The following is a 57,671-nucleotide window of genomic DNA, read 5'->3' as shown; positions in this document are numbered from 1 at the left end:
CGCTCAGCGGCTTTCAGGGCGCGCGGCGTTGTGGCGAGCCGGGCAGCGAAATGATCAATCCTGGCTCGCAACGCCTGTGCACCGGCGGGTTCAATGGTCTCTTGCACCGCATTACTCGCCAGTTGTGTAAACTGCGCCAGCGCACTTTGCATGCCGCGAAACAGCGTCATATCCACATTCATACAGAGTGCCGCAACATAGTTCCCGTCTTCATCTTTGATACCAATCGAGGTGCTTTTCACCGGGCGACCATCTGCCAGTTGATTGGCATAGTTAGCCACGATAGCCGGAAACTCAGGTGAGGCGATGCGCGCCAGGCCCATCTCTGTGCTGGGTTCACCGACTTCTCGGCCGGAAAGGTTGTTGTGAATAGCCAGAATCGCGTGCTCTGGATTTTGCAGATCGTGAACCACCACTTCACAGAATGGCGCAAAAGTCGCGCTCAGCCCTTCGGCAATAGTATTGAGTTGTTCAAGCAGCAGGGCATTATTTCGGGCGCTCATAAATCAGGTCACAAATTGACTGGAAGAATTGTCTAATTTTATATACTTTGTCATTTCAATGCAAAATTTGCTGGTGCTGCCATGAGCGATCTTATTTTACCGACCTTTGACGATGTCGCGGCTGCGACAACACGGCTTCAACCTTACGTTAATCCCACGCCGGTGTTTACCTCGCGTACCCTGAATGAGCAACTGGGTGCGCAGGTTTTTCTCAAGTGTGAAAACTTTCAGCGCATGGGCGCTTTCAAATTTCGCGGCGGGATGAATGCGCTGCTGCAATTCACGCCACAGCAGAAACAACGAGGCGTCGTCGCCTTCTCCTCCGGTAATCACGCACAAGCCATCGCGCTGGCGGCCAAAATTCTCGGCATCCCCGCGACGATTGTGATGCCGCTGGATGCGCCCGCCGCGAAAGTAAAAGCGACACAGGGTTATGGCGCGCAGGTGGTGACTTACGACCGTTACACGGAAGATCGCGAACAGATTGGTCGCGACCTGGCAGAGCAAAATGGCCTGACCTTGATCCCGCCATACGATCATCCGCATGTTATTGCGGGACAAGGCACCGCAGCTCAAGCCTTTCTGGCGGAAGTGGGCGAACTTGATGCGCTCCTCACGCCGTTGGGAGGCGGTGGACTACTGGCGGGCTGCGCCTTAGCCATGCGCCATCTCTGCCCGCACGCTGAAATTTTTGGTGTGGAACCTGAGGTCGGAAACGACGGGCAACAATCGCTGCGCAGCGGGAAAATCATCCACATCGACACGCCGAAAACCATCGCCGACGGCGCTCAGACCCAGTATCTCGGCCGCTATACTTTCCCTCTTATTCAGCAGCATGTAGACGATATCCTGACCGCCAGAGATACGCAGTTGATCGCGGAAATGCAGTTTCTCGCCGAGCGAATGAAGCTGGTGGTTGAGCCAACGGGCTGCCTGGGGCTGGCGGCGGTGCGCGCGAATCCACAACGTTTTGCGGGCAAGCGCGTGGGCATCATTATCAGTGGCGGCAACGTGGATCTCGGCCGCTATGGTGAATTTCTGACAAGGAGCATGGCGTGACAGGACTTCCTGAGTGGTTACAACAGCTTGAAACCCCGTATTTACTCGTTGACGAGGCCCGTTTTCAGCGCAATGTGGATCGGCTTTATAGCCGGATTGCCAGGCTTGGCAGCGTGGTGCGTCCGCATCTCAAGACGTTACGTTCGGTAGAGGCCGCATCTCGGTTACTGGCGGTTGCAGCGCACCCGGCCACGGTGTCAACGCTGGCCGAAGCCGAAGGTTTTGCCGCGGCGGGTTATCATAATCTGTTGTATGCGGTGGGCATTGCCCCTCACAAGCTGGCTCGTGTTGCCCGCCTGATGCAGCAAGGCGTGGATCTGCATATTTTGCTGGATACGCCGCAACAGGCACAGGCGGTGGTGGATTATGCCGCTGCGCATCATGTCACTTTCTCGGTGTTTATTGAGATCGACTGCGATGGTCACCGGGGCGGTCTTCCACCGGAGAGCGACAAACTGGTGGCATTGGCACAGCAGTTAGAAGGCAAGGGCGCAACGGTAACCGGATTGCTGGCGCATGCCGGGGAATCCTACAGTTGCCGGAACCCGGAACAGATCCGCGCTGCCGCGCAAGCGGAGTGTGACGCCATCCGTCTGGCGGGCAGCAGGGTGCGTGCAGCGGGCATTGCGTGTCCGATCCTCAGTGTCGGGGCAACGCCGACGGCGCATTATGCCGAGGATTTGGCAGGGATCAGCGAGGTGCGAGCTGGTGTGTTTACTGCCTTTGACCTGGTGATGCACAACGTCGGCGTTTGTCAGAAAGACGATATCGCGCTATCCGTGGTCAGTACCGTCATTGGGCATAACGTTGAGAAAAACTGGGTGTTTATCGATGCGGGCTGGATGGCGATGTCCCGCGATCGTGGCACCGCGGCGGGCCCAGTGGATTACGGTTACGGATTGGTGTGTGATATGGTGGGCGCGCCGCTGGATGTTTGTCTCAGTATCACCAATCAGGAGCATGGCATCATTGTCTTACCGGCGGACAGCAACCTGACACCAGACGATTTCCCGATTGGATCGCGCGTACGTATTCTGCCGAATCACGCTTGCGCCACGGCAGCCATGCATCTGCAGTATCAGGTGTTACAGACAAACAGCGCAGAGCCGGCAGTTTGGTCACGTATCACCGGTTGGTGACGTGACATTGTCACTCAGTCTGACGTAAATGCCGGAGATTGAGGTCAGCCAGCGAAGGTGCGCCCAGCATGCCTAAATCGCGGCTGACCTCATTGATAATCAAATCCAGCGCCCACGACACGCCTGCTGATCCACCCACCGCACAGGCATAGTTAAAGGGGCGTCCTACGAAGCAAGATTTTGCCCCCAGCGCCAGCGCTTTGATGACATCGGTGCCACGACGAATCCCGCTATCGAACATCACCGTCATGTTTCCGGCGGCTTCGACAATTTCCGGCAAGACATAAATTGGTGGGATGACGGTGTCCAGTTGGCGGCCACCGTGATTCGACACCACAATGCCGTCTATACCGATAGTTTTGCAGCGCACCGCATCGTTGCGGCTGAGGATGCCTTTAATCACCATCGTGCCGGGCCAGCGTTGACGAATATGTTCAATGTGCTGCCAGGTGAGATGACTGCGGCCACTAAAATCGCGTACGGCATTTTTCGAAAACAGCGGTGCGCCACGTACCGCATTGTTGTTTTCGAAGTAAGGCATGCCGCTGGTCAGTAAGGTTTTTATCAAGGTGCCGGTGAGCCAGCGAGGATGGGTAAAGCCTTGCCAGGCTAATGTCAGACTGGGGCGAAACGGCGTTGCAAACCCAGCGCGCACATTGTTTTCGCGGTTGGCTTTGACAGGGGTATCGACTGTGACCACCAATACAGGGATCGCGGCACGTTGCACGCGATCTATCAAGGCATCAATCTCTGCCAGCGTTTTCGGCAGGTAAGCCTGAAACCACATATTGGGATTCACGGCCGCCACATCTTCCAGGCGGATCAGCGACGATCCGCTCATGATAAAGGGCACGTTTTTCTCTGCTGCTGCACGCGCCAACGCGATATCACCCTGAAACCCGGTAATGGCAGAAATACCCATCGGTGCGATGCCCACTGGTGCAGCGTAGTGATGACCGAACAACTCGACCTCGGTGTTGCGGTGTGAAACATCCACCATATTTTCTGGGATCAGGCTGTAGCGCGCGTAGGATCGCAGCGTATGCTGGAGCGCCTGGTTGTCCTCAACGCCACCCGACACATAGGCATAAAGCGGGTGCGGCAGCCGCTTAACGGCGTATTTTTCGAAGTCATTCAGGGAAAGACAACGCTCAAACTGTTTGCGCATGGGTAACCAATTCGGTGGGGCGAGGTAACATGATGAAAACGCATGCTATTGCACCGGGTGATTTTAGCAAATGCTGAAACTGGCAAAGCTATTCTGAATAATGCATAACAAAGCAGAGCGGCACGGTGCCGCTCCTATTCACAGATTAATGCTGCTGCCAGGGATGATATTCGCCGTTGCGGCGTCCAGGCGCGGTTTCCGGCAGGCGCAGCAGGCCAATGACCGAAATCACGCCCAACACCGCCACATACAGTGCCAGTCCATACCAATGACCGTCTGTCATCTGCAGAATTTTAACCGCCACTAAGCCGAGCACGCCGCTGCCAATCAGGGAACCAATCTGCCAAATCACCGCGATGCCGCTGCAGCGGATGTGAGTGGGGAACAGTTCAGGGAACCACGAGGCTTGTGGGGCGTAGCACATGCTATGACCCAGTGTCAGGGCAACGATCATCGCGATTTGTGTGAGCCAGTAGCTGTTTTGCGACAGGGCATAGAAGAACGGCACAATTGCGATAACAATCAATAACGCACCCATCATATACACCGGTTTACGGCCGATTTTATCTGATAGCGCCCCCATCATCGGGATGGCGAAGACTTCGAGAATCACCGCCACGATCATGCTGTTCATCAGAATGCCGGAATCGAGATTATTTGCTTTGCCCCATGCAAGAATAATGACCGTAAACAGCGCAAACGCACAGGCTTCAATCAACTTAGCCGCCACGCCATTCACCACTAATTTAGGATTGCCGCGTAGCACCTCTTTTAAGGGACGTGACTCCGCTGCTTTGGTTTCACGGATGGCGGCGAACACTGGCGACTCATCAATACGCAGACGGATAAACAGGCCGACAATCACTAACAATGCACTTAACAGGAACGGCACGCGCCAGCCCCAGTCCATCATCTGTTCAGCAGACAGCGTGGCATTAAGAATGGCAAACAGTGCCAACGGCAGTAAGAAGCCCACTGGCGCGCCGATTTGCACCCAGCTGGCGAAGAAACCACGGCGTGATGCTTGCGAATACTCTGCGGTCATCAATACAGCACCTGCCTGTTCACCGCCCACACCGAAGCCTTGCAGCAGACGAATGGCAATCAACAGCACTGGCGCCCAGATGCCGATCTTCTCGTAAGTCGGTAGTAATCCGATGCAGAAGGTGCCCAGTCCCACGATCAGGATGGTGGCCACCAGCGCTTTTTTGCGACCGACTTTATCGCCAATATGACCAAAAACTATCCCGCCAATAGGACGTGCAAGGAAGCCCACGGCGTAAGTGGCAAATGCCGCCAGCGTGCTGATCAGAGGATCGTGGCTGGGAAAAAATAAGTGACCAAAAAACAGTACGGCCGCTGTGCCGTAGGCGAAGAAGTCATAGTACTCCGCCGCAGTGCCAATGGCCGATGCACTGGCCACCCGACGAATCAATGAGGTGTGATTTTTCTCGGTAGCCTGAGTGTGGGTAAGGGTGGAAGATGCCATAACAACAATCCTGCTTAGTTTTATAGTGTTAGACTACCATACAAGAAGGTTTGATCGTTTGTTGCGCGGATGATCACAGTTCCAGGCTGCTGTTTTATGACACGCTAAACCTCACTTCTCATCCTGATTGTGTTTCATAAAAACCCGCTTGATAATGAATAATATAAAGTTCCATTATGGCTGTGCTTATTCTGCTTAATTGTTTAAATAAAATATTACTTGGATCTGTTTTAATTTTGTCTCTTCTCTCTTGATAGATGAATCACCTGAATGTTATCAATTTTTATTTCTTGATTTATATAATAATGAATGGTTCTCATTAACTTCCCAGTGTGTTGATTCATAACGGAAATAATCTGAAAATCCTTGCGTTATTAACTGTTGATAGTAAACGGCTAATTCCTAATTTGGCTTAACCTTCTCCCATCACCTTAACTCCAGCTAGACGTTTTCTTTACGAAATGATGAGATAACCCTACACAGCAGGTTATCTATTCCAGCTTTACCTCATTCTTTTATTCAAACGTCATGCATGGCGCTGCTTTGCCGTGCGCAAAATATTATTTTCTCTCTGGAGGAAAGGATGTTGTTCAAACTGAAACCGCTCGCGTTAAGTCTTCTGGCTGCTCAAGGCATCATCATTCCTGTGGTACAAACCACTGCTGCGGTCATTCAGCCTTTCGACCCGGCTACGAATGACAATAAAGTGGGTGTCTTTTGTGTCTGCAATGGCAGCACGCAATCACTCACGGGCTTACCGCAGTTTGCGCCGGGAAAAAGTGGTGAAGTGCAGGTGACGATTGGTGAAATACAGGATCAGGGCAGGCTGGTCTCGGACAATAACGTGCTTGGCCAACCTCGCCTGAGTCTGGGGGCGCAGGATTACACGATATCAGTTCCCAATGAAGACCATCGCTCTTACAGCGACTTTCAAACTTATAACAGCGCTGCATTGAGCAATCTGGCGCCTGTAGACAGCAGTACGGTGGTAACCGATTTCGAAGAGGTAAAAAATCAGCAGTACATTGATACTCGCGTTGCATCGGTGAGTAACGGCACCATCAATGTGCAATTGGGCACCGAGGGAGCCAGCACCGTCACAAATGGCTGGGAGATGGCAGCGAAACAGAGCCGCTTATTTACCGCCAGCAACAAAGGCAACATGAATTGGGATTCTGATAATCGCATCACGTTTACCGCCACACAGATTCCGGCGGTGTCACGCTGGGGACTCAACGTTGATAATCTTGTGAGCTATAACGGCGCATTTAGCGTGACGACGCTCTACGGCGATACCACCGATTTCAATGTTACTTCTCTAACGGATCTGCAAAGTTACAACGACTGGCTAATTGAGCAACTGCAAAACGGACAGATCAGCAGCGCCGACTACAATACCGAATTTAATAAAGCCGTCACCTTGAGTAGTCGGCTGGTGGTATGGGGCGTGAACACGCCTGATGACGATGAAGCCTTCCTGCCAATTGGCGAACGCATTGTACTCAGCGCCGACGGGGCAAATGCTCATGCCACCATTGAAACCGGCAAAACCCTGGAGGTAGCGAATGCCAACGGCGGAGCAATGCGCGCGGATAACGGAGCGACCGCGACTATCAATGGCAAACTGGCCAGTACCGGTAGTGGATTAACGGATGACGATGCGCTGGTGCTAACCGGTGGCAGCAACGGCATAAACAACGGCGTTATCAATAGCGGGTTCTTTAATAACGCGCAGGGCAGCGGGATCGACAGCAGCACACTGGGTCCCAATGGCCTGGCGGTCAACGCCAGCAACAGTCACTTTATCAACAACGGCATCATTAACAGTGCCGGCTCCGCCGTCAGCCTGGTAAGCAGCAGTGGGGTGAACAACGGCACGATTAACCTGGTCGGAGGCAACGACAGTGGCACGGCCGTGGCACTCAGCGGCGAGACCAGTACCTTCACCAACAATGGCACGATTTATCTCGGGCGCACGCCGCAAAATCAGCCCGGCGATGCCACCACCGACACGCCACTGAGCAGTGCGATCGGCATCCTGCAATATGACAACTCCAGCGTCATTAATAACGGGCACATTGTTGTCGGATCTCAAGTGCAAAGTGGTGCAGCGATCAGCGTGAATGGTGCAGATGATGCGGTGACCCGCAACAATGGTGTGATTGATGTTAATGGTCGCGGCACCGGGCTGGAAGTCATTGATGCAGGCCGAGGCGGGCAAATCGGCAACGCAGGAGTGATTAACCTCAACGGTGATAATGGCACGGGCCTGATGGTCACCGCCAACGACGGCAATCAGGCTTATACCTGGTCAACCGGACCCGTAAATATCTCGGGTAACGCAAATGCCGCAGGAGGCACGCGTAACACCGCGGTGTGGGTTAAAGGAACCGACAGCGGCACGGCTTCGGCCGATATCAGCGGCCCGATCGCCCTAAATGGCGCGGGTGCCATCGGTATTCGTGCAGAAGGCAATGCCAGCGTGAGCGTCGCGCAAAGTGCCATCCCAACCGGCAACAGCAGCTCCGATCAAATCACTTTTCTCACTATCGGTCCTGACGCCCATATCGCGTTGCCTGCTAACGGCAGCTATGGCGTGACGGGTGTGAACTCAACCCTTTTCCGCGTGCAGGATGGGGCAAACTTTGATGGCAGCGGCATGACGCTAAGTTCCAACGGTGACCTCTCAACTGCGGTCATTGGCAGCGGTGACAACACCCAGGTCACCACCGGCAATGCCATCTTCAATCTCGGCGATAACGGCATCGGTTTGCGCATTGAAGGCGCCGCGCAGGGAACGATTGATGCCGCCACTACCTTCAATATGAACGGTGTACACAGTATTGCGGGGCAAGTGCAGGGAAATCGTACCGATCTCACCGGCAATATCACCAACTCCACCTATCTGCCGTATACCAACACGCTATTGACTAACAATGCCAACCTCAACGGCACTCAGGATCAGCAGATTGGTTTTATCGCCAGCAGTCAGGGGCAGTTGATCAACAACGGCGGGATTACCCTGAGTGGCAACAATGCCACCGGCATCATGTCGTTGGGTGCCACGGCCACCAACAACGGTACGGTCTCGGTCAGCAACGGCAGCACCGGGATATACGCGGAAGGGTATAGCTATTCGGTTGCCGCACGTGCCACCAACAATGGCACCATCAACGTCACCGCAGGTAATGCCAGTGCGGCGCAGCCTTCAGTGGGTGGCGTGGCGTTTGGCGATCTTGGTTACTTCTACCAAAACGGCACCATCAATCTGTATGGCGATCATGCCGTGGGCGCGCAGGCGGGCAATGGCGGCACGGTGGTAATTGGCGCGGGTAGCAACATCGTGTTCCATGACGCGAATCAGGTCGGTTACCAGGCGCTTGAAGGCTTGAGCAGCATCAGCAACAGCACCAGTCTAAATACAGATGCTGAAAACATCACGTTGTTAAGCGCGGGGGGCGGCGGCAATGTCAATAATCAGGGCACCGTCACGCTCAACGGCAACAACAGCAGCGCGGTAGGGCTGATAGATGGCGGCCTACTGATTAACAGCGGTTCGATTTCCGCCAACAAAGGCGTAGCGCTGGATGCCTCCTCGGGAAGCTCAATCTATCTACAAAGTAGTGGTCAACTTTACTCCGAGGGCACTGCCGCCATTCGTGTCGGCAGCGGTGGTTCACTCAATATCATCGGAGACGGTCAAGGCGATACTTACAGCAGCTACACCAGTTCGATTGGTGCTGGCGGTAATGCAGACACCGTGCTGATCGATAACGGCGCAGCGGGGTTTAGCGCTGATCACGTAGAGTTATATGGCAGCAGCAACGTGATCAATAACCGTGCTGAATCCAGCAATATCGCGTTGAATTATGCCCGCATTGATGTCAACGACGGTAACGGCATTCGTTCAGCCACCTCTTTTGATCCCGAGGGCCATGCCTACATAAACGTCAGTGGCAACGGTAAGGGTATCGGTTATCTGTTCGCCAATGAGGATGGCTCAGTCAGCCATAACGATCTGACGATTGGGCCAAACTATTACATCTTTGTCTCCGGCAATAACACCGGGGTACGCGCTAACACCACAGGAACGGTCACCAACGAAGGTACCATTGCGGTGTATGACCAATCGGGTGGTTCGGCGATTGTCACCAGTACCGCCAGTGAGGTGATTAACCGGGGTGGCATTATTTCATTGAGCACCGTTTCGCCGATTATTGACCTGCGTGGCGGGCAGACGCGTTTTATTAACCAAGGCAATATCAGTGCTCCTTTCCCGGAAACCATTGTGGTGGCGGGAGGCGCCAGCGACGATCAAATCGCGTTACTGGCGGGGAGTGTGGTCGGTGACGTCAACACGGGCAATGGCAACGATAGTTTGCAGGTTTCGGGTGGCACATTAAATGGCAGCCTGACCATGGGCGACGGCACCAATCAGGCGCTGGTGGCTAACGTTGACCTCGCCAACACGCGTCACATTACCACCAATAACGGCGCAGGTAGCACCTTGAACTTTAGCGATATCAGCGCGCGCGGCGGCTCCTTCAGTGCCGACGATCTCAGCAAAGGTACCAACCTTGGCGGTGGCTGGAGCACCATCAACTTCGACCACACGCAATGGACTTTGACCGATAACCTGAAGCTGGCGCACAGCACTATCAATATCGGCGAGGGATCGACCCTGTTCGCCGGTGATGGTGTGAATCCGCTGTTGAGTGGTGCCACGGATGGATCGCTGGTGGTGAATAATGCCGGGATGCTGGATCTCACCAATGGTAACGGTGCGCCGGGTAATACGTTAACGATCGATGGCGATCTTAATGCTGTCGGTGGTCGCGTGAAACTCAACACGCAATTAGCCAGCGGAGGAGCCAGTGATAACCTGCGCGTTAACGGCAATAGCGGCGGCACGACCTTGCTGGATGTCAAACCGGTGGCGGGCGACGGGGCTGTTATCACGCCGGACCAGGGCATTTCGCTGGTTCAGGTTACCGGGAGCGCCAGCGCCAGCAGCTTCGCGTTGGCGAACGGCTATGTGGCATCGGGCCCTTATCAATATGGGCTCTATAGCAGCACCAACGGTGCTGCATGGGATTATCGGCTGGCGAACAACTTCATCAGCAACGCGGCAGGTAACGCAGTGCGGCCTCAACTCACCCCTCAAATGCCGTCCTATATTTCTGCACCTGTCGGGTTGGCCTACTACAACATGGCGGTGATGGACGATCTGCACAAGCGATTAGGTGAGTTACGACAGGATCAAGATAGCTCTGCTGGTAACGGCGGCGAGATGTTTATTCGCTATCTGGGCTCCAACCTGACCTACAAAACTGATCGCAGCCTGAGCCAATATGGCTACGACTTCGATCTGGATTACAGCGCGGTACAATTGGGCGGAAATCTGATTCACCTACAGGGTGCCAACGACAGCTTACGTGCAGGCGTGGCTTACACCCGTGGTAATGCCCGTATTCGCCCGCAGGCAGCAGATGGCTACAGTTCCACCAGCCTCGACAACGATACGCTGTCGTTATATGCGACCTGGCTGCGTGACAATGGCCTGTATGTAGACGGCACGCTGTCATTTGACTGGCACCGTGGCGATACCGACATTGCGCGGCAGAAAGACGTCGGCAAGTTGAAAGGCAATGGCTGGGGCGCTTCACTGGAAACCGGCTATCCCTGGCAGCTTGGCAACGGTATTCGCCTTGAGCCGCAGGCGCAGTTAATGTATTTGCAGCTCAATATGGATGACCTGGTTGACGAGGATAATACCCGTGTACGTTGGGGAAGCTACGATCAAACCATTGGCCGTGTGGGGGCTAAACTGGATCGCACCTGGCAGGATGCGGCTGGGCAACAATATACGCCTTATTTGCGTACCAACTACACGCGTGGCTGGGGTGGCGCAGCAACGATGCAGGCCAGTGATAACGGTAGTGCGCAGAGTGTCAGCTTTGACAGCGGTGAGTTCGGTCAGATGTGGGATGTGGGTATTGGCGGCACCGCAACCTTAAAAAGCAATGTTTCCCTGTATGCCGAAGCGGATTATCGCCAGGAGATTGACGGTAACGGAACGAAGGGCTGGCGCTACAATGGTGGTGTACGCTGGCAGTTTTAATCTGATTAACCCTTACGCTAATAGGTTTGGCGTAAGGGTTTTCATATTCCCACATTGACTCCCGGCTTAATTTAAATCCTCATCATTCGTCAGCGATATATTCATTTATTACATCTTAAAATAAAATCTGCCAACGCTTGATGTAAATCCATCAAAATAAAATAACCACAATGCTTGATCTCACACTTTGAACGCAACGTTTTAAATAATAATTAACATGAAATAAAAATACCGATAGCGTGAACGTCTGTTTTGTTCTGCTGTATTTCCTAATGCTTTTTACCAGGAGGGTTTATGGAAAAAGAACTTTATATCTCCAGCAACACCACGTCAGGTCCAAATAGTGCCACGCGCACTGAGCCATTTGTGAAGATTATTGCGCTCGTGGCAACCTTAGGCGGTTTATTATTTGGCTACGATACCGGCGTGGTGTCAGGTGCACTGTTATTTATGCGCAATGATTTGCAGCTAACGCCATTCACCACCGGATTAGTGACCAGTTCACTGCTGTTTGGTGCGGCGTTTGGGGCCTTACTGGCGGGACACTTTGCCGATGCGCTGGGCCGCCGCAAAATCATCATCTCGCTGGCGTTTATTTTCGCCGTTGGTGCTGTGGGTTCCGCCTTTGCCCCGGACGTTGTTTCCATGATCGTCTCCAGGTTGTTCCTGGGGATTGCAGTGGGCGGTGCGGCGGCGACGGTGCCGGTGTATATCGCTGAAATCGCGCCCGCGAACAAGCGCGGTCAACTGGTAACACTGCAAGAATTAATGATCGTTTCCGGTCAGCTATTGGCCTATGTCTCTAACGCGACCTTTAATGAAATCTGGGGCGGTGAGCACACGTGGCGCTGGATGCTGGCGATCTCCACGGTTCCCGCGGTGCTGCTGTGGATCGGCATGATATTTATGCCGGAAAGCCCGCGCTGGCATGTGATGCGTGGCAATAGCGCTGAGGCGAGGAAAGTACTTGAGAAGACCCGTGCGGCAGAAGATGTCGAATGGGAGCTGGAAGAGATAGAAGAGACGATCGAAGAGAACCGGCAGAAAGGAAAAGGGCGACTGCGCGATTTACGCACCCCATGGCTGCGCAAGGTGTTCTTGCTGGGTATTGGTATTGCCGCCATTCAGCAGCTTACCGGTGTGAACACCATCATGTACTACGCACCCACCATGCTGACGGCAACAGGCTTGAGCAATGATGCAGCACTGTTTGCCACCATTGCTAATGGGGTGATTTCGGTGCTGATGACGCTGGTCGGTATCTGGATGATTGGCAAAATTGGCCGCCGCCCGTTGGTACTGGTGGGGCAAATGGGTTGTACTGCCTGCCTGTTCTTTATCGCTGCCGTTTGTTTCTTCATGCCGGAATACCATCTGGGCGGTGAGGTCAATCTGCTGCGCGCTTATCTGGTTTTGGCCGGGATGCTGATGTTCCTCTGCTTCCAGCAGGGTGCGCTCTCACCGGTGACCTGGCTACTACTGTCCGAAATATTCCCGGCGCGCATGCGGGGTATCTGTATGGGCGGCGCGGTATTCGCCCTGTGGATGGCCAACTTTGCCATTTCCATGGCATTCCCGATTCTGCTGGCGGCATTTGGTCTGGCTGGCGCGTTCCTGACCTTTGCCATCATCGGGATTGGAGGCTCACTGTTTGTGTTGCGCACTATTCCGGAAACGCGTGGGCGCAGTCTGGAGCAGGTCGAGCATTACTTCTATGAACTGTATGACGGTAAGCCATAAATGTGACGCAGCTCCGGTCTGAGCGACGTTGATGTAAATCACTCAAGGTTCACGCAGTCGGAAACCAAAAGATAACTTACTATCAAAACCAGTTAATGCGTGACAGCAAAACAGAACATTTCACCAAACCTAATGTTTATTATTTCAGGAAAGATCATGACCTATAAAATAAGTCACGAACGCTTTTGCGTGAACCGCAAGATTGCGCCGAATTTAACTGTTGAACAATTTTTCACATTGGTGAATGACCTTGGGATATATAAGGTGGAAATTCGCAATGATATGAAAAGTGGCAGTGTGACGGATGGTTTGGGAGGAGAGGTGGTTCATTCTCTGACTCAACAATATGGCCTTGAAATTGAAACCATCAATGCTGTTTACCCGTTTAATCAATTAAGTGAAGAGGTGCTGGAAAAAACGCGAGGCTTATTAAAAGACGCGCGGGAAATGGGAGCGAAGGCCCTGGTGCTTTGCCCGCTTAATGACGGCACCGTTATTTCTCACCAGCAAACGATAGCAGCATTGCAAACGCTGGCACCGTTATTTGCCGAATATGGCATTGAAGGGCTGGTGGAGCCGCTGGGCTTCCCGCAAAGCTCACTGCGTTCTGCCGCGCTGGCCCAGCAGTTGATCAAACAGGCCGGTGTCCCGTTCAAAATCGTCCTCGATACTTTCCATCATCATTTGTACGAGGGGGCAGAGCAGGACTTCGCCGGTGGTGTTGATGTGAGGAACATCGGTTTGGTGCATCTATCGGGTGTCACGGACGCTCGTCCTGTTCATACCTTGACGGATGAAGAACGCATCATGCTGAGCGCTGATGATCTGTTGAAGTCAAAACAGCAAGTTCAACGTCTTGAAGAGATGGGCTACACCGGCATTTACGCCTTTGAGCCGTTTTCATCGGTGATGGATGGATGGAGCGAAGCGGATATCGCGCGTGAAATCCGCACCAGTATCGAATATCTCAACCACTAATTTCACCTGCACACAAATTAAGGAAAGAAGCATGACACTCAATATTGGTGTAATCGGCACTGGCGCTATCGGACGTGAACACATTCGCCGTTGCAGCCAGGTACTTCAAAACTCACGTGTTGTTGCTCTGAATGACATCAACCGTGGCAACTGTGAGCAGGTGATTAACGATCTGGGTCTGAAGGCTGAGATCTACGACAACGCGCATGACCTGATTAATGCCGCGGATGTGCAGGCCATTCTGGTGACCTCCTGGGGGCCGACCCATGAAGAGTTTGTGTTGGCTGCCATTAAAGCGGGTAAAGCGGTGTTCTGTGAAAAACCGCTGGCCGTCACGGCTCAGGGGTGTAAAAACATCGTGGAAGCAGAGATCGCTGCCGGTAAAAAGTTAGTGCAGGTCGGCTTTATGCGTCCCTATGACAGCGGCTACCGCGCGTTGAAAAATGTTATTGATAGCGGTGAGATTGGCGAACCGCTGATGTTGCACTGTGCACACCGAAACCCGGAAGTGGGCGAGAGTTACACCACCGATATGGCGATTACCGATACGCTGATCCATGAGCTGGATGTGCTGCGCTGGTTGTTAAAGGATGATTACGTCAGTGCCCAGGTGATTTATCCGCGCAAAACCCGTAAAGCGTCATCGCATTTGAAAGATCCTCAGATCGTGCTGCTGGAAACCGCCAAGGGCGTACGCATCGACGTGGAAATTTTCGTCAACTGTGAATACGGTTACGATATTCAGTGCCAGGTGGTGGGAGAAAGTGGAATTGCCAACCTGCCGGAGCCGATGTCTGTACAAACGCGCCGTGCCGCCAAACTTTCAACCGGCATCCTGACTGACTGGAAAAAACGTTTTATTGACGCTTACGATGTTGAATTGCAGGATTTCATCAATAATGTGCTGTCCGGCAACATGACTGGCCCGTCCGCCTGGGATGGCTTTGCCGCTGCCGTCGCCGCGGATGCCTGCGTTGCTGCGCAGAACAACGGTGAAATCGTACCGATTACCATGCCACCGCGTCCGGCGTTTTATAACTGACACGCTCACATGTAACAGGGGCATGCAGATGCATGCCCTTGAATTCAGAACGCCATCGAACGCCAACCGCGCGCTTTGCCATTGCCCGTTCGAACAGCCAGTGAATGCGCTGCACGCTGCGAACGTGCCATCACCTCGGCTTGATTGAGTTGGGTGAACTCACCGTTACGTAACAGATAAGCACCATCAACAAACACGTCGCTGACTTCATGTCCCAGCGCGGAGTAGACCAGTGAAGAGACCGGGTGATGAATAGGCGTCATGGCGGGGTGGGAAGTGTCGACGATCACCACATCAGCACGCTTGCCGACCTCCAGTGATCCGACAAGGTGATCCAGACCGATGGCACGCGCACCGTCGATGGTGGCCATTTCCAGTACTTTTTCCGCCGTCATGATGGTGGGATCGCGATGGAACCCTTTTTGCAGCAGCGCCGCCACTTTCATTGCCTGGAACAAATTATGGTTGTTGCTGCTGGCCGGGCCATCGGAACCGAGGCCCACCGTCAGCCCCGCCGCCAGCATTTCCGGTATCGGCGGTACACCGGAGGCCAGGTAGAGATTGCTACAGGGGTTGTGCGACACGCGCGTATCGTGATGTTTCAGGGCGCGGATATCCCGTGAACTGCACTGCACGCAGTGTACCGCCAGCACGTCCGGGCCGAGGAAACCAATATCACTCAGAAACTCGGTGTCCGTACTTTGGAATCGCAACTTTGCCTGTTCAATTTCGAAGTCGGTTTCTGCGACATGGGTGGTGATCAACACACCGGTTTCATCGGCTAATGCGCGTGTCCCGCGCAAGACTTCTTCATCCAGCGCCCAAATCATGCTGGGGGCTAATCCTACTCTGACGCGACCCTCAACTTTGTGAAAACGGTGAATCACCTGACGCGCATCCGCTAATGCCGCTTCCGGCGTTTCGATCAGGGCTTGCGGGATACCGTGCTCAGCGCCGCTGGTGAGAAATCCCCGGCATACGTGACCACGGATGCCGCTGACCTCGAAAGCTTCAATCACTTTTGCCGTCAGCCCTGGTCGTGGATGGGCATACATGAAATCGACCAGTGAGGTCACACCTGAACGCAACGACTCCATACAGCCGTGCAGAGCAGCGGCGTATACATCTTCTTCGGTGAGTGCCACAGCACTCGGGCCGGTCATACAGGTAAACCACTTCTTCAACACCATATCGTCACCCAGGCCTTTTAACAGCGTCTGGAACAGGTGCGTGTGGGTGTTAACCATGCCGGGCATGATGATACGTTCACGACAATCAATCACTTCTGCTTCGGGAAAGCGCTGGCTCAGGCTCTCGCGGGTGCCAATCGCGCTAATGGTATGGCCCTCAATAACCAGACTCGCTTGTTCGAGGATCTCACGTTGCGGGTTCATGGTAATGATCCAGCCGTCGGCCAATAAGTAACTCATGGCGCGCTCTCCAACTGCTGCTGGAGTTGTGCGGCATTCACCACAAAACCAAAGCACTGCTGCACGTTATACAGCGTGGCGTCGCGGCAATAATCCGGCGAGGTGGTGGCGCTGCAATCTTCCAGCAACAAACAGTCGTAGCCGCGAAAATTTGCGTCCTGCAGTGTACAGAGCACGCACTGGTCAAGGTTCACACCGGCAAACAACAATGTGGTAATGCCCAGATTGCGCAAAATGCTGTCGAGTTCGCTGTCGTGGAATCCGGACATGCGGTATTTGTTGACGCGAATATCTGACGCTGCGGGTGTCAGTTCCTCAACTACATCTGCCGCCCAGCTGCCCGCTTGCAACACGGGCGCGCCAGATACAGGCAAGGGATCGCCAAGGCCGACGCCATTACCGTGCGGGTTATACACATGCAGTAGCGCCGGACTGAGATTCAGTTTATCCGGCCGATTACCCCAGTTCAGCCAGATAACCGGGACTTCGGCGTGGCGCAATGCGGGCAACAGGGCTTGCAGCGGGGCAATGGGCGCACGCGCAGGGGTAACATCCACGCCGATGTGCCCAAGCCAGCCATCGGGATGGCAAAAATCGTTCTGCATATCCACCACGATGATGGCCGTCTGCTGTAAATCAAAAATCACTGAGCGATCGCGCGTGCTGAGTTGCATCGAACGTGCCTGCTGCATCGGTCGGCGGGTATCAACCATCGCGGGTGACACTCGCCACTGGTTAGCACGGCTGCTGCCTAAAACGTTTTCCGCCATATCAGGCTCCCGTGAGTATGCGCAGGTCTTCTTCATCCAGCGTGACAGGGTCACCGCTGCGAATCAGTTCGGAGAAACCTTCATTGGGGGTCATCACGGTCAGGGTATAGAGCTTGCTGCTGCCGGTGTTGCGAATGGCGTGATCGTTGCCAGGATGCAGCAGCAACGAATCGCCTTTCTTAATAGCCAGCTCATCGTCATTGCAGCGGGCGATGCCTTCACCGTGCAGCACATAGAAAAATTCGTGGGCAGTGGCATGTTCATTGGGTGGCGTTGCGCCGCCGACATTAAAAATTTCCACCACGAAGATGTTCTTAATGCCATCCAGCGGTTCATCAAACAAGATGGCAAAATAGTTGCTGCTGTCCGGGCTGATGCGGAATGCCTGAACGTCCTTTAAATTATTGAAGCGAAACGTTTTCATCTGTTATTCCTTGCGATAAGGCTGCGTTAATGCGCCGGGTTGCAACGTTCTTCCCACCACGCCAGACATAGCCAAAATGGTGAGCAGGTAAGGCAGGGCGAGGAGCACCTGCGGCGGTAAGCTGTTTTCAAATAACTGCAATGAGAGCTGTAACGCATCGGCCGCGCCAAAGATAAATGCGGCGATCAGCGCTTTCAGCGGACTCCAGCGACCGAAAATCACAATCGCCAGTGCAATAAATCCCTGACCGCTGACGATGTTGTCGCGAAACAGCCCAATCTGCGCGGTGACCAGATAGCTGCCAGCTAAACCCGCCCCCACGCAGGAGAACATCACGCCCCAGGTGCGGATTTTCAGGACATTGAGGCCTGCCGCATGTGCCGCGCGCGGATTTTCCCCAACGGCCCGTAACGAAAGGCCAAAGCGCGTATGAAACAGACAGAAATGCGCCAGCACCGCCAGTAACAGCGTGAGATAAAGCGGCAGCGGCTGCTGAAACAGGATCGGGCCAATGAAAGGGATCGCCGAGAGCAGCGGCACGTGCCACGGCTCCAGCATGGGGATGGTTGGCGATGCGCCGTTGCCCATCACCAGGGCATAAATCCAGGTGGCTAAACCGGCGGCAAGGATATTGAACACGATACCGACCACCACCTGGCTGGCGTGGGCGCGCAGATAGAGGGCGGCCAGCACACAGCCTACGATCAGCCCACCGACACCTCCGGCAATAAAACCCAACGCCGTCGAACCACTCTCTACCGCCATCATGTAACTCGACAGGGCGCCCAGCAGAATGGTGCCTTCGATGCCAATGTTCAGCACCCCGGAACGTTCCGCATAGATCTCACCCAGCGCCGCAAGCAAAACCGGTCCGGCAAGACGCACGGCTGCTGCCAGCCAGCTAATAAAGAAGGCAGTATCAAGATTGGCCAGCAAATTCATGATTGCTCCTCCGCCAGCTGAGCGCCGGATTTACGCAACCCCGGCAGATTAATGCGGTAATAGCGCAGCAGATCGCCCGCCAGAATCAATAGCACCACCAGACTTTGCAAAATCAGTACCACCGAGGTGGGCAGACCGGTCTGGCGTTGCATGGCACTGCCGCCAACTTCCAACCCGCCGTACAGGATCGCGGTAGGGACGACCAACAGCGGGTTAAGCCGTGCCAGCAGCGCGACCACCACACCGATAAAGCCAACGCCCCCTGAAATGCCATCCATTAATCGATGCTGCACGCCGAGCACGGCGCATAGTCCTGCTAACGCCGCCAGGCCACCGCCCAGCAGCACCGCACCCATTTGACGGCGATTGACATCAACCCCGCTGTAGCGTGCGGCGCGCGGGTTGAGGCCGGCGACCTTGATTTCGAAACCCGCCGGGGTGGCTCGTAACAGCCAGAAAACGAAGATCGTGGCAACCAGGGCAATAGCAATCCCCCAGTGCGCACGCATACCGCTCATGACAAAAGGCAACCATGTATCAGCAGGTAAACGCGGGGTTTGTGGTAGGTCGCCTGGCGCGCGCATCGGTCCGGAGACCAGATATTGCACGATAAACAGCGCGACATAGTTGGCCATCAGTGAAATCAGCACATCGTTGCCGCCAAATTTCACCCGCAGTGCGCCGACCCATCCGGCCCAGATGGCTCCGGCGAAAAACGCCGCCAACAGCACCATCGGCCAGTAGAGCAGCGCCGGAATCGCCCAGGGGAAACCTTGTGGCGACCCAGAGAGGGCGATCCAGCTTGCCGCCGTCGCGCCCATCAGAAAGCAGCCTTCAAAACCGATGTAACCGAGTCCAGCACGCCACACCACGATGGTCGCCAGCGCAATTAACATCAGTGGTGTGGCCTGTACCACACTCAATCCCAGGCTGCGCAGTGAGCCAAAGGCTTCATTAAACAGGAATCCATAGGCCGAAATGGGATTGCCGCCAAAGGGGATAAACAATAAACCGGCAATCACAAAGGCGGCGGCAATACCGCAACTGCTGGTCAACAGCAGCGCGCCAGTGGATTCCGCAGGCGCAAGACGGCGCTCAAGCAGCTTCTTCACGTTCGCCTCCTTGCATACGCAGATGCGCACCGGCCATCAGCTCTCCCAGACGTTCGGGCGTGGCGTCAGCAACGGGAAGTTCACCGGCAATTTGACCGCCATACATTACGGCGACGCGGTCCGAGAGATTGATGATCTCTTCCAGTTCAGCCGAAATCATCAGAATGGCGCAGCCGCGGTCGCGTGCCGCAATTAACCCTTGCCAAACACTCTCAATCGCGCCGACATCCAGCCCGCGCGTAGGTTGTTCCACCACCAGCAAGCAGGGATCGCTGGCGACTTCGCGCCCAAGGATTAACTTTTGCAGATTACCGCCCGAAAGCTTGCCGGCTTCGAAGGCGGCGTCTGGGGTTCGGACGGCAAAGCGGGCAATGATGTCACGCGCATGTTGGCTGATACGTTGACGATCGAGTAGCCAACCGCGTGCGCGGATGAAGCTGTGTTGGCGGCCTAACAGGGCGTTATCGGTGATCGACAAATCTGTCACCGATCCCACTCCGCGCCGGTCAGCAGGAATAAAGCCAATGCCTTTATTACGCCGGATGGCAGGGGTGTCATCACTGATATCTTCGCCATTGAGTAAGATGCGTCCGGCTTCCAGCTTACGCAGATTGAGCAGCGCTTCGGCCAGTTCCGACTGACCGTTGCCTTCTACGCCGGCAATGCCGAGAATCTCTCCTGCGGCTACCTGCAGCGATACGCGCCAGATTTTTTGCTGGCCGCTGGCGTCACGTACGGCAATATTATCAACCTGCAGCACCGTTTTACCCGGCTGGCAGGGCGCCTTGTCCACACGCAGCACTACATCACGGCCCACCATCCGTCTGGCCAAATCACGCTCGGAAGTGTCTTTAATATCGACGGAATCCACCATCTTTCCTGCCCGCATCACCGAAACGTGGTGGGCGATGGCCATGATTTCATACAGTTTGTGGGTGACGATGACCACCGATCGGCCTTCCGCACACAGCGATTTTAACGTGGCGAAAAGCCCGGCTTTTTCCTGTGGGGTCAGTACCGCGGTAGGCTCATCGAGAATCAGAACCTGAGCATCGCGATACAGCAGTTTGAGGATCTCTACACGCTGCTGCACGCCAATCGGCAAATGCTGAACTTTGGCCCAGGGATCAATTGCCAAACCGTGTTTATCTGATAGCGCCTTTAATCGCTGCGCGGCAGCGTGCAGATTGAGCCTGCCGCTACGATTTTCTTTCAGCCCCAGCACCACGTTTTCGACCACCGTCATCGGTTGCACCAGCATAAATTCCTGGTGCACCATGCCAATGCCGCAGCGAATGGCATCGCTGGGATCGCGGAAGCGCTGGATTTTGCCATCCACCACCACCTCGCCTTCATCCGCCTGATACAAACCATAAAGAATCTGCATCAGGGTGCTTTTACCCGCGCCGTTTTCGCCTAAGAGCGCATGAATTTCCCCCGCTTTAATGCTGAGAGAAACCCCGTCATTCGCTATCACGCGCGCAAAGCGTTTGGTGATGTTGTTGAGCGCGACCCGCACCGGTGCTGTTGCTGTCATGGCAAATACTCGCTGGTTAAACCGAAGGTTTCAGAGTGCCGCTATCCAGCTGTTGCCAGATGGTCTGGAACGCGGCCCATGCAGTGGCACTCACCAGTTTGCTGTTGTATTGCTCACTGCCGCTCACCACGGACCAGGCTTTACCGACGGTGGGATGCCACTCGTCGCCGCCTTTGAAACTTTTATTGGCGACAGACTCACCGACCTGTTCCACCATCCAGTCGAGGTTCTGACGGAAGCTGCAGGCGACGTAATCCGGTGCCACGTCGCGTTGATCAACATAGCAACCGATGGCTTTGACTTTACCGGCTGCCGCACCCTGCATCGCACCCAGACCGGTGACATCGGCGGCGTGCCAGATTACATCTGCACCGTTGCCAATCATGGTGGTGGCGGCTTCGCGGCCTTTGGCGGCGTTGTCGTAATCACCCGTCACCACGCCCATGCCTTTGATGCCTGGCCGGGTCTTTTCCGCAGCCTGAATAAAGGCGCGCATCATCGCTTGCTGGGTGGGGTTATCGCCGCCGCCGACAAAACCCACGGCCTTGCCTTTATCAGAGATCAATGCAGCCAGCGCACCTGCAGCATAAGCGCCTTGCAGATAGGCAAGATTGACGTATTCAACGTTGGCAGGGGATTTCTCTCCCGGTTTAAAGGTTGAGGCAAAGAAGTAGGTTTCCGGGTAGTCCGGCGCGATTTCGGCAAACGCGGAGCCATATTCGAAGCTGTGGCCGATGATCAGGGTGTAGCCATCGTCGGCATAACCGCGAATTACCTGTTCCATCTGCGCCTGTGGCACGCTTTCACTGTAGGCCACTTTAAAACCGGCCTTTTTCAGGCTCTGCAATCCGGCAAACGCCAGTGAACTCCAGCCGCCGTCGGCCACGGAACCGGGCAACAGTAGGGCAATTTTGATGTTGTTATTAGCGGCCATGGCGTTGCGCGACAACAGCGGGGCCAGTGTCGGTAACAACAGCGCGCCAGCCACTAATTTCGCGAAATGTCTGCGGGATACGTCTGCCATCATGTGTTCTCCTGGTGTGGTTTTGATGTATTAATCACCGGAAGAGCATTATCTTAAAAGCATCATTTTTCGCACTTACCGATGCCTTAAAGGCAACGCAGGGGAAAGCATGCTTCAGCACCGATTGTTTATTTATCTCGACCAGGTGGCGCGCAGCGGTTCGATTCGCAAGGCCGCTGAACGTTTGCATATTTCGGCTTCGGCGATTAATCGCCAACTGATTGCGCTGGAAGAGGAACTCGGGACACCGCTGTTTCAACGCTTGCCGCGTAAAATGGTGTTGACCGCGGCAGGTGAAGCCTTGATCCATCATGTGCGTCAGAGTTTCAAAGAGATTGAAATCGCGCAGATGAAGATTGAAGAGTTAAAAGGCTTACGGCGTGGTGAGGTGACGGTGGCGATGATGAGCGGGCTAGCGGCGAATTTGATTCCGCTGGCCGCCGCGGAATTTCGTCGGGCGAACCCGCGTGTGAAACTGCAACTGCAGCAGTTGACCACCGGTGAGAACATCACTAATGCGGTGGCAAGCGGTGAGGCAGATTTGGGTATTGGATTTGATTTCGAATTGCAGCCGGTGCATCGCAAACTCGCCAGTGTGCCCGTGCGTCTTGGTGCAGTAGTGGGAGTAGGGCATCCGTTGGCGGAGAAAGCCAGTTTACGGCTCAGTGATTGCCTGCCTTATCCGGTAGTGATTGCGGATAAATCGATGGTGATTCGGCCTTACCTCAATGAGGTGTTCGCGCGGGCATCAATCAATTTGCATACCGTAATTGAAACCAACTCGATCGAAGTGATGCGTCAGTCTGCGATGATGGATCAAACCCTGACGTTTCTGACGCCGATTGATATCGAATCCGATCAGCGTAGTGGCCGTTTGGTGTATATCCCGGTGCGTGAACTGGCACAGCATAGCCAGACGCTGATGTTGATCGGTCACGATCGTGGCACCAGCGCCATTGGCAGCGTGTTTGCGGAGACGTTGAAAGGGATGATGTCGCCATCGTAGATGGCGGCAACGATTATTGCTTCTGCTTGAGAAAATCGAGATCGAATGCCGCCACTTCGCGCACCAGCTTGATCAATGCTTGCGCAGCGCGGTCTGTGGCGATCTCTCCGCGTTCCGCATCCGCCGCTGCGGCGTTGCCTGTGGTGCCAGACAGGTGCAGATCCTGCGCCATCCAGCCAAAGCCAATTCCCCCTTCAGGAGTGAGAATGCCGCCGGTGTTTTCCAGCGCCACCGAGGTTGACACGAAGTCATCCGCGTAAGCCATCTGCACTAAATCAGGGTGGAGATGCAGCATCATACTGGTTTCTGATTCGCCGCCATGAATCCCGTGTTGCCGCTCATGGGCGCTATACAAGTCAGAGGCATCGATGGTACGGAACCAGCTGGCGCTAACGGCAAACATGCCAAGTTCGATACGCAACTGACGGCAGACGATTTCCATTAACTGCGGCTGACCGCCGTGTGAATTCCAGAAAATCAGCTTGCGAATCCCCGCGCGCCAGGCACTTTTTGCCACCTCGAACCACACTTTGCCTAACACATCATAGGGCAGGGAGAGCGTACCCGGATATTCCAGGTGTTCGTCAGATTTGCCAATCGGTAACGCAGGCAACACCAGCAGCGGTAGATCTTCTGGCATTATCGCGACGGCGCGCTGAATAATCCCTGCGTTGATGGCGGCATCAACCCGCACCGGTAAGTGCGGGCCATGCTGTTCAACGGCGCCAATCGGTAGCACGGCCACCATATTGGCCATATCAAGTTCGCTGAATTCCCGAGTGGAGAGATCCCACCACCAAGGCGAAGACGGTTTACGCATGTTGACCTCCATTTTTTAAGCTCAACATAGCGGGTTAGCGCTGCAATGGAAGCAACAAAATTCGTACTGAACGTTGCCTTTAAGGCATCGCACCCGACAGGGTAGCTTGTAGGATTTCACTAAACGCCGTGCAAACTTGTGACGTTTCACTATTGTCGTCTGGGCCTTTCAACAGTACAAATTCTGCTGGTGGAAGCGGTGGCAATCCTTGCGTGTAGTTTTTGTTGAGGAATTCGGCAGGGACGGCGGAGCGATTAAGGCAAGCAATGCCCAGCCCCGCTATCACGGCGGTTTGTAAACCACGTACCCCGGAGGCGATGTGTCGGATCACATAGGGTAACTGATGCTGTTTTAGGGTCTGGCAGGCTAGACGATGCAGACTACATCCTTCTGGAAGCAGTGCCAGCGGGAGGGGTTCGTGCTGCGCGGGTGCTGAAGCACTGACCCACAGCATAGGTTCATCCATCAGCAAGATTTCACGTGTGCTGGAGCCTGGTGGATGGATACCCGGGATGCGCATCACAATCGCGAGATCGAGTTCGCCCTGTTGCCACGCATGTTCAATGTCACCGCTTTTTCCCATCATTGTTCGCAGTTTCAAGTGTGGGTAGTCGCGGGCAAACCGCGCCAGTAAAACGATCATATCTGCGGGCCGACAATAATCGGTGATGCCCAGGCGGATCTCGCCGCTAAGTGACACACCTTGTAAATCCCGCCATGCGGCATCTGATAAGGCCAGTAAATGTCGCGCATGATGCAAGAGCTTCACGCCTGCTGCAGTCGGTGTCACGCCGCTTTTGCTGCGCAATAGTAAGGTTTGATTCGCATGCTGCTCTAATTTACGCAGCTGCTCACTGAGTGCGGATTGCGACAGAAAACGCAACGGTGCGGCTGCCGTCAGGCTGCCGGCGTCTACGGCTGTGACAAAACTGCGGAGGTGCTCCAAATCAAAACTGTTCATTTCTATCCATCGGATTAATGGTTGGATGTCATTCTATAATCCCGTTTTACCGATGGATTGCAATAAGTGATAGTGATTTGGAACCCCACTCAGGAGAAATATCATGCCACACATTGTATTGCAGTTATCCGGTGATCGTGACAGCGATCTAATGCGTCGATCAATACAGGTGATTCACGACCTGACGGCCGAAGTGCTTGGTAAAGAACGCGCAGTGATGGCCACCACCGTTCAGTTCATTCCTTGCGACCAATGGTTTATTGCCGGAAAATCTCTGGCTGATACAGGCGGCAGTGCGTTCCATCTTGATATCAGTATCACCGATGAAACTAACACCAAAGCTGAGAAGGCGAGATACGTGCGGGACGTTTTTCAGGCTTTAAGTTCACTGCGCAGTGATTTGCATGAAGCATGCTATGTGCATTTGATTGATGCGCGCGCGGCGGCTTACGGTTACGGTGGTCGCACCCAAGAGTGGCGCCATCAGCAGGTGTAAAATTCGGCGGCCCCAGCCTGCTCATGAGCTTCAGTGCGGGTTGTCAAAAAGGGCACATTGCCTGAAGCTCTGACGCCTCTGCTGCCCCCTCAGGGTTATCCGCAGCGCTGAGACTTTTACGTTGGGCCAGGAGCCCCACGCGGGGAGGCGTGGGGCAGTTCGCGGCCGACCATGGATGGTCATCCGCGAACGGTCCGTCCGGCACGACGTGGAAGTCGAAGGTACCGCGTCAGCGGCGCGAGGACGGCCCAGAGGGGGCAGTAGTGGCGGCAGAGCCCGCACAGAGAAGATAGGCCACTTATCATTAAGCAGCCTGAGTTATTAACTGACGAGCATTATGCCATTTATGGCGACCGCAAAGCGCCTGGCATCACTTTTGATTCTTAGTCGTGAATTCCTGATAGTTTTCCTGCGTCACCGTCTGGTAAGGCACCCAGTTATAGGCTTCGGTCTTTTTACCTTTAAGCATATCGTTCGCGACATCTACCGCGCCGGTGGCCTGGCCTTTGGCATCCTGGAAAATGGTCACCGCCATTTTGCCGTTTTTAATAAATTGCAAACCGTCTGGCGTGCCATCAATGCCTGCCACCAGCACATTGTTTTTCTTCAATTGATCCAAAGCCATAATCGCACCAATTGCCATTTCATCATTGTTGGCCACAATCGCATTAATATCGTTGCCATCCTGCAGCCAGGAGAGGGTTTTATCCACGGCCTCATTGCGCTGCCAGTTGGCGGTCTGTTTCTGGATCACCTTTAATCCAGGATGATCCTTGACGTAATCTTCAACCGCTTTGGTGCGCTGACGAGCTTCTTCAGTGGATAACGCCCCCATTAAAATCGCAATGTTACCTTGGTTATTCATACGTTTTGCCAGCGCTTCTATTTCCATCTTGCCGCTTAACGCAGAATCAGACCCGACATAGGCCATTTTGCCGCTGAGTTTCACCTCTGGTTTTCGGTTAACAAAAATTAGCGGGATATTGGCTTTCTGCGCAGCAGCAATCACCGGCATCACGCCTTGGGTATCAACGGGGTTAACGATGATGGCGTCCGCACCCTGATTGATAAAATCATCGATCTGCTGAATTTGCAGTGAAACGTCTCCCTTGGCATCGGCAAACTGGCTGTTGAGGCCTTTTTCTTTCAACTGCTTTTCCATCTGGCTACGAAGAATAGAAACAAAGTTGAGGTCTAAGTTAGCCAGCGCCACGCCGACCATATAGGTTTTCGCTTGCACACCGAACATGCTGAGCAGACCGAAGATCACCATTAATACTTTGATTATTTTCATCTTTATATCTCTGTAGGGGAGTGACAGATGTGTTTTGCATCCGGGTGCAAAATAAGATCAAAAGCCTTCTAATGGCGCTTATTTTGGGGTTTTGCAGCGGAATGCTTAATCATCACTCTCTGTTGCGGTTGAATAATAGTCAACGTGGCAAACATGGATTCCTTCACCTGGATCACAAAAACAACGTTTTTTGCACTCAGGTGCATGGCGAAATGCTACCGGGTGCAAAATTTCCAAAGGTTACCCCTTGTCATCTATTGGATGAAAAGCGTCAGGTTCATTAAGTTACAACATACAATGACAGTCATATATCATCGACCCATGTGACAGCTGAGCTGTTATCAAAGTTAAACAGAATAAGGGAGGGCATATCACACAGGAAGTTGAGGCTCTGATTGTCGCCCGGCAACGCTATTGCCGGGCATTGTAACCTTAAACTTCAATACTGGTTAAAAGGGCATTTTGAATAATCTTTTGTGCTTTCAATGGATTCTGTTCTCGCTGAGCTTCTTGCAGTGCGGTGATGTCGAGCTTATCTAATGCACGATAAATGTGTTTAAGAAAACGTATAGAAAGATTGGCCGCTTCTACATGGTCTTCACGGAAGGGGAACTGATCCAGTTGCCAGACGCCGTCCCAGTTATTGATTTTGAGCACATAGAAGAACTCAAAAATTTCCGTCATATGGACGGTGCCCACCACTAAATCATCATCCCAACCGCGCAGGTTATCGTTGACGTCCATGCCAAACAGGCGTCCACGATCGATAATCAGCTGCGCGGAATCGGCCGGAGATTCGCCGGCAAACAGGGCATGGCCGAAATCCAGCAGTACGCCGACGTTATCAAGGCCAATATCTTCAATCCCTAATAAGGTGCGTGCTGCGGAATCCCACGTCATTTTTACGCGCGGTTCGCGCGGCTTGTATTCGATAGCAAACTTAACATCAGGATTGGCGCTGGCCAGTTCACGCATACCGTCGACGGCCATTTTCCATAAATTTTTATGGTCGACCTGGAATGGATAATCCCAACCATCCTGACCCGGCCAAACTTTGACGTAGTTTGCCCCCAACTCACGTACCACTTTGGCCGCGTCATGCATCAATTCAAATGCTTGCTGGCGTAGCGCTGGATCTGGATTGGTGAATGCGCCACGAGAGAATTTGCGCAGGTAAATCTCGGGTGTAACACCAATCGCTTTTAAACCGGCATCTGCCAGCGCCTGTTTAACCTGTTCCACCGTGACGCCTTCGGTGAAAGGATAGGGCACATCAACGTAAGATAAGTCTTCGACACTACCGGCAAGTTTGATCTGATCGAGGGTGCTGAGTGCCGGTCCATAGCCATCCACCGCGTAGCGGTCGATATAGTTGGCGAAATGCCATAATCCAGCACCGAATTTAGGGTAGGTGTAGCCACTCATTAGAAGTACTCCTCAGATAGGTAAGGACTTAAACGTAAGAATGATTATGTGTGAATATATATTCAACTACGGATATATATTCCATTTTGCGCCGCGTTACCCTTGGTTCACCAGCGGCGATTGATGAAAATGCCGGGGTAATCACACAAATTTTTCTTGGGTGGCCTCCCTGAGTGGCTGAAATTTGCACGCTTATAACCATATGGTTATAATTCAATATCCAAATGGAGGTTTCCTATGAAAACATTCAGCATATCAACGAGTCAGGCTAAACCGCCTCGCTTATGGCAGGTCGCTGGGTTAAACAATTCCGATGGCGTCGCGTTGCTCGGGCAGATCAACGAAGGTCTTGATGGCAAAGTTGCCGGCCTTATCGTTGATTGGGCGCAGATAACGCAAAATGACCTGCGCAAAATGTCGGGCATTCCGTCAACCACCTTTAGTCGAAGCCTGAAAGCGCGATTCAGTGCCGATCAAAGCGAACGACTGGTGCGCATCATTCGCGTTATCGACCGTGCCGTTGAGTTGTTCGAAGGTAATAAAGAAGAAGCGCAAAAATGGCTGAATGAGCCAAACAGAGCGTTGAGTTGGAAAGTTCCAGCAGAGCTGATGGCTTCTGAAACCGGGGCTTATGAGGTCATGAAACTGATCACTCGCCTGGAGCATGGGGTTTATTCTTGATTCTCTATCGGCTAACCAAGACGAGGTATTTGACTACGGCGTGGTCGGGTTACGGCGCAAAAGAGGCAGGAGGGCGATGGAACAGTGTGGGTGTCTCAATGGTTTATGCATCCGAAACCGCATCGCTCACCATGCTAGAGACTTTGGTGCATCTACACGCGCCGCATCTCATGGAATATTTTACGCTGCTTCGTATTGAAGTGCCTGATGAGCAAGTACAGGACGCCGATATGGCAGAATTACCCCGTCATTGGGCTGACGAGGATGCACCACCAGAGTTAGCCGCATACGGTGATGCCTGGTGGTTTAGTCAAAGTTCGATTGCGTTACGCGTACCGAGCGCGCTGTCGCCGGTTGAATATAACTTCTTGTTGAATCCCGAACATCCAGATTTGTACAGAATTGTTCAACGTGCAGAAGTTATCCCGTTTAGGTTTGATAGCCGACTGAAAGCCTGACCTTTGATGAGTAGAGTAACCCGACAAAAGTCGTGATGTGCTTTATCAGGAAAAATATATTTCATTCTGCGTTGTTTCATTAAAGCATTCTTTAATGAGATCTAAAATAGACATGCACGCCGCGTCACATCGTTTAAATCGTTGCGCGCATTGTGTAAGAACAATGCCCTAAGCCTTGCGCCTGAAAGGCCGCTTCTTAACCGATGACCGGGCAGGGGGTGTTTAGATAGGTCGGCTGAGACGTTTAAGCGTAACTGTGAGTAAAACGTGGTCGGGCCTTCCTGTTTCTGGACTCACACCTGATTTGCATGTATATGTATTGCAATGCACTTGCATTGCATAATGCAAATGCATTACTCTTATCTTGTTCGAAAATAAAATCACTCACAGTGTGTAAATCCTGGCGGACTGGTAATCCAAACACTGTCCTGGATAGTGTGCTGGGTAGCGATGGAACAAATCTTCCGGCGAAGTATATTCGCCCCCTTGTGCTGAGGGATGGAAGTAAAGAGGTACAACAATGGCGACTAACTTAAATATGGCGGACGTATCACTGCGCGCTGAGTCACGGCTCACTGAACGCAGTCAGACCACGATCCCGGCAGCAATACGCGATGCCCTGCATCTAAAGCCAGGTGAGTATATCCACTATACCCTCCTGGCTGGCGGAAAAGTCATCATGTCTCGACAGGAAGAAGAGCAGGACGATGCTGTAATTTCGCAGTTTCTCACTTTTCTCGAAAACGACATGAGAAAAAATCCGCAGAATATTCACCAGGTGCCGACAGCATTCTGGGCGGGTATTAAAGCGCTGACTGCCGGAGTTGAAGTCGATTTAGATGCGCCACTTGCAGACGACTAAATTGTAAGTGAGGTTGCATGGATGTTTTAGAGATTAACGGCTGGAAAATATGCTTTCACAACTGCTTTCTGGAGCAAATTGGTCAGCTTGCAGAAACTGTGGCCGAGTTAAAGGCAACCAAACCGGATGAGTATCAGCGGAAGAAAGAAACAAAGCTCCTGAAAGCGATCGAGCAAGTCATTGAAGAGCGTATTGTTGCCGATCCTTTTCATACGCAGTTCCGTCAGGGAAGTACGCTGGGCGATGAGTATAAACACTGGTTCCGCGCAAAATTTTTGCAGCAGTTCCGCCTGTTTTATCGTTGCAGTGCTGAACACAAAACCATTGTGATTGGCTGGGTGAATGGCTTTGATACGCTCCGTGCCTATGGTTCTAAAACGGATGCGTATAAGGTGTTTACCGGGATGCTGAACGCGGGCCATCCTCCGGATGACTGGGATATACTTCTCCGTCAGGCAAAATCTGCAACTGCAGGATCGTCAATTTCCGGCTTTCTCTCAGAGTAGTTAAACTCGGCTCGTTTAATCGGGCCTTATTTGAATTTTGGTTTAAACATTTTCCCTCATCATGTCTTTCATCATTCAGGGTCACTGTAAAAGGTAGTCAGATACCATAAGTTCTTTAAGCAAGGTTCATCGGTTATCGTTCATTAATTTAACATAATATACATTACCCGTACCTTTATAGAGCATTGATATCTAGAGATAAATCATGATGTTTAAAGCCCATGCACTCATTAACTGCGTCATGCTTGTCAGTTAAACGCTGTCGGTCGCCTTAAATGACGACCCAAGAATGTATGTGCTTCTTTGTCGTGTACGCATTGATGCACACCAACTCACCGGCTTGCATACGCCTTAATTCTGGCGCACCGCCTGTAGCGCTGATGCCAATCGTTCTGCCGTGTTGTTCTGCCCTTGATCCTCAAAGAATGGCACCAACTCCGACAACTGATCCGCGCTGAATCCAACGTTCATGCTCACGTTTAAATGCGATTTAAGTTGAGATTCGACACCACTCATTGCTGAAAGCGCGCCTACGGTTGCCAGTTCGCGGTTTTTCCAGCTCAAATTATCGCGAACAAAGATATCGCCAAACAGATGGCTTTTAAGATACTGGTCGATTGCCGGCGCGAATTCGAATATTGGCCCTTTGACCGGTGCGCCTACCAATGCGGTCTGATTTTGCGTTCCTGCAGCCAGCATCGCTTCGGCTGATGGCATTGGGTTCGGCTCGTTGCCTGCCTCATCCTTTTTACCTTGCTGCTGACGTGTCTCAACCACTTTCATCAACTCAGTCAATGCATTAAGGCTGCGTGGGAAACCGGCATAGGCATAAAGCTGGACCAATACTTCTTTGCAGTCACTCAGCGTTAATCCTGCATCCAAACCACGCTCCAACGCTGTACGTAAACCCTGCATCTCACCGACGGCCGCGTATGCAGCAATCAATGCAATGTCCTTTTGCTGTTCAGTGAGTGCATGTCGCTGTTTTTGCAGTTGAATTTCAATTTTTTTCCGTTCCGGTTCAGAAGTCATTTCGGCAAAACCCACTGAACTGGCCATGGCCGCACACATGATTAACGCGCTATTGATATTCTTCATCTTTTCCTCGGTTCAACGCTTCGGGAATGCATGATTCCCAGTGTAGGTTGCCATGGTGGGAGGATAAATTGCTTATTTGAGGAAGGCGCTATGAGAGAAATTCATTAATCGATATGACCTGGCATGGGTAAATAAATGTGAAATGAGCCTTCCACGCCGGTGCTTCCGCTACTCTTAATATTCATTCACAACGTAGGGGAAATCATCATGTCAATTCTGTCGAAAATACCCGGTATGACGATTGTCATTTTCTTTATATTGAGCGGTAGCCTGGCTCATGCGGCTGGCAGCCCCCTATTCCAGTCTTTATCGCCCAGTACCGCCGATCTCAACACGTATCGTTGGCACAATCGTCCATTGGTGATTTTCGCTCCCTCCAAAAGCGATACTGCCTATGTTGAGCAGATGGCGATGCTGGAGAAGAATAAAACGGCACTGGCTGAGCGCGATATCATCGTATTAACCGACACCTCACCCAACGATAAAGGCCAGTTGCGCAGACAACTTAACCCCAAAGGATTTGAAGTGGTTTTGGTGGGAAAAGATGGCGGCATGAAAATGCGTGAAACCACACCCCTGAATACAGAGGTGTTATTTTCCACCATTGATCAAATGCCGATGCGTAAAGCCAATCTTGACTAAGTAACGTTATAAACAGCGGGATTCACGGTTACTCAACATCCAGCAGTGAACCCGTTTTATAGAAACGTTTGCCCGCGATATAGTGCAAACTGCGCATCTCATCAGGCGCATCTTCGAATAACCAACGCCCTTGTTTAAACACGCGGTTATCCGCCCAGGCACCTTTTATCTCGCCAATAAACAGGTCGTGATCGTTCTGGTTTTGCGGTAGAGGAATAAGTTCGCAGTATAACCAGGCTGCACATCCCGCTACCAAAGGCAGTTCACTGTCCGGTAACTGGAAAAGTTGCACACCGGAAGCCGCCAGTTTGTCCGTTTCATCACTGCGAGAATGCGTTCCCAGATAATGCACCATCTCTGCCTGACCCGCAGTCGGGACATGAATAACAAACTTGTTGCTCTGCTCAATCAGCTTGCGGGTGAAGGTGGATTTGTCGAGAACCACCGTCAGCTTCGCCGGTTTGAATTCCAGGCCACATACCCAGGAGGCAGACATAATGTTATCAATTCCATCATGGCGAGATGAAACCAACGTCGTCGGGCCGTGGTTAATCAGACGATACGCCCTTTCCAGTTCAACAGGTTTGATATGGGAAGTCATGTGTCATTTCCATCTTATTGGGTTCAAACATTTTATTGCACAGATCAATAACATTTTCCCTGTGGCGGGGAAACCTCACTGCACCCGGCAGGTGCAATTATTGCCCCACGCTATGCCTTTCTCACCTGTATAACCCTTGAAATAACGCGATCCGTCCATTAATAAAGCCTGGCGCATTTCTTGCCTGTAACAAAAGGTGTCTACCGCTGAAGCTGTTTTCCCATTCATCCAAAGAGGTCAGTGCTATGGAGTTGAAATGGTTCGAAGATTTTCTCAGTGTTGCCCGCTGTTATAGTTTCACTCGCGCTGCAGATGAACGGCATATCACCCAGTCGGCGCTTAGCCGCCGTATTCGCCAGTTAGAAGAGTGGCTGGGTGTGCCGCTATTTGATCGCAACACCTATCCCGTTACCCTCACACCGGAAGGACAAACCTTTCTCGCGACCGCCAGCGAAACGGTATTTTCAATGACACATCTTCGGCATGACTTGCATCAGCGCTACAGTTCGCGCACTGCCGTGCTGCGCTTCGCGATGTTAAATACCCTTTCGCTGACCTTCTTCCCGGACTGGATCCAACGACTCAATTTGCAACCCAACCTGAGTTATATCCGGTTGTGTAATCAAAAACCGACTTTCGCAGAGCATATCGCCACCTTGCACAGTGGTGAAACCGATTTTCTCCTCACTTATGCGCATGATGCGGTGTCGCTGATCCACCAACTCGCCCCTTATCCCATGGTGCAACTGGGGCGTGAACGCGCTATTGCCGTCTGTCGTCCAGATAGCGGTGGTAAGCCTCTCTATCCGGTGAGCGCTGACGGCGGTGCTATTCCCTGGCTGAGTTATGGCCAACACACCTTTTTCGCCCACGCGCTGGCGCAAATGTTGATCAAACGCCCGCTGCCACTTGAACCGGTATATGAAAACGGTATGTCGGTGAATCTTAAAGCCATGGTGTTGGCCGGTGGCGGCGTGGCGTGGCTGCCGTTGAGCTTGATTCATGAAGAGTTGGCCAGTGGCAGTTTGGTGCGAGCAGATGACAGCAGTTGGGACATTTCACTCGCTATCCGGCTCTATCGCCAGCCTGTTTTGCAAAACCCGCAGGCAGAACAAATCTGGCTGCGCGCCTGTAACGGAGAGGCCGTTAACGTCGCCTAACCGAAACTATGTCGTTTTGGAATGGGGGGTGTGAATTGCTCATTGGCTTTAAAACGCTGAAGTACTCCATTGTGGTGGCTCATCCTGATGAATCAGCGGAGAGCCACAATGGAAAACAAAGCGTTAGTCTGGAAATGGGTTGAAGAACATCAAGCGGTGTTTTGCGACTTGAGCGATCGTGTCTGGGGTATGCCGGAAATTTGTTATACCGAATATCGCTCAGTAGCTGAACATACCGCCATGTTGCAACAGCAAGGTTTCCGCGTGACGGAAAACGTGGCAGACATTCCCACCGCCGTGATGGGCGAAGCCGGAGAAGGTGGCCCTATTATCGCTTTCCTCGGCGAATACGATGCGCTGCCAGGCCTGAGCCAGGCTGCGGGTGTCGCCAGTTACTCCCCGCTTCCAGGCAATGGCAATGGTCACGGGTGTGGACACAATTTGCTGGGTTCAGCCGCCATGCTGGCCGCCACCGCATTGAAATCCTGGCTTGAAGAGTCAGGCTTACCTGGTCGCGTGCGTTACTACGGCTGCCCGGCAGAAGAAGGCGGTGCGGCGAAATCCTTTATGGCACGTGCCGGTGCGTTTGATGGTGTCGATGTGGCGATTACCTGGCATCCAAGCGCACATCATGAAGTGGCGAAACCGCTGTCACTGGCAAATACGCGTATGGATTTCGCCTTCCGTGGCCGTTCATCTCACGCGGCAGCCTCTCCCCATCTTGGCCGTAGCGCACTGGACGCCGCAGAATTGATGAACGTTGGGGTGCAATTTCTGCGTGAACACGTGCCACAAGATTCACGTATTCACTATGCCTTCCTTGATGCTGGCGGCGTGGCGCCAAATGTGGTGCAGGCCAAATCAACCGTGCGTTATGCCATTCGCTCACGCGATGTGCACGCTATGTTTGAACTCAACGAGCGTGTAAAACGCGTGGCGCAAGGTGCCGCTATCATGACCGATACCGAAGTGGATATCAGCATCATGAGCGCTGTCTCAAACCTGTTGGGCAATCGTCCACTGGAAGAAGCGATGCAGCGCAATCTCGAAGCCCTGGGGCCAGTGCCTTTCGATTCGGCTGACCTGGCGTTTGCCGCTGACATTCAGGCCACGCTGACGGCAGAAGAGATTGATAACTGCTATCGCAAAACCGGCATTAAGCCAGCGCAGCCTAAACCCCTCAGTGATTACATCATCCCGCTCGATACCCACGGTGAAGTGATGATCGGATCGACTGACGTGGGCGATGTCAGTTGGGTGATCCCCACCGTGCAGGCGCACGTTCCGACTATGGCCATTGGCACACCTGGCCACTCCTGGCAGCTAACCGCTCAGGGAAAAATGCCGGCCGCCCACAAAGGTTTAGTGCATGTTGCCAAAGTGATGGCCGCCACCGCCGTGGATGTACTCACCGACAAAATGTTGCTGGCGCAGATGAAAAAAGCGCATTTCGAGCAAGTGAGCGAAAAACCTTATCACTGCCCCATTCCCGCCGAAGTCAAACCACCAATCCAGCCGCGCCCGGACAACCTATAACGCCTCAGGAGAGACGCATGAAAATTACCACATTGACTGCCGCACTGACGCTGGCAGCGGCTTCCTGTACTTCTGCGCAGGCGGCCACACCGGCAGATTCGCTGGTGATGGCATGGAATATTGATGCCATCAGCACTTGGGACCCGGCTCAGATTGGCGAAGTGGTCACCAGCGAAATTTACTCCAATACCTGTGACACGCTGGTTGATTTCCGGGTGAGTGATGAAACGCAACTCGATCCGGCATTGGCCAAAAGCTGGGAGGTGTCAGCGGATCGTAAAACCATCACCTTCCATTTACAGGACAACCTGAAATTTGCCGATGGCTCAGCGGCTACCGCAGGCGATTTAGCCTGGTCGATGCAGCGTGTGGTGAAACTCGGCTACGGCAATGCGGCGGCGATCAAGGAGTACGGATTTGATAAAGATAATGTCGACAGCCGTATCACGGCACCGGATGACAAAACACTGGTCATGACCTTCGACAAAGCCTATCCCACCAATCTGGTGCTGCAGGCGATTGCGGCCAATAACGTCTCCTCATTAATCAACCGTAAAGAAGTCGAGAAACAGGCGGTAGACGGGGACCTCGGCCATAAATATCTCTCCACACACACCGCCTGCGTGGGTCCCTATCAGTTGGTACGCTGGAATGCCGGTGAAGGTGTGGTGTTGCAGGCCACGCCAAACTACTGGGGCACCGCACCGGTGCTAAAACGCATTTTGATCCGCCATGTGGCAGAGACCGGTACCCAACGGCTGCTGGTCACACAGGGGGATGTTGATATCGCCCGCGATCTCTCGGCAGATGATCTAAAAGCGCTGGATGAAGGTGGCAAAGTTAAAGTCGAAAAAGTCCTGAAACCTCAGCTGTTTTTCTGGACCTTCAATAACGAAGATCCGATTTTCAAAAATGCCAAAGTGCGCCTCGCCATGCGTTATCTGATTGATTACGACGGACTGGCAAAAAGCGTGATGCCCTATCTCGGCGTACCACGTGCCAGCTTTGTCCAGCAGGGAGCTTTCGGCGCGCTGGATGCTAAACAGGGCCAACCTTTCCATCTCGACCTGGATAAAGCCAAACAGTTATTAACCGAAGCGGGCTACCCCAACGGTTTTAGCACGGCGGTGTTGTTCGGCACCTTACCCCACTCAGCCCCCATTGCCCAGAGCGTGCAGCAGAACGCGGCGAAAATCGGCGTGAAACTCAACCTGGAACGCATGGCAAACGCCCAGCTGTTCAGCCGTGTGCGTGGACGTGAATTCCAGAGCGCCATGATGGCGTGGCAAACCTCAGTGCCCGATGCCTACGGCAACGCCTCACGTTTGGTGTACAACCCGGACAACAGTAAAGAAGCGCGTGCCACTCAGTATCCCAGCTGGCGTGCGGCTTATTACGATCCGCAGATGAACCAAAAAGTGGAGACCGCTTTACTGGAACCGGATGACGCCAAACGCATCGCCCTGTATGCCGATTTGCAGAAAGAGCAGATGCAGCAAGGCCCGATGGCCATCATGTTCCAGATGTATAACAGCGCGGGGATTAGCCCTGCAGTGAAAAACTGGACCTGGAACGGTTTTCGCGTCTGGTACGGTGCCGCAAGCAAATAAAGGAGGTGGCTGATGTCACAGGTAACCTTGCCCGTTGCGCATAACTCCCCCTCCGCTGGCTGGCGTCTGTTAAGACGCCTCGCTCGCGGGCTGATCTCCATTATCTGCACCTTGCTCGGCCTGGCGGCATTGACCTTTTTCATCGGTCGGCTGCTGCCTATCGACCCTGTGGTGGCGATTATCGGTGATAACGCCAGCCAGGAAGCGTACGACAAGATGTTCCACCAGTTGGGGTTAGATCTGCCGTTATGGCAGCAGTTTGTTGATTACGTCTGGCAACTGCTGCACCTCAATTTTGGGGTTGCCCTCACCACCAGCCACCCGGTGGCCCAGGATATCGCTCGCGTATTTCCTGCCACGCTGGAGCTGGCAACCGTGGCGGCAATCATCGGTGTGGGGTTTGGCATTCCAGCAGGCGTATACGCAGCGATGTACCGCAACACTTGGTTTGATCACGTGATTCGTTTTGTTGGGCTGCTGAGTTATTCCACCCCGCACTTCTGGCTCGGCTTGATGGGATTATTGCTGTTCTACGCCACCTTAGGATGGATCGGCGGCCCAGGGCGCATCGACTTCATCTACGAATTTGATCTGCACCCCGTCACCGGATTCTGGCTGATCGACAGCGCGCTTAGCGGTAACTGGGAGGTCTTTCGCAACGTGTTCGGTCATATCATCCTGCCGGCATCCATTTTAGGGCTCAGCGCCCTGGCTTACATCAGCCGTATGACACGCAGCTTTATGTTGGAGCAGCTTTCACAGGAATACATCATCACCGCGCGGGTTAAAGGGATGTCCTGGTCCCGCTGCGTCTGGGTTCATGCCTTTCGCAATATTGCCGTGCCAACGCTGACGGTGGTGGCACTTTCCTGGGCATGGCTGCTGGAGGGGGCGGTGTTAACGGAAACGGTGTTTGCCTGGCCGGGCTTTGGCCGCTATCTCACTAACGCCTTACTGGCGGGTGATATGAACGCGGTGGTTGGCTGCACGTTATTGATTGGTGCCATCTTTGTGGCGATCAATCTGCTGTGTGACCTGCTCTATCGCCTGTTTGATCCGCGCACGCGTCAGGAGGAAGCATGACCGATTCTGTGAACAAACCTTTGAACATTCCCGTTTCACATGGACTGCGCGCCTGGCTGCGCGACCCCGCACCACAGTCACCGTTTCAGGCGAAGATGCAATTAATGTGGATTCAGTGGCGGCGTTTTTGTGCCAACCACTCTGCCCTGTTTGGCCTGTTAGTGCTGCTGGTGATTGTGTTTGCGGCGTTGTTCGCGCCATGGCTGGTGAATCACGATATCTATGTGCAAAACCTCGCTCAACGTTTGCAGCCGCCCTCCTCATCACACTGGCTGGGCACCGATGAGCTGGGACGCGATATGTTTAGCCGCCTGCTGTATGGCGCTCGCATCACCTTGTATATCGCGGGACTCACTGCGTTGATCATTACACCCATCGGCCTGCTGGTCGGGACGACTGCGGGCTACCTTGGCGGTTGGGTCGATACCGTACTGATGCGCCTGGTGGATATCTTCCTCGCGTTTCCGAGCCTGATTCTGGCGCTGGCGTTTGTGGCCGCGCTGGGTCCTGGCATAGAGAACGCGATAATTGCCATCTCACTGTCGGCGTGGCCGCCGATTGCTCGCCTGGCCCGTGCCGAGACCTTGGCCATCCGCAAAATGGATTACATTGCGGCGGTTCGGCTACAAGGTGCATCGGCCTGGCACGTTATCGTCCACCATATTGTGCCCATGTGCCTGCCTTCGGTGGTGGTGCGCGTCACGCTCAATATGGCCGCCATCATCCTTACCGCTGCGGGCCTTGGCTTTCTGGGCTTAGGCGCACAAGCACCCAGCCCCGAATGGGGGGCCATGCTGGCATCCGGACGCGAGTTTATGCTGACCAATGGCTGGATCGCCGCCATCCCCGGTTTAGCGATTCTCTTCACCAGTCTGGCCTTCAACCTGTTGGGTGATGGTCTGCGCGACGTAATGGATATCCGCCATGAATAATCTGCTGCAGGTGAAGAACCTGAATATCGTCTTTCGTAGTGCACACGGTGAACAGCACGCGGTGCGTGACGTCTCTTTTCAGGTTGGCCGCGAGAAAGTGGCGATTGTGGGTGAATCCGGGTCGGGTAAATCACAAACCTGCCGCGCGTTACTGCAACTCACCCCAAAGATTGGCCGCGTCAGCGCTGAAAAGATGCAGTTTGGCGAGATTGATTTGCTGAACAGCAGTGAAAAGCAGATGCGCCAGATCCGGGGTAACCGCATCTCAATGATCTTGCAAGATCCCCGTTTTTCGCTTAATCCGTTGATGCGTATGGGGGAACAGGTGGCCGAGGCTTACCGCTTGCATCATCGCGTCAGTAAAAGCGAAGCCCGCGAACGCGCCATGTCGATGCTGGAGTCGGTCCACATCCGTGACGTGGAAAAAGTTGCCCGGCTTTATCCACATGAAATCTCCGGTGGCATGGGCCAGCGTGTGATGATTGCCATGATGTTGATTCCGGAACCAGATCTGATCATCGCCGATGAACCGACCTCGGCGCTGGATGTCACTGTGCGTCAGCAGGTGCTGAGCATTCTCAACGAGCAACTTGCCCGGCGACAAACTGGGTTGCTGTTTATCAGCCACGATCTCAACCTGGTTTCACGCTTCTGCGATCGTGTACTGGTGATGTATGCCGGACGCATCGTCGAGGAGATCCGTGCGGATCGTCTGGAGCAGGCGCAGCATCCCTATACCCAAGCCCTGCTCGCCAGTCAGCCACGCCTGCATCAACCGCTGGAGATGCTGCGGGTGCCATCACGTGACGCCAGTTGGCTCACCGGTCCCTGCTTTCGAGATGGAGTCGCGATATGAATCCCATTCCTGGTGCACAGCGCAGTATTGAGATGGTAGACGTCAGCATTGCCTTTGGAAACGGAACTCAACGCCGTCAGGTGGTAGATAACGTGAGCCTGACGCTGGCTCAGGGTGAGTGTTATGGGCTGATAGGCGAATCAGGCTGTGGGAAATCGACGATATTGCGCGCGTTGGCGGGCTTAAATCATGATTATCAGGGCCACATCCTGTTCAACAACAAGGAACAGCAGCCGCAGCGTGACAAGCCCTTCTATCGTCAGGTGCAGATGGTGTTTCAGGACCCTTACGCGTCATTGCACCCTCGCAAGATGGTTTGGGCCAGTCTGCGTGAACCGTTGAAACTGCACGGGCTGGATCGCCATGAAGCGCGTATCAGTGAGGTGCTGCAGGCAGTGGGTCTTTCGGATGCTTTTCGTTATCGCTACCCCCATCAGCTCTCCGGCGGCCAACGTCAGCGCGTGGCAATTGCCCGGGCGCTGATCCTCGAACCCTCCGTGCTGTTACTGGATGAACCCACTTCCGCATTGGACGTTTCGGTACAGGCGGAAATCCTCAATCTGCTGAGCAGCATGCAACGGCAGCGCAACCTGACTTATCTGATGGTCACCCATGACTTAGCGGTGGTGACGCATCTGTGCCGCCGCATCGGCATTATGCATCAGGGGAAATTACTCGAAGAGCTGAGTGACGACAGTGTGCGTCAGGGCGATGCGCGCGAGGCTTACACCCGTGAGTTTTTAGCAGCCAGTGAGGCCTAAGCATGTTTGAAAAACTTCAACAGCAGTTAGCGACGCAAGCCACCGCCGTGCTGCTGGTCACGCGGGGTAATGAAACACTTTTTCACTATGGTGATGTGGCCCAACGCTATCCTTGCCATTCCATGCGTAAAAGCTTTTTGAGTGCGTTGATTGGCTGTGCCGCTGCGGAAGGACTGTTCGATATTTCACTCAGCTTGCAGGCGATGAAAATTGACGATCGCGAAGCGCTCAGTGACAGCGAAAAACAGGCCACGCTGTACGATCTCCTGACCGCGCGTTCGGGTATTTACCATCCAGCCAACTACGAAACGGCCTGGATGCAGCGCATCAAACCACCGCGTCACTTGCATGCGCCAGGAGAAAACTGGTGTTACAGCAACTGGGATTTCAACGTGCTGGGCACTGCCTATCGGCAGCTGACTGGTGAAGCCATTAATCAGGCATTTACCCGCCGCATTGCCGATCCGATTGGCATGCAGGATTACCGGCCACAAGAGGATAGCTGGCTTGAGTCGGGCGATTTTTCCGATCATCCAGCCTATCCATTTACCCTTTCCAGCCGCGATCTGCTGCGCTTCGGTCAGCTGTTCCTGCAAAAAGGACGATGGAACGATCAACAGGTGATTCCAGCGCACTGGGTCAGGACCAGCACGCTGCCGATTTCTCACGCCGGGGACCGTGGCGCCTACGGCTACATGTGGTGGGTGACTCGCGCCGGGGTTGCCTGGCCAGAGGTGATTCTGCCCGAAGGAAGTTACTCGGCACGCGGCGCGGGTGGACATTTTTGTTTGGTGATCCCCAGTCACGATTTGGTGATCGTGCATCGTGTTGATACCCGCATACCCGGCCAAGAGGTAAACCGTTTTCAGATCGGCAACCTGTTGCACACGCTATTTACGGCTCTCGATATGGAGGTGACATCATGACGTTAATTGAAACGCTGGCACAGTGGTGCGCGACGCCACCGCCCTTTTCTCACCGAGCTCGTCAACTGGCGTGTGAGGCAATCACAGATACGCTGGCATGTTTGGTGGCTGGCCGTAGTGATTTTTCAACCCAGTCGGTGCAACAGGCCTGGCCTGGCATGCAACGTACTCCGTCGCAGGATGCATTGATGAATGCTACTGCCGCACACGCCATCGACTTTGATGACAATTTTGCGCCAGGTATGAGTCACGCATCCGCTGTCTTGGTTCCGGCGCTGCTTGCTGTCGCTAAGGATGCAACCGGTCCAGCGTTGATACGCGCTTATCTCATTGGCTTGCAGGCCCAGGCCTATATTGGTGAGGCCATCGGCTATCAGCACTACACGGCGGGTTGGCACGGGACATCAACGGTCGGTTGTATCGGCAGTGCGGCGGGCGTAGCTGCCTTAATGGGGCTGGATGCAGCGGGAATCGCACGTGCTTTAAGCATCGCGGTTAGCCTGGCGAGCGGCGTTAAAGGGCAGTTCGGCACACCGTTAAAACCGTTTCATGCTGGCATGGCGGCGCGGAACGCGGTTGATGCCGCAACACTGGCCAAAACCGGTATGCAGGGGCGACTGGATATCATTGAGTGTGCTCAGGGTTTTGCGGAGTTGTACGCCGGGAAAGTCAACCAACCCTCATTGCCAGGCGCGGAACAACATGTGATTGAATGCATCGGAGTGATGCCGAAAAAGTACCCGTGCTGTGGCTCTACACATCGCATTCTTGATGCCATTGTTGACCTCCAACAACAGCAAAGGTTGAACATCGACGACATTGAGAGTGTGCATTGTCAGGTGGGCATTGCCAACTGCCGCAATCTGGCTTATCACCAGCCGGAAGATGAGATGCAGGCGCGTTTTTCCATGCAATATTGTGTCGCGATGATGCTGAAACACGGCACGTTGAGCGTGCAGGATTTTACCCTGGAACGTGTGCAACAACAGAGTGAGACCAGCCAGTTGGCGATGGTTACCCTCGATCCCTGGACAGCCGAACAGGAAGCTGAAAGCCGGGACTTGCCCCACGTTCTCACCTTACGCTTCAAAGATGGGCAGGAAATCGTGCATTCAAGGCGACGTGCTCGCGGCACGCTCGATGAGCCCTTCAGCGCCAGTGAACGTGAGGAAAAGTTTTACGATTGCTGTGCTGATGTGGTAAATGCGCCGGCGCTCTATCAAATGTTGCTGACGTTGGATCAGCAAATGGATCTGCGTTTCCTTCGTCAATTGATGGTTTGAGCTTGCGGCTCAAACCGCGTTGGAATGAGCCAAAACAGTGAGAATCAGAATTTTTTTTAAAAGAATGAATTTACCCAGCAATATTTGCATCGCTCATTCGTCTACCTCATTACCAGGCGATTTCCGCTAATGTAATGAGGAACAACACAATGAGAGATTTTGATATGCACAGACACCACCGTGGTCACCCTTTTGCCCGCCACCGGATGCTGAAACCGCTGCTGCTGGGTGCGGTGTTGATTGCCGTGCTGGGCTTGCTGGTGATGTCGTTATGGAATGCCATTCTTCCCGCCATTATCGGCGTGAAGAGTATCGGCTTTTGGCAGGCGATAGGTCTGCTGGCACTGTGTCGCATTCTGTTTGGCGGATTGGGTTTCCGTCCGGGCATGTTCGGTATGGCGCGTCGCCGGATGCACGAACGTTGGATGCAAATGAGCCCCGAACAGCGTGAGGAGTTTATGCAGCATCGTCGTGAAGGATTTCGTCGCGGTCGCCGAGATCGCTGTGACCGACATGGTCGTCGCGATGAGACCCGCGATCAGCCTGACCAACGTGCTCCGCAATCTCCAGACGCCGAGTAAGCCTCATGGCGCAGGATTCACTGCTGCTGTCAGCACTCAGCGCCTGCCGCAACAAATTGCGGGCATTTATTCGCGGTCGCACTGCGGTGAGCGAAGATGCTGACGATATTCTGCAAGAAGTGACGTACAAACTGATGCAGGTGGAACAGCCGGTTGAGAATGTGGCGGCGTGGCTATTCCGTGCAGCACGTAATGAAATGACCGACCGGGCACGAAAAAAGCGTGAACTGCCGTTGGCCGAGTTGTTCACCGGTGCTGATGAAGAAGATTTTCCCGAAGATGAACTGGCGGAAACGTTATTCGGCGTGCCGCAAACACCGGAAGATGATTATCTTAAAACGCTGCTGTGGGAGGAGCTGGAAGCCGCCTTAGCCGAACTTCCTGAGACACAGCGCGAGGTGTTTGAGAAAACTGAGCTGCTGGATTACAGCTACAACGAGTTGGCTGACGAGATGGATGTGAGCGTGCAAACGCTGTTATCACGCAAGCATAAGGCGGTGCTCTATTTACGCACACGGTTACGCAGTGTGTATGATGATTTGACCCAGTAATAAGTCATCTTCCTCTGACATGTATAAATGCGTACCCTACGAAAACCGCGCACGATCGTCGTAGGGTTGTCATTTATGGCGTAATGCTTGTCAGTTAAGCGACTGACGATAACGCCGGCTGGAGCCGCACCGGGGCTGGCGGTCCTCGCGCCGCTACGCGGTGCCTTCACTTCACTCGTCTGCCTTAACGGACCGGTGCCGATGGAACATCCATGTTCCAGCGCCACCTTTCGCCCGAGTCCTGCGGGCTCTCCTGGCAGACTCGCTCAGCTCAGCGCTGCGGATGCCTGCCCCGGTGCGGCCCCAGCCTGCTCATTAGCTTCAGTGCGGGTTGTCAAAAAGGGCACATTGCCTGAGGCTATGACGCCTCTGCTGCCCCCTCAGGGTTATCCGCAGCGCTGAGACTTTTACGTTGGGCCAGGAGCCCCACGCGGGGAGGCGTGGGGCAGTTCGCGGCCGACCATGGATGGTCATCCGCGAACGGTCCGTCCGGCACGACGTGGAAGTCGAAGGTACCGCGTCAGCGGCGCGAGGACGGCCCAGAGGGGGCAGTAGTGGCGGCAGAGCCCGCACTGAAAAGACAGGCCACTTATCAATAACCAACCAGAGTCCTTTACTGACGAGCATTACGCCATTGATGGCGACCAGGCAACTCACCTAATCTTGAAGATGACAATTCAGTCATCGGCGGCTAGAGTCACTCTTTTGATTGATTTTACGAGGGAAAATGAAACCTTTATTTGTGTATGGCACCCTACAACCTGGACACGTAAATGCCCATATTCTGGAAAACATCGGCGGTGAATGGCTGGCGGGAACGGTTAATGGGCAGTTCTATGAACGCGGTTGGGGTGCGGCTGCGGATTTTCCCGGCATCGTGCTGGACAAGCATGCGGGCACCGTTGCGGGATCGTTATTCTTTTCGCCAAATCTAACGTCACACTGGCCGATGCTGGATGAGTTCGAGGACGGTTATGATCGGATTGATGTTGAAGTCACCACCCTCGATGGCCAAAAGATTACTGCGTGGATTTATCAGTTGCAGCCGCGATAATCCCGCTCCAGATCTCAAGCACGGCATGGGACGGAGGCTAGACCCGCGATGAGCAAAAAAGGTGAAAGAGGCAGCGGCGCGATATATCCGCTGCCTTAAGTCATGATTATTCCGCCAGTCCGGTGTTGACGTGCTTGCCAATCTCTTTGAGCTGCGAGTACTTCTCAAGCAGCAGCCACGCCAATCGATAAATAGCTGATGGCTTCGCGGTCAGCTCAGCGCAATGCTAAACGGCTATGCGGATTTACTGATTGTGGTGCAAGAGACTGAAGCGCGGGAACAGGCGATAAACGATCTGCATGCCTTTATTAAACTCGCGCTTTAAGGTGTTGAGCGGTACGTTTTAGGAAGTGGTCAGGGAATTCTCGGTGGTGGCAACGAAAAACTCATCGCGCTTTTCAATGGTGACACCCCGGTCGCGCCAGTAAGCGGCCATGGTAAAAAACGCATCGCTGGTAAGCGTAAAGCCAATAATAACTGAAGGGTGCTTACCACTTGCCAGCAACGTATTCAACTGCTCCATATCCAACGCTTTAACGGACTGCATCATCCTCTCCTGATCTATAACAAGATAATCTGCGGCAACAGATTATCTTGTCAGTCCCTGAATGCACAATGCAGTTATATTAATATGACAATTTGCAAAAATTCCCAATCCCAACAGTCACTGCATCGACAAAAACCCATACCAACGCTGATGAATGAGATCGATCTCATTTACGCGCTGCGCTTTAAAAGCCCTTGCATGATAAAAATACTGTGTTTTTACTGAATGGTTTCATGCTGGATATATCAGTCAGAATCAATGTCAATCACGGCGATTAATGACTATTTGCTATGGATGGCAGCAATGAATGAATGGCTGAATTATAAGCAAACGCACCGATAACGGATGTACAGACGTCCAGACGTATATTATAGTCCGTTCCCTACGTTTCTAAGGGACCTGTGTTATGAAGAAAATTGTGCTTACTACCCTGCTCGCCGCCGCGGTTTCACTGCTGAGCGCTTGCGATAACAATAAAGACAACACCATCAAAGTCGCGATCAATACCGGTCCTGATGAAGCGCTCTGGCAGACCGTCAAACAAGTGGCGCATGATAAATATCAGTTGGATGTCGATGTGGTGGCGTTCAATGACTATGTGCAGCCCAATGAAGCTTTGATGAACAAAGATGTCGATGTTAACGCCTTCCAAAGCCTGCCTTACCTTGAAATGCAGTCAAAAGAGCGCGGCTACAAATTTGCAGTGGTCACCAATACTTTCGTGTTCCCGATTGCCGGCTACTCTCGCAAAATTAAATCGCTGAGTGAGCTGCCTGATGGTGCCACCATCACCATTTCAAACGAAGCCACAACGCTGGGCCGCAGTCTGTTGCTGTTACAGGCGCAGGGGTTGATTAAGGTCAAACCGGAAGCTGGATTGCTGCCAACTACGCTGGATATCACCGACAATCCGAAGAAGCTGAAAATCATCGAAGTCGATACGCCACAGCTGGCACGTACGCTGGACGATCCACAGGTGTATATTTCAATCATCAATAACAACTTTGCCGCACTGGTTAATCTCTCCGCTTCACGTGATGGTATGTTTATGGAAGGTAAAGCCTCACCTTACGTCAATGCCATCGTGGCGCGTGAAGACAATAAAGACAGTGCCAATGTGCAGAAGTTAAAAGAAGCGTTCCAGTCGCAGCCGGTGCTGGATAAAGCCAACGAAATCTATAAAGGCGATATTATCAAAGGCTGGTAAGACAAGTGTTTGAAGCCGCGCATCGTTGCGCGGCTTTTTTATTTGAAATCCACTTCCATCAGTTCGGCGATGGTCGCATCCTGGGTCGATACTACGCAACGGTGCGGATAGTCGGTAAATTTGGTTGGTTATAGAAATAAAAGGTCCATCAAGGATTGGCTCGAATGTAGGTCAGGCAACGTAAATGGCGGATAAATGTGGTTTAACGGATGGGGAGGAAAAACGATCCGGATAGGATTCGTTTATCTCTGTCGCATTTGTGGTCGTCAGCCGTCAGTTTGCTTCTGATTTATCGGCTATTCTGAGATCAAAAAGTAAGCTGCGATATAAAAATGGCGTAAAAATATGGCATTAAGGCGTAAAAATGCAGTGCATAAAATCGCCACCTGCTATTCACCTCTCGGGTTAAGCGATATGTTCTGCTTCATACACACAGTCATCGCCGTTCCATACTGATAAGAAACAGGAATTTTATGAGTCAGACCGAGAAACTATCCCTGCCTGCTGGCATGTTAGCCGCCGCCGGGATCGTGTTTGGAGATATCGGTACCAGCCCGCTCTACACCCTCAAAGAGTGTCTTTCAATCCTGCCGGATGGTTCTGTCTCCACCACCGCAGTGATGGGGTTTTTATCGCTGATTTTCTGGGCACTCACTCTGATCGTGACCCTGAAATATGTCTGTTTTGTCATGCGCGCTGACCACGATGGTGAAGGCGGTATTTTGACGCTGATGTCCCTGGCGCGTCGCCATGTCAGCCCGAAAATAGGCCATATTATTGTGCTCGCGGGTCTGACCGGCGGCGCGTTCTTCTATGGTGACGGCATCATCACACCGGCCATTTCCGTACTGTCGGCGATTGAAGGCATTGAGGTGGTCTCACCGCATCTGGATAAATATGTCGTGCCGCTGGCGGTAGTGATCCTCACCCTACTGTTTATGATTCAAAAACACGGCACAGAGAAAGTGGGCAAGGTATTTGGCCCTGTGATGTTTATCTGGTTTGTTTCCATTGGTGCATTGGGCATTCGCGGCATCTTGCTCAATCCCACCGTGCTGCATGCCCTCAATCCCGCTTTTGCATTAACGTTTTTAGTCACTCACGAAACGCTCGCCTTTGCCGCACTGGGCATGGTGGTACTGGCGGTCACCGGTGCTGAAGCCTTGTACGCGGATATGGGTCATCTTGGCAAAGCCCCCATTCGCATGGCGTGGTTGGTGATCGCGATGCCAGCTCTGGTGCTCAACTACTTTGGGCAAGGCGCATTAGTCATCGCTGACGCCCAAGCCATCAACAACCCGTTTTTCAACCTCGCACCGGGTTGGGGGCAGATTCCGCTGATTGTGTTATCGACCCTCGCCACTGTCATCGCCGCACAGTCGGTGATTTCAGGCGTCTACACCTTAACCCATCAGGCGATTCGTCAAGGCTTCCTGCCGCCGATGCGCATTGTGTTCACCTCGCATACCGAATCCGGGCAAATCTATATTCCAGTGGTTAACTGGCTACTGTTTGTTGCCGTCACCGTGATCGTGCTGGCGTTCCGTCAGTCTTCCGCCCTCTCCTCTGCGTACGGTATTGTGGTGACCGGCACCATGGTGATCACCGCGTGCCTTGCGGGCGTGGTGGCGCTGCGCAACTGGAAATGGCCGCTGCCGCTGGCGCTGGTATTTTTGGTCTGCATGTTGACGATTGATGTACCGCTGTTTGCCGCTAACCTGATGAAGCTATTATCAGGCGGTTGGGTGCCGGTGCTGATGGCCTTGACGATGATGGGATTGATGCTGATCTGGAGCACCGAGCGTAATCGGCTGATTAAGCGGTTGAACAACGATCCGGAAAGCCTGCAGGCACTGGTGAAATCGCTGGAAACCAACCCTCCCAGCCGCGTGCCTGGCACCGCCATCTTCCTTGCGCGCAAAGAGTTTGAAATCCCGCAGGCGCTGTTGCACAACCTGAAACACAACCGGGTTTTGCACAAACGCGTGGTGTTATTGAATATCCGCACCACTGATACCCCGCGCGTGCACAACCAGAAACGTATCACCATTACTCAACTGTCAGCCTCTTTTTGGCAGGTCACAGCGGCTTACGGCTGGCGAGAAGTACCGTCTATGGCTGAAGTCCTGCATTTATGTGGACTGGAAGGATTTGGTTGTACCGTCAACGAAGCCTCTTTCTTCACTTCCCATGACACCCTGGTGATGAAAAAGCGCAAAGGACTGGCGCGGATTAAAGGCGGCATCTTCCACTTCTGCCAGCGCAATGCGTTGCGCGCGCATGAGCAATTCAACATCCCACCGAATCGGGTCATTGAGTTGGGTGGTCAACGCGAGTTTTAACCTTTTGGGGCGTATTTAGGCGCCCCATTTATTTATCTGAACGTGATAAATGTAAGCAGATGAAAAAATATTCCCGAAAGATTGTCAGAGTTGTGGCTGAACTTTTCTTAACAACTAATTAGCAACTAAAGCTAAAACGCATAACCTCAAAAGGTGTTTATTAACGTACCGGCGCAGATAATCTGTCGTGCGCAACTGCCGGTATTTATAAACCCATTATCAACAATAAAACCTGTAGCTTAGAAATCGGCTCGAATGTTTTTGAGGAGTATGACCATGAAAGAACTTATTAATGATGTAATTTCTATTTTCACACCGCAAAATGTTAAACCGGTTTTAGTTCGTGCTGATCTTACTCATCGCGAATTATCATCGATTCACCCTGTAGGCTTCACTTCAGTGAGCTGGGCCACCTCGATGGAAGAGCTGACTGATGCGATTGTGAAGAAAACACTCGCCGCAGGCGCCGTGGGTTATCACATTACCGATGTTGAATCCCATGAGCCGGGCCATGATGGTCAGCATGTGATGGCTGCCACCGCAACGCTGTACCACATCAACAGTAAAGTGGCGTACGGCTAATGTTAACCTACGCACCGAAGCTGAAATTAAGCCTGCCACTCCCGTGACAGGCTTTTTTTTGCAAAGTATTGCACCAAAAAATCAATAAAGACTTTAATGCGCGGCGATTCTGATGTCCGTTGCGTATACACCGCCCAAATATTTGCCTCCTGATACCACTGCGGTAAAACATGCACCAGTTCACCACTGGCCAGATAAGGGGCAACATCCCATGCAGAGCGCAGCGCAATACCGTGCGACTTTAACGCCCAATTAAGAATAACCTTGCCGCTGTTCGACGAATAATGACTATTCAGCCGACACAACACCTGCTGTTTACCGTCCGTCAACGCCCAATGACCGAAAGTATTATGCTTCTCATTGATGATTAAACAGCTGTGGTCGATTAATCCATCCAGAGAATGAAGGGGAGCGTGATGCTGTAAATATTCAGCGGATGCGCAAAGAATGCGCCGGTTTGCGGCCAACTTACGGGCGATATAGGCGTCATTCAGATCGTCTCCCACCTGAATATCCACATCGGTGCCTGACTGCATCAGGTCAATTTGACGGTCGCTAAGAACAAGTTTGATATTCAACGAAGGGTGCAAAGAGATAAAAGCTGAAATGGCATCAGAGAGATAGTCCTGACCGAAGCCGAGGGAACATCCGACAGTCATCTCGCCGGTTAATGCACCGCGCCACTGTTGGAAATTATTCAAAAATGAATCCATCTCCTCGATGACTTGCCTTGCGCCTTCCAGTGCCTGTTCACCTTCTGGCGTCAGGCGCATCACGCGATTGGTGCGGAAAAACAGCCGGGTATCCAGCTGCTTCTCCAGAATGGCAATGCGTTTGCTGATATACGATGGCGACTGACCCAACTCCACAGCGGCACGACCAAATCCATCATGGCGCGCCACACTGATAAAGACATAGAGGTCTTCGACGGAGGGCCAACCCTGCAGCGGCTTCTGGGTGTTTTTGCCAGCCAGTTCTCGTTTCATATTTTTCCGCGTTTAATTCACATCACGCGTTTATAGCACAGAGTTCAGAAAGCCCTGAAGCTCGTTAAGGAATAGCTCTGGCACCTCTTCCTGGGGTGAATGTCCACACGGCAGCGCACTTCCCTGCACATCCCGCGCTTTATCCTGCCAGGTTGCAACCACATCATATAGCTGGCCCACCGTGCCCTTTTCACCCCAGAGCAATTGCAACGGACAGGCGATACGTTTCTCGCTGTCCTGTGCATCTTGTTCTAAATCAATGGTCGCGGCGGCACGGTAATCCTCACACACGGCGTGAATCATCTCCGGCTGCTGATAACAGCGCAGGTAATCATTGAAGATTTCCTCCGAGGTGGCATCTGGCGTTTTGAGCTGGCCCTCAATGTGTTTTTTCAAGAAGAACGCCGGATCGTGGCCGATCATGGTTTCAGGTAACGGATAGGGCTGAATAAGGAAAAACCACCAGAAATAGCGCGTAGCAAAGGCTTTATCGGTTTGCGCATACATGGTTGCGGTTGGCGCGATATCGACAAAGGTACAGCAGGCGAGTTTTTCGGGATGATCCAGTGCCAGACGATGCCCAACGCGGCCGCCGCGATCGTGTCCGACAAACGCCACTCGCTCAAGCCCCAGCGCATCGATAAGCTGGCTGATATCTTCGGCCATGCTGCGTTTCGCATAAGTAAGATGCTGTTCATCGCTGACCGGTTTGTCGCTGTCTCCGTAACCGCGTAAATCCGGCAGAATGACCTGATATTTTTCTGCCAGCTGTGGCGCGACTTTTCGCCACGCCAGATGGTTCTGCGGATGACCATGCAACATCAACAGCGGCGAGCCTTCACCGCCCATCGCCACCCGCAGTGTGACGCCATTTGCCAGCTTCACGTCTTTGAGCACAAAGCCGTCGATAAACGGTGATGCACCACAATCAGACACGTTACTCATGCTGTTGGTCCTTTTACCCGTTGCAGCCACGGACGCTGAGCGAAATGTTGAACTTCAAACTGCGAAATATCCGATTCATATTGCAGCGTCCAGTCCACTGCGCTGCCACCGCCTAACAACATCTCACGTTTCAACGCGCTGACGTGAAAAGGGAGGGTGTGCTGACCAAAGCGGATGGTCTGCTGCTCCAGTGATACGGTGATTTGATTGTGAGCGGCATCGGCTGTTGCTGCACTTAACTGCTGATAGTCTTCCTCGCTCAACGTCAGTGTCAGCACACCATTGCGCTGGCAGTTATCGTCAAAAATTCCGGCAAAGCTGGTGCCGATAATCGCGCGGATCCCCAACTGATTGAGCCCCCAAACCGCATGTTCACGGCTGGAACCACAGCCAAAGTTGGCCCCGACCAAGAGAAAGGTTGCCTGCTGCCAGCCCGGCTGATTGAGAATGAAGGCAGGATTGGGCGTGCCATCGGCCAGAAAACGCAGGTCAAAGAATACGCCCCGGTCCAACCCCTGCCGATCGATGCCTTTCAGAAATTGCTTTGGCATGATGACATCAGTGTCGATATTTGCGGCAGGCAATGGCGCAATTCTGCCGGTGATATTGTTAAACGCTTCCATTTTGCACCTCTGCTGTCATCAAGCTGCGTACATCGATCAGGTGGCCCGCAACTGCGGCGGCAGCCACCATTGCCGGGCTCATTAAATGCGTTCGTGCGCCCGCCCCCTGGCGGCCAGGAAAATTACGATTGGTGCCCGAGGCACAGCGGTCGCCCGGTGCCAGCACATCTTCATTCATTGCCAGACACATAGAACACCCCGACTGCCGCCACTCAAAGCCCGCGCGCTGAAATATATCCGCTAAGCCCTCTTCTTCCGCCTGCTGCCGCACCTGAGTGGAGCCGGGCACAATGATACCGCGCACATGACGGGCAATTTTCCGTTCGCCAATTACGGCAGCCGCCGCGCGTAGATCCTCAATGCGCCCGTTGGTGCATGAGCCGATAAAAGCATGGGTAATGGCGATGTGTGACAATGGCGTGCCGGGTTCAAGCCCCATATAGTTTAATGCAGTGTGCAGAGCTTGCTGTTTTACCGGGTCTTTCTCCTGCGCGGGATCCGGTACACAACCGCTGATCGCACTGGTTTGATCTGGGCTAATCCCCCAGGTCACTTTCGGTTCAAGGTCGCTGCAATCGAGTGAAATGCTCCGGTCAAACTTCGCATCAGGATCGCTGCGCAACGTCAGCCACGCTGATTTTGCCAGCTCCCACAGTGCGCCCGTTGGCATTTGTGGTTTGCCTTCAATATAGGCGAACACTTTTTCATCCGGCGCGATAATCGCCCCGCGTGCGCCCGCTTCCACCGCCATATTGCACAGGGTCATGCGCCCTTCCATGCTCAGCGCCTCAATAGTCGGCCCGCAGAATTCAATGGCGTAGCCGGTTGCCCCAGAAGCGCTGATAGTCTCAATCAGCGCGAGAATAATATCCTTAGCCGAACAGCCATAAGGCAGTTCACCGCTGACGTTAACCTGCATGGTTTTCAGTCTGCGGTAAATCAGCGTTTGCGTGGCCAACAGATGTTCAATTTCCGAGGTGCCAATACCGAAACCCAGCGCACCAAACGCGCCATAGGTGGTGGTGTGGCTGTCACCCGCCGCAATCACCATGCCGGGCATCACCATCCCTTGTTCATGGGCAACAACGTGCTCAATACCTTGACGCGGGTCCATGACATCAAACAGTTCAATGCCGAAATGTGCCGCGTTCTGGCGGAAGTACTCCACCTGAAGTTGTCCTCCCGCATCCGTCATGGCGTCATCACGCTGTGGACGGGTGGGATTCACGTGATCGACATTAAGCAAAATCGTCGCCGGATGGCGCACCGAACGTTGATGTTCGCGCAAACCACTGAAGGCTTGCGGGCTGGTGTATTCATTCAAAATGGAGCGATCGATATAGAGCAGAACATGCCCATCATCGTCTAACTGACGGACGACGTGTTGATCGACCAGTTTTTCATACAACGTTTTGTTAGCCATGCGATTGCCCACATAAAGTATTAACAAGTCATTAGAGACAATAAGGTAATACAATTGTGGGTGGGATGATGAACACGTTAAGTGGAGATATAAATGACGAAGTGTGAACTGAACTGCTCTTAAAACGTTGCGAACTCAGCCAGAACCCGCACTAAGGTAAACACCCCCTGTGAGGCCCCAGCCTGCAACATAACCATAGCTAATCACGCCTACATCAGACGCTCAAAGCGATACGGTGAAGGATCAATAATCGGTACATGTCCGGTCAGCAAATCCGCAGCCAACTGCCCCGCTGCTGGTGAAGTGCCAAAACCGTGCCCTGAAAAACCGGTGGCCAGCGTCAATCCCGGCATTGAGGCCACCGGGCCGATCACCGGGTTAGAATCCGGCGTCACGTCAATCACTCCCGCCCATGACGCCGCCATTTCCGCCTGCTGAAAGGCGGGCCAGGCAGCACGTAAATTGCGCATGGCTTCACTGTTCAATGCAGGATTGGCTTGCGGGTCCAGGGTGCGGACGTGCTCAAAGGGCGAGCGTCGATCGTGTCGCCAGCGCCGCGCCATCGCAAGGTCCTTCACGAAATATTTGCCCAGCGAGATACGTAAATTGTCGCGCGCATGGCGTAACTGCGGCATATAACGGGTTCCGATCAACAAATGATCAAGCGTCAAGGGGGCATCCAATGCGCCGCGCTGCGTCACAATAAAGCCGCCATCCTGATGTTGACGGAACGAGAAATCTGGCGCGCCGACGGCGATGTTGGTTGGGCCTTGCAGCGGTTTTGTGCGCATCACCGAACAGATCAGCGGTAAGGTGGGCAGGTTGATACCGTGGTTACCTAAAAAGCGCCGTGACCAGGCACCGGCGGCTAGCAGCACCTGATCGCAACGAATTTCACCCTGTTCCGTCACCACGCCGCTCACGCACCCGTTTTGCGTGGCAAGGGCGCGCACCGCGCATTGTTCAATAATCACGGCACCCTTTGCCAGCGCGGCTTGGGCTATCGCGCTCGCCGCCAGTGTTGGTTCAGCGCGTCCGTCCGAAGCGGTAAAAATGCCGCCTGCCCATTTTCCCGCGCCACCCGGAACATGGGCGGCTACTTCGCTATGGCTGAGCAGACGGGTATCTAATCCCGCGGCATTGACGCCGTTAAGCCATTTTTCATGCATCGCCATCTGCTTCTCGTCACGGGCGACAAACATAATGCCCGCCTGGCGATAACCCACATCACTGCCTACCCGCGCCGCCATTCCGGCCCACAGTCGATCTGCCGCCTGCGCCAGCGGAATATCCTCCAACGCCCGGCTGGTTTTACGTATCCAACCCAGATTGCGTGATGACTGCTCGCCCGCAATGCGCCCTTTCTCCAGCACCACCACCGGAATGTTGCGTTCTGCCAGCGTCAGCGCGGCGGTTAACCCGACGATGCCCCCGCCAATGATCACCACGGTGGTGGCCGCAGGCATAACTTCTGAAGTTGTCACTGGCGTAATAACAGGTGCCATAACGCGTCTCCCGCCCTTACAGGGCTACGGTAATTTCCTGAACCTCGGCTTTGCCCGCACCACGATAGGCAGTGACTTCCAGCTCAACTTTATAAACGGTTGATCCGAGCGGTGGACAGGTGACGGTGGATGCAGGATTCACACCTCTAAATTTCTCACCAATGATGGCCATCACCGTTGGGACATCCTCCGGGTTTTGAATAAACACCCGAGAGCACACCACATCCTGTAATGATGCATCGATAGCGGCCAGCGCGGCTTCAATGTTGGCAAACACCTGCAAGGTCTGTTCACGCAAATCGGAAGGAATCTCTTTGGTCTGCGGGTTGCGCCCGGCAGTGTTGGACACATAAATCCAGTTATCTACCGCGACAATCCGCGAATAACTTGCCTGCTCTTCAAATTTTGAACCGGTTTTAACCTTGATGATATTCGTCATGATATTTTCTCTTATGATCAATGTATTAGCTTAAAACCGGTGATTCCCACAGGTTCAGTTTCACGCCGATGCCTTGCTCGATGGCCTTGCGATACAGCACTGTGCCCCATGCCACGTCCTCTACCGGCATCCCACCGACGGACATGATGATGATCTCCTCATCGTTCTGGCGACCCGGTGCTTCTCCGGCGACGATCTTGCCGATATCTTCAAGTTGCTCCGCCTGCAGCTGCCCAGCGTCCAACATATCCATAAAACGCACGCCGATAATTGGAATAGTGCGATGAGCGGGTTTGGGCACTTCGTCAAACCAGGCGTGATACAAGCCGGTGTTATCCAGTACTTTGCGTACATCAGCCTGCTCCATGCCGGCATCAATGCTGCACAGCGCGGGCATCGCCAGGAATGCCCCGGCTTTTACCCATTCACGTTTCACAATGGGATAGGTGGCGGGATCGCCCACTTCGCCGGAGCTGCAATAGGTGACAATGTCACTTCCACGCACCACCTCTTCCAGCGAATCGACAATCTTTACCTGTTTAATTTGCGGATAGGTCTCTTGCACCCAGGTGAGGAAATTATCGAGACTACGCTGACCACGACCTTTCACTTTGATGGTATCGATCTGCGGGCAAACGGCGATGAATGCCGCAACAGCGGTTTTTCCCATCACGCCCGGCCCGAGTAAGCCAATCACTCGCGAATCTTTACGTGCCAGATGACGCGCGCCCACACCGGGCACCGCGCCAGTACGGTAAGCAGATAAGAGATTGGCCGACATATGTGCCAGCGGTGCGCCGGTGTCAGCGTCATTCAGGGTGAACATCAGAATGGAGCGCGGCAGGCCTTTTTCGCGATTAGCGATGTTAGAGCCATACCATTTCACGCCTGCGGTGCAGAAATTACCGCCTAAATAGGCGGGCATCGCCATCATGCGGCGGTCTGCGGTGGGTTTGGGCATCGCGGGGAAAGGTGAGTTCTCCGGGAAAGTCACCATCGCGCCGTGTGAATCGTTATTCGCGCCTGCCATGCGGTAGTCGCCGTGATACAGCAAACCAAACATCTCTTCCATGGTATCCACGCAGGCGGCCATATCGGTCACGCCAGCACGAATCATGTCCTGTTCCGACAGGTAGATAAAATCAATCCGGGTTGAATCACTCATATTGCGCCTCTTCAATCAGCTATTTGCGTCTTCGCTATAACAAATAACGCGCCAGAAACAGGCTGTATTGAATATTTGCGACAGGGAAATCCTCGGGCTGTGGCACAGGGCTTGCATTACTCAACGCAGATAACGCCTGCACCGGAGCACGCCATGACACACTTACCTCTGTATCGACATCGTGGATTTCAACCTGAACAGCCATGGTTTGTGCTGAATGCCGCGCAGCATTATTCGTTGATTGCC

Annotated in this window: 53 protein-coding genes (2 of these 53 cut by a window edge); 29 read left to right on the top strand and 24 right to left on the bottom strand. The window is 53.3% G+C overall.

Features of this window, described 5'->3' with window-relative positions; genetic code table 11:
* On the bottom strand, positions 1–503 hold the 5' portion of the coding sequence (locus tag QMZ30_RS17985) for a helix-turn-helix transcriptional regulator (protein ID WP_283228425.1). 121 nt of this gene lie to the left of the window's left edge; only the first 503 of its 624 coding nucleotides appear in the window; it begins with the start codon at positions 501–503; the stop codon falls past the left edge of the window.
* Positions 504–584: 81 nt separating this feature from the next.
* Here QMZ30_RS17985 and QMZ30_RS17980 point away from each other — a divergent pair, with 81 nt between their 5' ends.
* Complete coding sequence (locus QMZ30_RS17980) at positions 585–1,562, top strand: threo-3-hydroxy-L-aspartate ammonia-lyase (RefSeq protein ID WP_283228424.1); 978 nt, start codon at positions 585–587, stop codon at positions 1,560–1,562.
* Positions 1,559–2,701, top strand: coding sequence for a DSD1 family PLP-dependent enzyme (locus tag QMZ30_RS17975; protein WP_283228423.1), 1,143 nt, complete (start codon positions 1,559–1,561; stop codon positions 2,699–2,701). The genes QMZ30_RS17980 and QMZ30_RS17975 overlap by 4 nt, the downstream gene beginning before the upstream one ends.
* 10 nt (positions 2,702–2,711) lie before the next feature.
* Here QMZ30_RS17975 and QMZ30_RS17970 read toward each other — a convergent pair whose 3' ends face one another.
* Positions 2,712–3,869, bottom strand: a complete 1,158-nt coding sequence (locus tag QMZ30_RS17970) for an alpha-hydroxy acid oxidase (RefSeq protein ID WP_283228422.1) — start codon at positions 3,867–3,869, stop codon at positions 2,712–2,714.
* Positions 3,870–4,014: 145 nt separating this feature from the next.
* Complete coding sequence (locus tag QMZ30_RS17965; RefSeq protein ID WP_283228421.1) at positions 4,015–5,358, bottom strand: MFS transporter; 1,344 nt, start codon at positions 5,356–5,358, stop codon at positions 4,015–4,017.
* A 583-nt stretch (positions 5,359–5,941) separates the two neighbouring features.
* On the opposite strand from QMZ30_RS17965, the gene QMZ30_RS17960 reads away from it, so the two are divergent.
* The 4 genes from QMZ30_RS17960 to iolG all read left to right on the top strand — a co-directional run bounded on the left by QMZ30_RS17960 (position 5,942) and on the right by iolG (position 15,239).
* Entirely contained in the window at positions 5,942–11,479 is a 5,538-nt protein-coding gene (locus QMZ30_RS17960; RefSeq protein WP_283228420.1) for an autotransporter outer membrane beta-barrel domain-containing protein, read from the top strand.
* Between the two features lie 294 nt (positions 11,480–11,773).
* The gene (locus tag QMZ30_RS17955) at positions 11,774–13,219 is read left to right on the top strand and encodes a sugar porter family MFS transporter (RefSeq protein ID WP_283228419.1); all 1,446 of its coding nucleotides are present in this window, start codon (positions 11,774–11,776) and stop codon (positions 13,217–13,219) included.
* Between the two features lie 156 nt (positions 13,220–13,375).
* A complete protein-coding gene (locus tag QMZ30_RS17950; protein WP_283228491.1) occupies positions 13,376–14,197 on the top strand; it encodes a TIM barrel protein in 822 nt (273 codons plus the stop codon).
* A 31-nt stretch (positions 14,198–14,228) separates the two neighbouring features.
* On the top strand, positions 14,229–15,239 hold the full coding sequence (gene iolG / locus QMZ30_RS17945; protein ID WP_283228418.1) for a bifunctional inositol 2-dehydrogenase/D-chiro-inositol 1-dehydrogenase: 1,011 nt from the start codon (positions 14,229–14,231) through the stop codon (positions 15,237–15,239).
* Between the two features lie 44 nt (positions 15,240–15,283).
* Here the strand turns inward: iolG and QMZ30_RS17940 are convergent, their stop codons facing one another.
* The 7 genes from QMZ30_RS17940 to QMZ30_RS17910 are packed head-to-tail and all read right to left on the bottom strand — an operon-like array spanning position 15,284 to position 22,481.
* Positions 15,284–16,669 carry an amidohydrolase family protein gene (locus QMZ30_RS17940; RefSeq protein WP_283228417.1) on the bottom strand — a complete coding sequence of 462 codons (1,386 nt, stop codon included), beginning with the start codon at positions 16,667–16,669 and terminating at the stop codon, positions 15,284–15,286.
* The gene (locus QMZ30_RS17935; RefSeq protein WP_283228416.1) at positions 16,666–17,439 is read right to left on the bottom strand and encodes a cysteine hydrolase family protein; all 774 of its coding nucleotides are present in this window, start codon (positions 17,437–17,439) and stop codon (positions 16,666–16,668) included. The genes QMZ30_RS17940 and QMZ30_RS17935 overlap by 4 nt, the downstream gene beginning before the upstream one ends.
* A gap of 1 nt (position 17,440) precedes the next feature.
* The gene (locus QMZ30_RS17930; protein ID WP_039336927.1) at positions 17,441–17,863 is read right to left on the bottom strand and encodes a cupin domain-containing protein; all 423 of its coding nucleotides are present in this window, start codon (positions 17,861–17,863) and stop codon (positions 17,441–17,443) included.
* A 3-nt stretch (positions 17,864–17,866) separates the two neighbouring features.
* Complete coding sequence (locus tag QMZ30_RS17925) at positions 17,867–18,805, bottom strand: ABC transporter permease (protein ID WP_039336929.1); 939 nt, start codon at positions 18,803–18,805, stop codon at positions 17,867–17,869.
* Positions 18,802–19,917, bottom strand: a complete 1,116-nt coding sequence (locus QMZ30_RS17920) for an ABC transporter permease (RefSeq protein ID WP_283228415.1) — start codon at positions 19,915–19,917, stop codon at positions 18,802–18,804. The genes QMZ30_RS17925 and QMZ30_RS17920 overlap by 4 nt, the downstream gene beginning before the upstream one ends.
* The gene (locus tag QMZ30_RS17915; protein WP_283228414.1) at positions 19,901–21,454 is read right to left on the bottom strand and encodes an ABC transporter ATP-binding protein; all 1,554 of its coding nucleotides are present in this window, start codon (positions 21,452–21,454) and stop codon (positions 19,901–19,903) included. The genes QMZ30_RS17920 and QMZ30_RS17915 overlap by 17 nt, the downstream gene beginning before the upstream one ends.
* 16 nt (positions 21,455–21,470) lie before the next feature.
* On the bottom strand, positions 21,471–22,481 hold the full coding sequence (locus QMZ30_RS17910; protein WP_283228413.1) for a BMP family protein: 1,011 nt from the start codon (positions 22,479–22,481) through the stop codon (positions 21,471–21,473).
* Between the two features lie 106 nt (positions 22,482–22,587).
* Here QMZ30_RS17910 and QMZ30_RS17905 point away from each other — a divergent pair, with 106 nt between their 5' ends.
* Positions 22,588–23,484: a LysR family transcriptional regulator gene (locus QMZ30_RS17905; protein WP_283228412.1), complete on the top strand. Its 897-nt coding sequence runs from the start codon at positions 22,588–22,590 to the stop codon at positions 23,482–23,484.
* Between the two features lie 13 nt (positions 23,485–23,497).
* Here QMZ30_RS17905 and QMZ30_RS17900 read toward each other — a convergent pair whose 3' ends face one another.
* Together QMZ30_RS17900 and QMZ30_RS17895 are read right to left on the bottom strand one after the other, a co-directional pair.
* On the bottom strand, positions 23,498–24,304 hold the full coding sequence (locus QMZ30_RS17900; RefSeq protein ID WP_283228411.1) for a creatininase family protein: 807 nt from the start codon (positions 24,302–24,304) through the stop codon (positions 23,498–23,500).
* A gap of 79 nt (positions 24,305–24,383) precedes the next feature.
* The gene (locus tag QMZ30_RS17895) at positions 24,384–25,265 is read right to left on the bottom strand and encodes a LysR family transcriptional regulator (RefSeq protein WP_283228410.1); all 882 of its coding nucleotides are present in this window, start codon (positions 25,263–25,265) and stop codon (positions 24,384–24,386) included.
* A gap of 103 nt (positions 25,266–25,368) precedes the next feature.
* Here QMZ30_RS17895 and QMZ30_RS17890 point away from each other — a divergent pair, with 103 nt between their 5' ends.
* Positions 25,369–25,761 (top strand): tautomerase family protein, encoded by a 393-nt coding sequence (locus QMZ30_RS17890; protein ID WP_283228409.1) that lies wholly within the window; start codon positions 25,369–25,371, stop codon positions 25,759–25,761.
* A 370-nt stretch (positions 25,762–26,131) separates the two neighbouring features.
* Here the strand turns inward: QMZ30_RS17890 and QMZ30_RS17885 are convergent, their stop codons facing one another.
* On the bottom strand, positions 26,132–27,055 hold the full coding sequence (locus QMZ30_RS17885) for a substrate-binding domain-containing protein (RefSeq protein WP_283228408.1): 924 nt from the start codon (positions 27,053–27,055) through the stop codon (positions 26,132–26,134).
* A 432-nt stretch (positions 27,056–27,487) separates the two neighbouring features.
* On the bottom strand, positions 27,488–28,480 hold the full coding sequence (locus QMZ30_RS17880) for a sugar phosphate isomerase/epimerase family protein (RefSeq protein ID WP_039336942.1): 993 nt from the start codon (positions 28,478–28,480) through the stop codon (positions 27,488–27,490).
* Positions 28,481–28,717: 237 nt separating this feature from the next.
* On the opposite strand from QMZ30_RS17880, the gene QMZ30_RS17875 reads away from it, so the two are divergent.
* From QMZ30_RS17875 to QMZ30_RS17860, 4 genes are all read left to right on the top strand, one after another.
* Positions 28,718–29,161, top strand: a complete 444-nt coding sequence (locus QMZ30_RS17875; RefSeq protein ID WP_283228407.1) for an Xre family toxin-antitoxin system antitoxin — start codon at positions 28,718–28,720, stop codon at positions 29,159–29,161.
* On the top strand, positions 29,158–29,619 hold the full coding sequence (locus QMZ30_RS17870) for an RES family NAD+ phosphorylase (RefSeq protein WP_283228406.1): 462 nt from the start codon (positions 29,158–29,160) through the stop codon (positions 29,617–29,619). Before QMZ30_RS17875 ends, QMZ30_RS17870 begins: the two co-directional genes overlap by 4 nt.
* Positions 29,620–30,139: 520 nt before the next feature.
* Complete coding sequence (locus tag QMZ30_RS17865) at positions 30,140–30,481, top strand: type II toxin-antitoxin system PrlF family antitoxin (protein ID WP_283228405.1); 342 nt, start codon at positions 30,140–30,142, stop codon at positions 30,479–30,481.
* Positions 30,482–30,498: 17 nt separating this feature from the next.
* The gene (locus QMZ30_RS17860) at positions 30,499–30,987 is read left to right on the top strand and encodes a type II toxin-antitoxin system YhaV family toxin (RefSeq protein ID WP_283228404.1); all 489 of its coding nucleotides are present in this window, start codon (positions 30,499–30,501) and stop codon (positions 30,985–30,987) included.
* Positions 30,988–31,338: 351 nt separating this feature from the next.
* Here the strand turns inward: QMZ30_RS17860 and QMZ30_RS17855 are convergent, their stop codons facing one another.
* Complete coding sequence (locus tag QMZ30_RS17855) at positions 31,339–32,085, bottom strand: carboxymuconolactone decarboxylase family protein (RefSeq protein WP_283228403.1); 747 nt, start codon at positions 32,083–32,085, stop codon at positions 31,339–31,341.
* Positions 32,086–32,292: 207 nt separating this feature from the next.
* On the opposite strand from QMZ30_RS17855, the gene QMZ30_RS17850 reads away from it, so the two are divergent.
* Complete coding sequence (locus tag QMZ30_RS17850; protein WP_283228402.1) at positions 32,293–32,727, top strand: DUF4174 domain-containing protein; 435 nt, start codon at positions 32,293–32,295, stop codon at positions 32,725–32,727.
* Between the two features lie 28 nt (positions 32,728–32,755).
* Here the strand turns inward: QMZ30_RS17850 and QMZ30_RS17845 are convergent, their stop codons facing one another.
* Positions 32,756–33,328 (bottom strand): flavin reductase family protein, encoded by a 573-nt coding sequence (locus tag QMZ30_RS17845; RefSeq protein WP_283228401.1) that lies wholly within the window; start codon positions 33,326–33,328, stop codon positions 32,756–32,758.
* Positions 33,329–33,573: 245 nt separating this feature from the next.
* On the opposite strand from QMZ30_RS17845, the gene QMZ30_RS17840 reads away from it, so the two are divergent.
* The 12 genes from QMZ30_RS17840 to QMZ30_RS17785 all read left to right on the top strand — a co-directional run bounded on the left by QMZ30_RS17840 (position 33,574) and on the right by QMZ30_RS17785 (position 45,661).
* Positions 33,574–34,488, top strand: coding sequence for a LysR family transcriptional regulator (locus QMZ30_RS17840; protein ID WP_283228400.1), 915 nt, complete (start codon positions 33,574–33,576; stop codon positions 34,486–34,488).
* A gap of 108 nt (positions 34,489–34,596) precedes the next feature.
* Positions 34,597–36,024 carry a M20 family metallopeptidase gene (locus QMZ30_RS17835; RefSeq protein ID WP_283228399.1) on the top strand — a complete coding sequence of 476 codons (1,428 nt, stop codon included), beginning with the start codon at positions 34,597–34,599 and terminating at the stop codon, positions 36,022–36,024.
* Positions 36,025–36,041: 17 nt separating this feature from the next.
* The gene (locus tag QMZ30_RS17830; protein ID WP_283228398.1) at positions 36,042–37,634 is read left to right on the top strand and encodes an ABC transporter substrate-binding protein; all 1,593 of its coding nucleotides are present in this window, start codon (positions 36,042–36,044) and stop codon (positions 37,632–37,634) included.
* A 12-nt stretch (positions 37,635–37,646) separates the two neighbouring features.
* Positions 37,647–38,717, top strand: a complete 1,071-nt coding sequence (locus QMZ30_RS17825) for an ABC transporter permease (RefSeq protein ID WP_283228397.1) — start codon at positions 37,647–37,649, stop codon at positions 38,715–38,717.
* Positions 38,714–39,649 (top strand): ABC transporter permease, encoded by a 936-nt coding sequence (locus QMZ30_RS17820; protein ID WP_502921489.1) that lies wholly within the window; start codon positions 38,714–38,716, stop codon positions 39,647–39,649. The genes QMZ30_RS17825 and QMZ30_RS17820 overlap by 4 nt, the downstream gene beginning before the upstream one ends.
* A complete protein-coding gene (locus tag QMZ30_RS17815; protein WP_283228396.1) occupies positions 39,642–40,505 on the top strand; it encodes an ABC transporter ATP-binding protein in 864 nt (287 codons plus the stop codon). The genes QMZ30_RS17820 and QMZ30_RS17815 overlap by 8 nt, the downstream gene beginning before the upstream one ends.
* Positions 40,502–41,266: an ABC transporter ATP-binding protein gene (locus QMZ30_RS17810; protein WP_283228395.1), complete on the top strand. Its 765-nt coding sequence runs from the start codon at positions 40,502–40,504 to the stop codon at positions 41,264–41,266. Before QMZ30_RS17815 ends, QMZ30_RS17810 begins: the two co-directional genes overlap by 4 nt.
* Before the next feature lie 2 nt (positions 41,267–41,268).
* A complete protein-coding gene (locus tag QMZ30_RS17805) occupies positions 41,269–42,192 on the top strand; it encodes a serine hydrolase domain-containing protein (RefSeq protein ID WP_283228394.1) in 924 nt (307 codons plus the stop codon).
* Entirely contained in the window at positions 42,189–43,475 is a 1,287-nt protein-coding gene (locus QMZ30_RS17800) for an MmgE/PrpD family protein (RefSeq protein WP_283228393.1), read from the top strand. The genes QMZ30_RS17805 and QMZ30_RS17800 overlap by 4 nt, the downstream gene beginning before the upstream one ends.
* Positions 43,476–43,624: 149 nt before the next feature.
* A complete protein-coding gene (locus QMZ30_RS17795; RefSeq protein ID WP_039337147.1) occupies positions 43,625–44,056 on the top strand; it encodes a hypothetical protein in 432 nt (143 codons plus the stop codon).
* A 5-nt stretch (positions 44,057–44,061) separates the two neighbouring features.
* Positions 44,062–44,607: an RNA polymerase sigma factor gene (locus QMZ30_RS17790; RefSeq protein ID WP_283228392.1), complete on the top strand. Its 546-nt coding sequence runs from the start codon at positions 44,062–44,064 to the stop codon at positions 44,605–44,607.
* 727 nt (positions 44,608–45,334) lie between these two features.
* A complete protein-coding gene (locus QMZ30_RS17785) occupies positions 45,335–45,661 on the top strand; it encodes a gamma-glutamylcyclotransferase family protein (RefSeq protein WP_283228391.1) in 327 nt (108 codons plus the stop codon).
* 343 nt (positions 45,662–46,004) lie between these two features.
* Here the strand turns inward: QMZ30_RS17785 and QMZ30_RS17780 are convergent, their stop codons facing one another.
* Positions 46,005–46,211: a hypothetical protein gene (locus QMZ30_RS17780; protein ID WP_153011426.1), complete on the bottom strand. Its 207-nt coding sequence runs from the start codon at positions 46,209–46,211 to the stop codon at positions 46,005–46,007.
* A gap of 403 nt (positions 46,212–46,614) precedes the next feature.
* Between QMZ30_RS17780 and QMZ30_RS17775 the strand changes: the two genes are divergently transcribed.
* The 3 genes from QMZ30_RS17775 (at position 46,615) to QMZ30_RS17765 (ending at position 50,339) form a co-directional block, all read left to right on the top strand.
* Positions 46,615–47,415, top strand: coding sequence for a MetQ/NlpA family ABC transporter substrate-binding protein (locus tag QMZ30_RS17775; protein WP_039337134.1), 801 nt, complete (start codon positions 46,615–46,617; stop codon positions 47,413–47,415).
* Positions 47,416–47,888: 473 nt separating this feature from the next.
* Positions 47,889–49,757: a low affinity potassium transporter Kup gene (gene kup, locus QMZ30_RS17770; RefSeq protein ID WP_283228390.1), complete on the top strand. Its 1,869-nt coding sequence runs from the start codon at positions 47,889–47,891 to the stop codon at positions 49,755–49,757.
* Between the two features lie 276 nt (positions 49,758–50,033).
* Entirely contained in the window at positions 50,034–50,339 is a 306-nt protein-coding gene (locus QMZ30_RS17765) for a YdgH/BhsA/McbA family protein (RefSeq protein WP_045815559.1), read from the top strand.
* A 26-nt stretch (positions 50,340–50,365) separates the two neighbouring features.
* Here the strand turns inward: QMZ30_RS17765 and QMZ30_RS17760 are convergent, their stop codons facing one another.
* The 7 genes from QMZ30_RS17760 to QMZ30_RS17730 all read right to left on the bottom strand — a co-directional run bounded on the left by QMZ30_RS17760 (position 50,366) and on the right by QMZ30_RS17730 (position 57,425).
* Positions 50,366–51,325, bottom strand: a complete 960-nt coding sequence (locus QMZ30_RS17760) for a LysR family transcriptional regulator (RefSeq protein WP_283228389.1) — start codon at positions 51,323–51,325, stop codon at positions 50,366–50,368.
* A 30-nt stretch (positions 51,326–51,355) separates the two neighbouring features.
* Entirely contained in the window at positions 51,356–52,270 is a 915-nt protein-coding gene (locus tag QMZ30_RS17755) for an alpha/beta fold hydrolase (RefSeq protein ID WP_283228388.1), read from the bottom strand.
* Positions 52,267–52,893, bottom strand: a complete 627-nt coding sequence (leuD, locus tag QMZ30_RS17750; protein ID WP_283228387.1) for a 3-isopropylmalate dehydratase small subunit — start codon at positions 52,891–52,893, stop codon at positions 52,267–52,269. The genes QMZ30_RS17755 and leuD overlap by 4 nt, the downstream gene beginning before the upstream one ends.
* A complete protein-coding gene (gene leuC / locus QMZ30_RS17745; protein ID WP_283228386.1) occupies positions 52,880–54,316 on the bottom strand; it encodes a 3-isopropylmalate dehydratase large subunit in 1,437 nt (478 codons plus the stop codon). Before leuC ends, leuD begins: the two co-directional genes overlap by 14 nt.
* Positions 54,317–54,525: 209 nt before the next feature.
* Complete coding sequence (locus QMZ30_RS17740; RefSeq protein ID WP_283228385.1) at positions 54,526–55,821, bottom strand: NAD(P)/FAD-dependent oxidoreductase; 1,296 nt, start codon at positions 55,819–55,821, stop codon at positions 54,526–54,528.
* Positions 55,822–55,837: 16 nt separating this feature from the next.
* On the bottom strand, positions 55,838–56,260 hold the full coding sequence (locus tag QMZ30_RS17735; RefSeq protein ID WP_039337116.1) for a RidA family protein: 423 nt from the start codon (positions 56,258–56,260) through the stop codon (positions 55,838–55,840).
* 25 nt (positions 56,261–56,285) lie between these two features.
* Entirely contained in the window at positions 56,286–57,425 is a 1,140-nt protein-coding gene (locus tag QMZ30_RS17730; RefSeq protein ID WP_283228384.1) for an ornithine cyclodeaminase family protein, read from the bottom strand.
* Positions 57,426–57,578: 153 nt separating this feature from the next.
* On the opposite strand from QMZ30_RS17730, the gene QMZ30_RS17725 reads away from it, so the two are divergent.
* A protein-coding gene (locus tag QMZ30_RS17725; RefSeq protein WP_283228383.1) for a helix-turn-helix domain-containing protein crosses the window boundary here: on the top strand, positions 57,579–57,671 show its beginning. It continues 744 nt past the right edge of the window; 93 of the gene's 837 nt are visible here — the first part of the coding sequence; its start codon is at positions 57,579–57,581; the stop codon falls past the right edge of the window.

It is taken from the genome of Pantoea sp. EA-12 (genome assembly GCF_030053355.1).
GTDB lineage: Bacteria > Pseudomonadota > Gammaproteobacteria > Enterobacterales > Enterobacteriaceae > Pantoea > Pantoea vagans_C.
Note: the sequence above shows the minus strand (reverse complement) of the source record. Positions and strands in the feature narration are given on the sequence as shown.

What these genes read in the sequence shown, in the direction of transcription:
- QMZ30_RS17980 (WP_283228424.1), top strand. Translation starts at nt 585, where the DNA reads ATGAGCGATCTTATTTTACCGACCTTTGACGATGTCGCGGCTGCGACA.
- QMZ30_RS17970 (WP_283228422.1), bottom strand. Translation starts at nt 3,869, where the DNA reads ATGCGCAAACAGTTTGAGCGTTGTCTTTCCCTGAATGACTTCGAAAAA.
- QMZ30_RS17965 (WP_283228421.1), bottom strand. Translation starts at nt 5,358, where the DNA reads ATGGCATCTTCCACCCTTACCCACACTCAGGCTACCGAGAAAAATCAC.
- QMZ30_RS17960 (WP_283228420.1), top strand. Translation starts at nt 5,942, where the DNA reads ATGTTGTTCAAACTGAAACCGCTCGCGTTAAGTCTTCTGGCTGCTCAA.
- QMZ30_RS17955 (WP_283228419.1), top strand. Translation starts at nt 11,774, where the DNA reads ATGGAAAAAGAACTTTATATCTCCAGCAACACCACGTCAGGTCCAAAT.
- QMZ30_RS17950 (WP_283228491.1), top strand. Translation starts at nt 13,376, where the DNA reads ATGACCTATAAAATAAGTCACGAACGCTTTTGCGTGAACCGCAAGATT.
- iolG (WP_283228418.1), top strand. Translation starts at nt 14,229, where the DNA reads ATGACACTCAATATTGGTGTAATCGGCACTGGCGCTATCGGACGTGAA.
- QMZ30_RS17940 (WP_283228417.1), bottom strand. Translation starts at nt 16,669, where the DNA reads ATGAGTTACTTATTGGCCGACGGCTGGATCATTACCATGAACCCGCAA.
- QMZ30_RS17935 (WP_283228416.1), bottom strand. Translation starts at nt 17,439, where the DNA reads ATGGCGGAAAACGTTTTAGGCAGCAGCCGTGCTAACCAGTGGCGAGTG.
- QMZ30_RS17930 (WP_039336927.1), bottom strand. Translation starts at nt 17,863, where the DNA reads ATGAAAACGTTTCGCTTCAATAATTTAAAGGACGTTCAGGCATTCCGC.
- QMZ30_RS17925 (WP_039336929.1), bottom strand. Translation starts at nt 18,805, where the DNA reads ATGAATTTGCTGGCCAATCTTGATACTGCCTTCTTTATTAGCTGGCTG.
- QMZ30_RS17915 (WP_283228414.1), bottom strand. Translation starts at nt 21,454, where the DNA reads ATGACAGCAACAGCACCGGTGCGGGTCGCGCTCAACAACATCACCAAA.
- QMZ30_RS17910 (WP_283228413.1), bottom strand. Translation starts at nt 22,481, where the DNA reads ATGATGGCAGACGTATCCCGCAGACATTTCGCGAAATTAGTGGCTGGC.
- QMZ30_RS17905 (WP_283228412.1), top strand. Translation starts at nt 22,588, where the DNA reads ATGCTTCAGCACCGATTGTTTATTTATCTCGACCAGGTGGCGCGCAGC.
- QMZ30_RS17900 (WP_283228411.1), bottom strand. Translation starts at nt 24,304, where the DNA reads ATGCGTAAACCGTCTTCGCCTTGGTGGTGGGATCTCTCCACTCGGGAA.
- QMZ30_RS17895 (WP_283228410.1), bottom strand. Translation starts at nt 25,265, where the DNA reads ATGAACAGTTTTGATTTGGAGCACCTCCGCAGTTTTGTCACAGCCGTA.
- QMZ30_RS17890 (WP_283228409.1), top strand. Translation starts at nt 25,369, where the DNA reads ATGCCACACATTGTATTGCAGTTATCCGGTGATCGTGACAGCGATCTA.
- QMZ30_RS17885 (WP_283228408.1), bottom strand. Translation starts at nt 27,055, where the DNA reads ATGAAAATAATCAAAGTATTAATGGTGATCTTCGGTCTGCTCAGCATG.
- QMZ30_RS17880 (WP_039336942.1), bottom strand. Translation starts at nt 28,480, where the DNA reads ATGAGTGGCTACACCTACCCTAAATTCGGTGCTGGATTATGGCATTTC.
- QMZ30_RS17875 (WP_283228407.1), top strand. Translation starts at nt 28,718, where the DNA reads ATGAAAACATTCAGCATATCAACGAGTCAGGCTAAACCGCCTCGCTTA.
- QMZ30_RS17865 (WP_283228405.1), top strand. Translation starts at nt 30,140, where the DNA reads ATGGCGACTAACTTAAATATGGCGGACGTATCACTGCGCGCTGAGTCA.
- QMZ30_RS17860 (WP_283228404.1), top strand. Translation starts at nt 30,499, where the DNA reads ATGGATGTTTTAGAGATTAACGGCTGGAAAATATGCTTTCACAACTGC.
- QMZ30_RS17855 (WP_283228403.1), bottom strand. Translation starts at nt 32,085, where the DNA reads ATGAAGAATATCAATAGCGCGTTAATCATGTGTGCGGCCATGGCCAGT.
- QMZ30_RS17850 (WP_283228402.1), top strand. Translation starts at nt 32,293, where the DNA reads ATGTCAATTCTGTCGAAAATACCCGGTATGACGATTGTCATTTTCTTT.
- QMZ30_RS17845 (WP_283228401.1), bottom strand. Translation starts at nt 33,328, where the DNA reads ATGACTTCCCATATCAAACCTGTTGAACTGGAAAGGGCGTATCGTCTG.
- QMZ30_RS17840 (WP_283228400.1), top strand. Translation starts at nt 33,574, where the DNA reads ATGGAGTTGAAATGGTTCGAAGATTTTCTCAGTGTTGCCCGCTGTTAT.
- QMZ30_RS17835 (WP_283228399.1), top strand. Translation starts at nt 34,597, where the DNA reads ATGGAAAACAAAGCGTTAGTCTGGAAATGGGTTGAAGAACATCAAGCG.
- QMZ30_RS17830 (WP_283228398.1), top strand. Translation starts at nt 36,042, where the DNA reads ATGAAAATTACCACATTGACTGCCGCACTGACGCTGGCAGCGGCTTCC.
- QMZ30_RS17825 (WP_283228397.1), top strand. Translation starts at nt 37,647, where the DNA reads ATGTCACAGGTAACCTTGCCCGTTGCGCATAACTCCCCCTCCGCTGGC.
- QMZ30_RS17820 (WP_502921489.1), top strand. Translation starts at nt 38,714, where the DNA reads ATGACCGATTCTGTGAACAAACCTTTGAACATTCCCGTTTCACATGGA.
- QMZ30_RS17815 (WP_283228396.1), top strand. Translation starts at nt 39,642, where the DNA reads ATGAATAATCTGCTGCAGGTGAAGAACCTGAATATCGTCTTTCGTAGT.
- QMZ30_RS17810 (WP_283228395.1), top strand. Translation starts at nt 40,502, where the DNA reads ATGAATCCCATTCCTGGTGCACAGCGCAGTATTGAGATGGTAGACGTC.
- QMZ30_RS17805 (WP_283228394.1), top strand. Translation starts at nt 41,269, where the DNA reads ATGTTTGAAAAACTTCAACAGCAGTTAGCGACGCAAGCCACCGCCGTG.
- QMZ30_RS17800 (WP_283228393.1), top strand. Translation starts at nt 42,189, where the DNA reads ATGACGTTAATTGAAACGCTGGCACAGTGGTGCGCGACGCCACCGCCC.
- QMZ30_RS17795 (WP_039337147.1), top strand. Translation starts at nt 43,625, where the DNA reads ATGAGAGATTTTGATATGCACAGACACCACCGTGGTCACCCTTTTGCC.
- QMZ30_RS17790 (WP_283228392.1), top strand. Translation starts at nt 44,062, where the DNA reads ATGGCGCAGGATTCACTGCTGCTGTCAGCACTCAGCGCCTGCCGCAAC.
- QMZ30_RS17785 (WP_283228391.1), top strand. Translation starts at nt 45,335, where the DNA reads ATGAAACCTTTATTTGTGTATGGCACCCTACAACCTGGACACGTAAAT.
- QMZ30_RS17780 (WP_153011426.1), bottom strand. Translation starts at nt 46,211, where the DNA reads ATGATGCAGTCCGTTAAAGCGTTGGATATGGAGCAGTTGAATACGTTG.
- QMZ30_RS17775 (WP_039337134.1), top strand. Translation starts at nt 46,615, where the DNA reads ATGAAGAAAATTGTGCTTACTACCCTGCTCGCCGCCGCGGTTTCACTG.
- kup (WP_283228390.1), top strand. Translation starts at nt 47,889, where the DNA reads ATGAGTCAGACCGAGAAACTATCCCTGCCTGCTGGCATGTTAGCCGCC.
- QMZ30_RS17765 (WP_045815559.1), top strand. Translation starts at nt 50,034, where the DNA reads ATGAAAGAACTTATTAATGATGTAATTTCTATTTTCACACCGCAAAAT.
- QMZ30_RS17760 (WP_283228389.1), bottom strand. Translation starts at nt 51,325, where the DNA reads ATGAAACGAGAACTGGCTGGCAAAAACACCCAGAAGCCGCTGCAGGGT.
- QMZ30_RS17755 (WP_283228388.1), bottom strand. Translation starts at nt 52,270, where the DNA reads ATGAGTAACGTGTCTGATTGTGGTGCATCACCGTTTATCGACGGCTTT.
- leuD (WP_283228387.1), bottom strand. Translation starts at nt 52,893, where the DNA reads ATGGAAGCGTTTAACAATATCACCGGCAGAATTGCGCCATTGCCTGCC.
- leuC (WP_283228386.1), bottom strand. Translation starts at nt 54,316, where the DNA reads ATGGCTAACAAAACGTTGTATGAAAAACTGGTCGATCAACACGTCGTC.
- QMZ30_RS17740 (WP_283228385.1), bottom strand. Translation starts at nt 55,821, where the DNA reads ATGGCACCTGTTATTACGCCAGTGACAACTTCAGAAGTTATGCCTGCG.
- QMZ30_RS17735 (WP_039337116.1), bottom strand. Translation starts at nt 56,260, where the DNA reads ATGACGAATATCATCAAGGTTAAAACCGGTTCAAAATTTGAAGAGCAG.
- QMZ30_RS17730 (WP_283228384.1), bottom strand. Translation starts at nt 57,425, where the DNA reads ATGAGTGATTCAACCCGGATTGATTTTATCTACCTGTCGGAACAGGAC.